Annotated in this window: 56 protein-coding genes and 3 tRNA genes (1 of these 59 running past the window's edge); 24 read left to right on the top strand and 35 right to left on the bottom strand. The window is 67.2% G+C overall.

Annotated features, from left to right (window positions below; all coding sequences use genetic code 11):
• Positions 1-31, bottom strand: partial view of an aspartate/glutamate racemase family protein gene (locus N7590_RS08165; RefSeq protein ID WP_053510942.1) — the 5' portion only. The gene continues 662 nt to the left of window position 1, outside the view; 31 of the gene's 693 nt are visible here — the first part of the coding sequence; its start codon is at positions 29-31; the stop codon falls past the left edge of the window.
• Between the two features lie 154 nt (positions 32-185).
• On the opposite strand from N7590_RS08165, the gene N7590_RS08160 reads away from it, so the two are divergent.
• Positions 186-827: a LysE family translocator gene (locus N7590_RS08160; RefSeq protein WP_164241751.1), complete on the top strand. Its 642-nt coding sequence runs from the start codon at positions 186-188 to the stop codon at positions 825-827.
• A gap of 94 nt (positions 828-921) precedes the next feature.
• Positions 922-1,095, top strand: coding sequence for a DUF1328 domain-containing protein (locus tag N7590_RS08155; protein ID WP_080376002.1), 174 nt, complete (start codon positions 922-924; stop codon positions 1,093-1,095).
• Positions 1,096-1,117: 22 nt separating this feature from the next.
• On the opposite strand, the gene N7590_RS08150 is transcribed toward N7590_RS08155, so the two are convergent.
• From N7590_RS08150 to N7590_RS08135, 4 genes are all read right to left on the bottom strand, one after another.
• Complete coding sequence (locus N7590_RS08150; protein WP_006457753.1) at positions 1,118-1,450, bottom strand: SMR family transporter; 333 nt, start codon at positions 1,448-1,450, stop codon at positions 1,118-1,120.
• A gap of 13 nt (positions 1,451-1,463) precedes the next feature.
• The gene (locus tag N7590_RS08145; RefSeq protein ID WP_164241750.1) at positions 1,464-2,033 is read right to left on the bottom strand and encodes a TetR/AcrR family transcriptional regulator; all 570 of its coding nucleotides are present in this window, start codon (positions 2,031-2,033) and stop codon (positions 1,464-1,466) included.
• Positions 2,034-2,119: 86 nt separating this feature from the next.
• Positions 2,120-2,353 (bottom strand): DUF1653 domain-containing protein, encoded by a 234-nt coding sequence (locus tag N7590_RS08140; protein WP_164241749.1) that lies wholly within the window; start codon positions 2,351-2,353, stop codon positions 2,120-2,122.
• Positions 2,354-2,365: 12 nt separating this feature from the next.
• The gene (locus N7590_RS08135; protein ID WP_164241748.1) at positions 2,366-2,650 is read right to left on the bottom strand and encodes a hypothetical protein; all 285 of its coding nucleotides are present in this window, start codon (positions 2,648-2,650) and stop codon (positions 2,366-2,368) included.
• 398 nt (positions 2,651-3,048) lie between these two features.
• Between N7590_RS08135 and N7590_RS08130 the strand changes: the two genes are divergently transcribed.
• Positions 3,049-3,306, top strand: a complete 258-nt coding sequence (locus N7590_RS08130) for a hypothetical protein (protein ID WP_053510933.1) — start codon at positions 3,049-3,051, stop codon at positions 3,304-3,306.
• Here the strand turns inward: N7590_RS08130 and N7590_RS08125 are convergent.
• From N7590_RS08125 to N7590_RS08090, 8 genes are all read right to left on the bottom strand, one after another.
• A complete protein-coding gene (locus N7590_RS08125) occupies positions 3,275-3,700 on the bottom strand; it encodes a response regulator transcription factor (RefSeq protein WP_053510931.1) in 426 nt (141 codons plus the stop codon). The genes N7590_RS08130 and N7590_RS08125 overlap by 32 nt on opposite strands.
• A 444-nt stretch (positions 3,701-4,144) precedes the next feature.
• Entirely contained in the window at positions 4,145-4,609 is a 465-nt protein-coding gene (locus N7590_RS08120; protein ID WP_279935305.1) for a pilin, read from the bottom strand.
• An 88-nt stretch (positions 4,610-4,697) separates the two neighbouring features.
• On the bottom strand, positions 4,698-5,159 hold the full coding sequence (locus N7590_RS08115) for a pilin (RefSeq protein WP_275576707.1): 462 nt from the start codon (positions 5,157-5,159) through the stop codon (positions 4,698-4,700).
• Between the two features lie 168 nt (positions 5,160-5,327).
• On the bottom strand, positions 5,328-5,774 hold the full coding sequence (locus N7590_RS08110; protein WP_080376001.1) for a pilin: 447 nt from the start codon (positions 5,772-5,774) through the stop codon (positions 5,328-5,330).
• A gap of 110 nt (positions 5,775-5,884) precedes the next feature.
• Positions 5,885-6,211 carry a hypothetical protein gene (locus N7590_RS08105; protein WP_197563404.1) on the bottom strand — a complete coding sequence of 109 codons (327 nt, stop codon included), beginning with the start codon at positions 6,209-6,211 and terminating at the stop codon, positions 5,885-5,887.
• A 99-nt stretch (positions 6,212-6,310) separates the two neighbouring features.
• Positions 6,311-6,682 carry a roadblock/LC7 domain-containing protein gene (locus N7590_RS08100; RefSeq protein ID WP_053510925.1) on the bottom strand — a complete coding sequence of 124 codons (372 nt, stop codon included), beginning with the start codon at positions 6,680-6,682 and terminating at the stop codon, positions 6,311-6,313.
• The gene (locus N7590_RS08095; RefSeq protein WP_050413361.1) at positions 6,675-7,226 is read right to left on the bottom strand and encodes a GTP-binding protein; all 552 of its coding nucleotides are present in this window, start codon (positions 7,224-7,226) and stop codon (positions 6,675-6,677) included. The genes N7590_RS08100 and N7590_RS08095 overlap by 8 nt, the downstream gene beginning before the upstream one ends.
• Positions 7,223-7,930, bottom strand: coding sequence for a hypothetical protein (locus N7590_RS08090; protein ID WP_053510923.1), 708 nt, complete (start codon positions 7,928-7,930; stop codon positions 7,223-7,225). Before N7590_RS08090 ends, N7590_RS08095 begins: the two co-directional genes overlap by 4 nt.
• A 250-nt stretch (positions 7,931-8,180) precedes the next feature.
• Here N7590_RS08090 and N7590_RS08085 point away from each other — a divergent pair, with 250 nt between their 5' ends.
• The 3 genes from N7590_RS08085 (at position 8,181) to N7590_RS08075 (ending at position 9,913) form a co-directional block, all read left to right on the top strand.
• On the top strand, positions 8,181-8,852 hold the full coding sequence (locus N7590_RS08085; RefSeq protein ID WP_053510921.1) for a response regulator transcription factor: 672 nt from the start codon (positions 8,181-8,183) through the stop codon (positions 8,850-8,852).
• Between the two features lie 128 nt (positions 8,853-8,980).
• On the top strand, positions 8,981-9,541 hold the full coding sequence (locus N7590_RS08080; RefSeq protein ID WP_053510918.1) for a DUF3011 domain-containing protein: 561 nt from the start codon (positions 8,981-8,983) through the stop codon (positions 9,539-9,541).
• 168 nt (positions 9,542-9,709) lie between these two features.
• The gene (locus N7590_RS08075; RefSeq protein WP_005410416.1) at positions 9,710-9,913 is read left to right on the top strand and encodes a hypothetical protein; all 204 of its coding nucleotides are present in this window, start codon (positions 9,710-9,712) and stop codon (positions 9,911-9,913) included.
• A 114-nt stretch (positions 9,914-10,027) separates the two neighbouring features.
• On the opposite strand, the gene dxs is transcribed toward N7590_RS08075, so the two are convergent.
• The 7 genes from dxs to N7590_RS08040 form a co-directional block, all read right to left on the bottom strand.
• Complete coding sequence (dxs, locus tag N7590_RS08070; RefSeq protein WP_053510916.1) at positions 10,028-11,935, bottom strand: 1-deoxy-D-xylulose-5-phosphate synthase; 1,908 nt, start codon at positions 11,933-11,935, stop codon at positions 10,028-10,030.
• 105 nt (positions 11,936-12,040) lie between these two features.
• Complete coding sequence (locus tag N7590_RS08065; protein ID WP_164242569.1) at positions 12,041-12,706, bottom strand: HNH endonuclease; 666 nt, start codon at positions 12,704-12,706, stop codon at positions 12,041-12,043.
• A gap of 415 nt (positions 12,707-13,121) precedes the next feature.
• A complete protein-coding gene (locus tag N7590_RS08060; protein ID WP_053512159.1) occupies positions 13,122-14,912 on the bottom strand; it encodes an acyl-CoA dehydrogenase C-terminal domain-containing protein in 1,791 nt (596 codons plus the stop codon).
• A gap of 64 nt (positions 14,913-14,976) precedes the next feature.
• On the bottom strand, positions 14,977-15,453 hold the full coding sequence (locus tag N7590_RS08055; protein WP_006457727.1) for an LEA type 2 family protein: 477 nt from the start codon (positions 15,451-15,453) through the stop codon (positions 14,977-14,979).
• Positions 15,454-15,617: 164 nt separating this feature from the next.
• Positions 15,618-16,169 (bottom strand): lipocalin family protein, encoded by a 552-nt coding sequence (locus N7590_RS08050; RefSeq protein WP_164242568.1) that lies wholly within the window; start codon positions 16,167-16,169, stop codon positions 15,618-15,620.
• Between the two features lie 155 nt (positions 16,170-16,324).
• A tRNA-Phe gene (locus N7590_RS08045) sits at positions 16,325-16,400 on the bottom strand.
• A 72-nt stretch (positions 16,401-16,472) separates the two neighbouring features.
• Positions 16,473-16,548, bottom strand: a tRNA-Phe gene (locus N7590_RS08040).
• 334 nt (positions 16,549-16,882) lie between these two features.
• Between N7590_RS08040 and N7590_RS08035 the strand changes: the two genes are divergently transcribed.
• Positions 16,883-17,908 (top strand): NADP-dependent oxidoreductase, encoded by a 1,026-nt coding sequence (locus N7590_RS08035; protein WP_279935303.1) that lies wholly within the window; start codon positions 16,883-16,885, stop codon positions 17,906-17,908.
• Positions 17,909-17,969: 61 nt separating this feature from the next.
• On the opposite strand, the gene N7590_RS08030 is transcribed toward N7590_RS08035, so the two are convergent.
• Complete coding sequence (locus tag N7590_RS08030; protein WP_164242566.1) at positions 17,970-18,812, bottom strand: methylated-DNA--[protein]-cysteine S-methyltransferase; 843 nt, start codon at positions 18,810-18,812, stop codon at positions 17,970-17,972.
• Positions 18,813-18,944: 132 nt separating this feature from the next.
• Between N7590_RS08030 and N7590_RS08025 the strand changes: the two genes are divergently transcribed.
• Together N7590_RS08025 and N7590_RS08020 are read left to right on the top strand one after the other, a co-directional pair.
• Entirely contained in the window at positions 18,945-19,706 is a 762-nt protein-coding gene (locus N7590_RS08025) for an SDR family oxidoreductase (RefSeq protein WP_164242565.1), read from the top strand.
• 111 nt (positions 19,707-19,817) lie between these two features.
• A complete protein-coding gene (locus N7590_RS08020) occupies positions 19,818-19,991 on the top strand; it encodes a hypothetical protein (protein ID WP_008268700.1) in 174 nt (57 codons plus the stop codon).
• 59 nt (positions 19,992-20,050) lie between these two features.
• Here the strand turns inward: N7590_RS08020 and N7590_RS08015 are convergent.
• From N7590_RS08015 to N7590_RS08000, 4 genes are all read right to left on the bottom strand, one after another.
• A tRNA-Ala gene (locus N7590_RS08015) sits at positions 20,051-20,126 on the bottom strand.
• A 91-nt stretch (positions 20,127-20,217) separates the two neighbouring features.
• On the bottom strand, positions 20,218-21,144 hold the full coding sequence (locus tag N7590_RS08010) for an alpha/beta hydrolase (protein ID WP_164242804.1): 927 nt from the start codon (positions 21,142-21,144) through the stop codon (positions 20,218-20,220).
• Positions 21,134-22,027: an alpha/beta hydrolase gene (locus N7590_RS08005; RefSeq protein WP_053511724.1), complete on the bottom strand. Its 894-nt coding sequence runs from the start codon at positions 22,025-22,027 to the stop codon at positions 21,134-21,136. The genes N7590_RS08010 and N7590_RS08005 overlap by 11 nt, the downstream gene beginning before the upstream one ends.
• 21 nt (positions 22,028-22,048) lie before the next feature.
• Positions 22,049-23,104, bottom strand: a complete 1,056-nt coding sequence (locus N7590_RS08000) for a sugar phosphate isomerase/epimerase (RefSeq protein WP_053511725.1) — start codon at positions 23,102-23,104, stop codon at positions 22,049-22,051.
• A gap of 101 nt (positions 23,105-23,205) precedes the next feature.
• On the opposite strand from N7590_RS08000, the gene N7590_RS07995 reads away from it, so the two are divergent.
• Positions 23,206-23,787: a TetR/AcrR family transcriptional regulator gene (locus tag N7590_RS07995; RefSeq protein WP_053511726.1), complete on the top strand. Its 582-nt coding sequence runs from the start codon at positions 23,206-23,208 to the stop codon at positions 23,785-23,787.
• Positions 23,788-23,967: 180 nt separating this feature from the next.
• On the top strand, positions 23,968-26,298 hold the full coding sequence (locus N7590_RS07990; protein ID WP_164242805.1) for a TonB-dependent receptor: 2,331 nt from the start codon (positions 23,968-23,970) through the stop codon (positions 26,296-26,298).
• Between the two features lie 91 nt (positions 26,299-26,389).
• Here the strand turns inward: N7590_RS07990 and N7590_RS07985 are convergent, their stop codons facing one another.
• Both N7590_RS07985 and rnd read right to left on the bottom strand, forming a co-directional pair.
• A complete protein-coding gene (locus tag N7590_RS07985; protein ID WP_164242806.1) occupies positions 26,390-28,462 on the bottom strand; it encodes a DUF4034 domain-containing protein in 2,073 nt (690 codons plus the stop codon).
• 118 nt (positions 28,463-28,580) lie between these two features.
• On the bottom strand, positions 28,581-29,660 hold the full coding sequence (gene rnd / locus N7590_RS07980) for a ribonuclease D (protein ID WP_053450340.1): 1,080 nt from the start codon (positions 29,658-29,660) through the stop codon (positions 28,581-28,583).
• An 84-nt stretch (positions 29,661-29,744) separates the two neighbouring features.
• Here rnd and N7590_RS07975 point away from each other — a divergent pair, with 84 nt between their 5' ends.
• Positions 29,745-31,631, top strand: coding sequence for a formylglycine-generating enzyme family protein (locus tag N7590_RS07975; RefSeq protein WP_164242807.1), 1,887 nt, complete (start codon positions 29,745-29,747; stop codon positions 31,629-31,631).
• A gap of 89 nt (positions 31,632-31,720) precedes the next feature.
• Positions 31,721-32,617, top strand: coding sequence for a M48 family metallopeptidase (locus N7590_RS07970; protein WP_008268686.1), 897 nt, complete (start codon positions 31,721-31,723; stop codon positions 32,615-32,617).
• Positions 32,618-33,266: 649 nt separating this feature from the next.
• On the opposite strand, the gene xseA is transcribed toward N7590_RS07970, so the two are convergent.
• Together xseA and queG are read right to left on the bottom strand one after the other, a co-directional pair.
• Complete coding sequence (gene xseA / locus N7590_RS07965) at positions 33,267-34,598, bottom strand: exodeoxyribonuclease VII large subunit (RefSeq protein ID WP_164242841.1); 1,332 nt, start codon at positions 34,596-34,598, stop codon at positions 33,267-33,269.
• Positions 34,599-34,642: 44 nt separating this feature from the next.
• Positions 34,643-35,713, bottom strand: a complete 1,071-nt coding sequence (queG, locus tag N7590_RS07960; RefSeq protein WP_164242842.1) for a tRNA epoxyqueuosine(34) reductase QueG — start codon at positions 35,711-35,713, stop codon at positions 34,643-34,645.
• A gap of 23 nt (positions 35,714-35,736) precedes the next feature.
• Here queG and N7590_RS07955 point away from each other — a divergent pair, with 23 nt between their 5' ends.
• The 6 genes from N7590_RS07955 (at position 35,737) to N7590_RS07930 (ending at position 43,261) form a co-directional block, all read left to right on the top strand.
• Positions 35,737-37,221, top strand: a complete 1,485-nt coding sequence (locus N7590_RS07955) for an NAD(P)H-hydrate dehydratase (protein WP_164242843.1) — start codon at positions 35,737-35,739, stop codon at positions 37,219-37,221.
• Positions 37,218-37,700, top strand: a complete 483-nt coding sequence (gene tsaE / locus N7590_RS07950; protein WP_053511772.1) for a tRNA (adenosine(37)-N6)-threonylcarbamoyltransferase complex ATPase subunit type 1 TsaE — start codon at positions 37,218-37,220, stop codon at positions 37,698-37,700. The genes N7590_RS07955 and tsaE overlap by 4 nt, the downstream gene beginning before the upstream one ends.
• A gap of 82 nt (positions 37,701-37,782) precedes the next feature.
• Positions 37,783-39,345 carry an N-acetylmuramoyl-L-alanine amidase gene (locus N7590_RS07945; protein ID WP_053450335.1) on the top strand — a complete coding sequence of 521 codons (1,563 nt, stop codon included), beginning with the start codon at positions 37,783-37,785 and terminating at the stop codon, positions 39,343-39,345.
• 121 nt (positions 39,346-39,466) lie between these two features.
• Positions 39,467-41,371, top strand: a complete 1,905-nt coding sequence (mutL, locus tag N7590_RS07940) for a DNA mismatch repair endonuclease MutL (RefSeq protein WP_164242844.1) — start codon at positions 39,467-39,469, stop codon at positions 41,369-41,371.
• 11 nt (positions 41,372-41,382) lie between these two features.
• Positions 41,383-42,312 (top strand): DUF1684 domain-containing protein, encoded by a 930-nt coding sequence (locus N7590_RS07935; protein ID WP_164242845.1) that lies wholly within the window; start codon positions 41,383-41,385, stop codon positions 42,310-42,312.
• 1 nt (position 42,313) lies between these two features.
• On the top strand, positions 42,314-43,261 hold the full coding sequence (locus tag N7590_RS07930; protein WP_164242846.1) for a TraB/GumN family protein: 948 nt from the start codon (positions 42,314-42,316) through the stop codon (positions 43,259-43,261).
• A 74-nt stretch (positions 43,262-43,335) separates the two neighbouring features.
• Here N7590_RS07930 and phaR read toward each other — a convergent pair whose 3' ends face one another.
• From phaR to gluQRS, 3 genes are all read right to left on the bottom strand, one after another.
• A complete protein-coding gene (phaR, locus tag N7590_RS07925; protein ID WP_053451352.1) occupies positions 43,336-43,875 on the bottom strand; it encodes a polyhydroxyalkanoate synthesis repressor PhaR in 540 nt (179 codons plus the stop codon).
• 183 nt (positions 43,876-44,058) lie between these two features.
• Positions 44,059-44,799, bottom strand: a complete 741-nt coding sequence (gene phbB, locus N7590_RS07920) for an acetoacetyl-CoA reductase (RefSeq protein WP_053511776.1) — start codon at positions 44,797-44,799, stop codon at positions 44,059-44,061.
• Positions 44,800-44,816: 17 nt separating this feature from the next.
• Positions 44,817-45,737: a tRNA glutamyl-Q(34) synthetase GluQRS gene (gene gluQRS / locus N7590_RS07915; protein WP_164242847.1), complete on the bottom strand. Its 921-nt coding sequence runs from the start codon at positions 45,735-45,737 to the stop codon at positions 44,817-44,819.
• A 93-nt stretch (positions 45,738-45,830) separates the two neighbouring features.
• Between gluQRS and htpX the strand changes: the two genes are divergently transcribed.
• Entirely contained in the window at positions 45,831-46,697 is an 867-nt protein-coding gene (htpX, locus tag N7590_RS07910; RefSeq protein ID WP_049457138.1) for a protease HtpX, read from the top strand.
• A 292-nt stretch (positions 46,698-46,989) separates the two neighbouring features.
• On the opposite strand, the gene N7590_RS07905 is transcribed toward htpX, so the two are convergent.
• Both N7590_RS07905 and N7590_RS07900 read right to left on the bottom strand, forming a co-directional pair.
• Positions 46,990-47,319 carry a hypothetical protein gene (locus N7590_RS07905; RefSeq protein ID WP_164087227.1) on the bottom strand — a complete coding sequence of 110 codons (330 nt, stop codon included), beginning with the start codon at positions 47,317-47,319 and terminating at the stop codon, positions 46,990-46,992.
• A gap of 20 nt (positions 47,320-47,339) precedes the next feature.
• On the bottom strand, positions 47,340-48,167 hold the full coding sequence (locus N7590_RS07900) for an inositol monophosphatase family protein (RefSeq protein WP_004153814.1): 828 nt from the start codon (positions 48,165-48,167) through the stop codon (positions 47,340-47,342).
• Positions 48,168-48,287: 120 nt separating this feature from the next.
• Between N7590_RS07900 and N7590_RS07895 the strand changes: the two genes are divergently transcribed.
• The 3 genes from N7590_RS07895 to N7590_RS07885 all read left to right on the top strand — a co-directional run bounded on the left by N7590_RS07895 (position 48,288) and on the right by N7590_RS07885 (position 52,160).
• A complete protein-coding gene (locus tag N7590_RS07895; RefSeq protein WP_279935300.1) occupies positions 48,288-49,058 on the top strand; it encodes an RNA methyltransferase in 771 nt (256 codons plus the stop codon).
• A 76-nt stretch (positions 49,059-49,134) separates the two neighbouring features.
• A complete protein-coding gene (locus N7590_RS07890; RefSeq protein WP_230078989.1) occupies positions 49,135-50,037 on the top strand; it encodes a phosphate/phosphite/phosphonate ABC transporter substrate-binding protein in 903 nt (300 codons plus the stop codon).
• Positions 50,034-52,160, top strand: a complete 2,127-nt coding sequence (locus N7590_RS07885) for an EAL domain-containing protein (protein WP_053511835.1) — start codon at positions 50,034-50,036, stop codon at positions 52,158-52,160. Before N7590_RS07890 ends, N7590_RS07885 begins: the two co-directional genes overlap by 4 nt.
• A 68-nt stretch (positions 52,161-52,228) precedes the next feature.
• On the opposite strand, the gene epmB is transcribed toward N7590_RS07885, so the two are convergent.
• Positions 52,229-53,269: an EF-P beta-lysylation protein EpmB gene (gene epmB, locus N7590_RS07880; RefSeq protein WP_204275129.1), complete on the bottom strand. Its 1,041-nt coding sequence runs from the start codon at positions 53,267-53,269 to the stop codon at positions 52,229-52,231.
• Between the two features lie 96 nt (positions 53,270-53,365).
• Between epmB and efp the strand changes: the two genes are divergently transcribed.
• Positions 53,366-53,932, top strand: a complete 567-nt coding sequence (gene efp / locus N7590_RS07875; protein WP_006457340.1) for an elongation factor P — start codon at positions 53,366-53,368, stop codon at positions 53,930-53,932.
• Positions 53,933-53,948: the final 16 nt, after the last annotated feature.

Genomic DNA, 53,948 nt, shown 5'->3' with positions numbered 1-53,948 from the left:
TCATGCCGCCGATCAGGCCAAGGGTCTTCATGCACCGCTCCATGCCAGGGGCCTCCATTGCAGCACAGAAGGCGTGCGGCTGCCGATCCCGGAATCTGTAACCACTGCATCCACGGTGGGCTGTATGTTCCGTGCGTTGCGGGCACGGCCTATGCTGGTGCGGTCTTCTGGAGTGGATGTGCGCGATGGCCCTGCATACCTGGTGGTGGTTCCTGGCCACCGTGTTCGTGCTGTGTGGCACCCCGGGGCCGAACATGCTGCATATCCTGGGCCGCAGCGTCGGGCTGGGTTTCCGTGGCAGCGTGCCGGCGATGGCGGGTTGCCTGCTGGCGATGCTGCTGGTGCTGGCCGCGTCCGCGGCGGGCCTGAGCGCGCTGCTGCATTCCTCGCCGATGCTGTTCGAGGTGCTGCGTTACCTGGGCGTGGCCTACCTGGCCTGGCTGGGGCTGAAGGCATGGCGTGACAGCGGCCGCCCGGCGCCGCCGATGACCGTGGATGCAGGGCTGGCGGTCGCGCCGGCACTCGGCGCATGGTCAGTGTTCCGCGGGGGACTTCTGGTCGGCCTGAGCAATCCCAAGCTGCTGCTGTTCGCGACGGCGTTCCTGCCACAGTTCGTCGATCCTTCGCGCGGCCAGGCGCTGCAGTACAGCGTGCTGGTGGCCACCTTCGCCGGCTGCGAGCTGTTCTGGTACGTGATGTATGCAGCCGGCGGCCATGGCCTGCGCCGCTGGCTGGCAAAGCCGTTTGCACGGCGCTGGTTCGAGCGGCTGGTGGGCAGCGTGTTCCTGGCATTCGCGGTGGCCCTGCTGCGTTTCCGCCCGCGCTGATTCACGCCGCGCACGCGGCCTGTTCACGAGTGCCGCATCGGCCACGGCCTAGCCTGATCATCCAGTACGCAGTCCCCGCGGGGAAAGGTTTGACATGATCAAGTGGGCCATCATCTTCGCCATCATCGGCGTCATCGCAGGCGTGCTCGGCTTCGGCGGCATTGCCGGCGCGGCGGTCGGCATCGCCAAGTTCCTGTTCTGGGCCGGCATCATCATCGCCGTGGTGCTGTTCCTGCTGGGCATGACCGTGGCCAGGAAGGTCAGCTAGTGGGTGCTGCGCGGCAGCGTGCTCAGTGTGCGCTGCTGCGCGAGAACAGGTTGATCACCAGCACGCCGGCGCAGATCAACCCGATGCCGATCAGTGCCGGCGCATCAAGGCGCTGCTTGAACACCACCAGCCCGATCACCGAGATCAGCACGATGCCGATGCCGGACCAGATGGCGTAGGCGATGCCGGTCGGTATCGATTTCATGGTCACCGACAGCAGGTAGAAGCACAGCCCGTAGCCGACCAGCGCACCCAGCGTGGGCAGCAGCCGGCTCATGCCGTCGGAGGCCTTGAGCAGCGACGTGGCGATCACTTCCAGCACGATCGCGGCGGCGAGGTAGACGTAGGGATTCATCGCAGGCTCCGGCTTACAGGGGGTCACACAGCTTCAGGGCCTGCTCGGCCATGGCCAGGGCATTGATGCGTTCTTCCTCGTCCAGCGGCCGGCCGTAGGCGGTGGCCCAGTAGCCGTCGGCAACACAGCGCGCCGCATACAGGCGGGGATTGGCGGCTTCCTCCGGGAACTCGGCCAGCATGCGCCGCAGCCAGGCCCCCCACTGCGCAAGCAGCGCCGGTTCAAGCATGTTGCCCAGGGTCAGCCCGATATCGTTCACCCGTTCCTGCTGCAGCAGGTGGTCGAAGTTGGCGCGCACATAGGCGCGGCTGAAGCAGCCGTAGTGCGCACTGCCTGCCATCAGGCCGCGTACCTGCGCTTCGAATTCGGCGATGAGCGTGGCGATGGCGGCATCGACCAGCGCCTGCTTGCTGGCGAAGTGATGGAACAGTGCGCCCTTGCTGACGCCAGCCGCCTGTGCGATGTCCTGAACGGTCACTGCGGCCAGTCCCTGCCGTGCGATCACGTCGATGGTGGCCTGCACCAGCGACTGGCGCACGCTGTCGGGAGCCTTGCGGCGCGAGCGGGAGGAAGATGCGGACATGGCGGGAAGAAACCGACTGGACGGTACGATTGTAACGCAGGCCCGGTGCCGGGCAGCCACTGCCGGCCGTGGCCGGCAACGCGGATTCAATCGCCGATACGCGCGAAGCGCGGCTGCGGGCCGTGTTCGCCGGGTACCTGCTCGACGAACATCGGGTAGGGGCGCACCCACAGCCCACCTTCGCCATAGAGCGCCCGGTACAGCACCAGCGGCTCCAGCGTTTCGCTGCTGCGGACGATGTCGATCACTTGGTACTCGCCGCCCTTGAAATGGCGGTAGCGGCCGGGTGCGAGGGCGGGCAGCGGACTGAGCTCAGCCATGGTGCGCGCTGCTCACTTGCGCGCTGGACTGGCCGGCTTCGCGCAGTAGGCATCGATCGCTTCGGCGGTATTGGCCAACCCCTGGGCCTGCGCCAGTTCCCACGGCCGCTCGCAGCGTTGGCTGTGTTCGCACCACTGGTAGCCGGCAGAACCAATGCAGCCGTGGGCGTCGCGATCAGCGCCGACCCTCGGCGTGGCCGGCGAGCTGGCCGCAGCATCGGCGCTGGCGGCCGCCTGACGCTGGTTGGCGCAGGCGGACAGGACCAGCAGCGCTGGAATCAGAAGAAGCACTTTCATCGGGCGAACTCCATGCCTTGAAGCAACAGTTTCTGCTGGCGCCGTGCTGCCAGCAAGCGCTCAATGCATGGCGGCGCGGATCAGTTCTTCGATCAGCACCAGATAGCTGGCCACGAAATAGAACTTGAGCAGCGTCCCGCGCTGCTGCGAGAAGAAGGTGCGCATGTGGAAGGGGCCCCTGTTAGTGACGGTAGTGTGAAGCTGAACCGACTCCGTGACAAGGATCACGGAATGAACAGGCTAAACGGGCTCAGGGATGTGATGAGCGTGGAGTTCTGACACCCGGGCGCGGGTTTTTCGTACTTATCTGATAGGACCGCGCTGATGGGCTGGCTACGGTGACGTCATCAGCAGAGGGTCATGCGCCCCCTGTGCCATTTCCCCACGAGGAGCTTCCCATGGTCATTACCGTCAAGTGCAGTGCCGCACAGTGGTCGCTGCTGGACCCCGCCGCCGGCGTGGCCGAAGCCTTCAGCAGCGGCGCCGCCGCCTTCGACGCCGCGGTTGGCCGGGCCAGCGCCCACCACCGCCGCACCGGCCAGGGCAGCACGGTGCGCGTGGAAGCGCTGGGCAACAGCGTGGAAGCCGTGCATTTCGAGGCGCTGCCCGCCGCCGCCGCGCCGGTCAGCGGGCTGCGTCCTGCGCCAGTGGCGTAACGCCAGTCGATTCATCGCGCAGTGCCTGGCTGATGAAACGGCACAGCCACAGCGGGTTGACCGTCTTCGCATAGACGTGCCTGACCTGCGCTGGCAGGGCGCGATCCTGCAGCAGGCGCAGGGGTTGCTGGGCCAGGACCAGGATGAGCAGGTCCCTGCGCAGGCAGCAGATCTGGCGCAGCAGCGGCATGCCATCGGTCTGGCCTACGGTGGGCATGCACGGATCGATGACCAGCACCTTGCAGTGCGGGTTGGCGATCTGCATCAGAACCTCCGCGGGCGAGCGGGCTTCGCTGAGCACAGTGCCATCCAGATGGGGCTGGACGCTGCGCACCAGTTCACGACGGACCCAAGGATTGGGATCGGCGAGCGCGATGGAGGGGATGTGATCCACGGGTGTTTGCCTCTTGCAGGATGAAACATCCAATACGAATGCGGGGGTGTTGGCGGCGGAAAAAGGATGGCTCAGCAGCCTGCGTGGATCGCATGCTTGCGCGTCAGTCAGCCGGGCTGGCACAGCTCGAGCAGAAGGTCGTGGAGAATATGGGGAATGCCGGATTGGAATAGCCGGTCTCCCCAGGGATTTGCATTCCCATATGCACTGTGAAAGAGATTGATGCCGATACTCTTCATGCTGCGAATGAGGATGAAACCCGAAGTGCGTCATCGCTGACTATGACTGTCACATCCCGCCGCGGAATCCTTGCATCGTAATCGCCAACGCAGCCAGCGAGAGGTCCACTATGGGGACACCATCATCACTTACAGCGGTGAGCCTTGCGTAATTGGCCAGCAGCCGGGTCTTTGGTCGCCCAGCATTAATACGTCGCTACTCTTACTAGCGCTGGGTACAGCCGGCAGGAAGCCAGCTGGCGTCCCCTGCGTCAATGCGGCATTTCCAAGCCCCATCTACTTGGCGAACAATATCCACGGCGCTGATATTGTAGCGCCCGGAGAACCTCAAGTTGCACCAGATCTCCAGAGCGCCAAAATCGATGGATACTGCAGTGAAAGATGCGCATTGCGAGGTCTGCTGCGGGAGCCCGAATTCTTCTGGTTTCACGGTCTGCCCGGTTGGCAACGCCCGTCCTTCGGCAAGAATGGCCTCAACTACCGGTTTTGCAGCTGAAACCTCGGAGAGCGCGGTTGTAAGCTTGGCGCGGATCGCATATTTCTGATACTGGGGCAGCGCGATCAGTGCCAGAATTGCAATGATTGCCACTGCTACGATCAGCTCGACAAGAGAGAATCCGCGCTGTACCAAGGTGTGGGAGTGAGTGCTGCGTACGATCTTGGGGGACATGGCAGGTTTCCTGCGGAACGGTGATTTGCACTGAGGTTTGTCAGAAGGCCGGAATGTGCTCCATTACCGGCCTTTGTCTTTGCTGGGATCAGGTTTTGCAACCTTCCGGCAGGACGCTCAAGTCGGAAATTGAACTTGAGCAGGTCCAGATGCCCTCAGCGGTGCGATCCAGACTCAGAGTCTGGGCCGTGCCGTAGTTTGCGTCGTCCTTGAGATTGCAGACCAGGCTCCCCTCGCCGGTGCCACTCATGCTCACATCGAAGTCAGTGCACCTGGAGCTCTTGGCTGGCATCCCGACGTAGGTCGCGTCGGCGCCAGTCATATCCGCACCTTCGGCCAGCAGCGCTTCAACGCCGATTTTCCCACTCGTCAGTTCCGCGAGTGCCGAAGTCACCTTCGATTTCGTAGAGAACTTCTGATACTGAGGCAGGGCAATCATCGCCAGGATGCCGATGATCGCCACCACCACCATGAGTTCAATAAGGGAGAAACCCTTTTGCCGGGAGGCGCGCATGCCTGTGCGCGATGCTGGGGTGAATTCGATATTCATGATAATCCTTTGTGACATGGGTGATTCGTGGGTGTGGCCGCGAAAGGAGGGTTCGTGGCGCAGCCCTAGAAAATCACGCATGCTCCAATGGGGATATTCAAGAAATCGTAAAATCTACTTTATGAACTGACTGGTTCTGTGTTTTGAAAATAATCCGATGCCGCGCTTTCATTGCGTGGGGCACTTCACCGGAACAGCGTGCACATCCGGGGCGCGCGCATGGCATCGCCACTCGCCGGAAGCGGTACGCGACCACCTGACGCTGCCGCGCAGGGCGGCCGTTTCGCGCAGCTCGCAGGACAGCACGGCGTGTCCTGTATCCGGCAGCGAGGCGCGCAGATGGCTGCAGTACGCGGCACTGCCGGGCAAGCCCAGGTGCTGGTCGGTCAAGGTGAGATCGCCCTCTGCGTAACTGGCTTCGACGGTGGTGATGGCACGACCCAGCGCGTTGGCCGCATCACGCAGGCGCACGCGGCTGGCATGGCCATCCACGGCGGGAGCAAGCAACAGAATCGCGTAGACGGCGGCCAGCGCGATGGTAATGCCCGCCGCCGCCCAGTGCGGGTAGCGCGGTGGCACGTCGCGTGCTGCGTGCGCTGACGATCCAGCTGGCATGCAAGGAACTCCCGATGGTGAGTGGTGAGTGCGGGGCGCACTCGCAGGCCGGGGCCGCTCTCCCCAGAGCAGCCCCGGCGTTTCCATCCCCTGTCTGTCGTTGCCGGGTGTTACAGCGCCAGCGAACTTTCCACGTCCAGCACCATGCGCCGTGCGAGGGCGAGATTTGCCTTCTGCCGGTCCAGTACCACGTAGAAGAACAACCCCTTCTTGGCCGACACCGGGCGCAGCACGTGGTACGCGCGTCCCAGCGTGATCAGGACGTCTTCGATGTTGTCGTTGAGGTTCAGTGCTTCGGCGGTCTTCATTTTGGCGCGCAGCACTTCGGTGTTTCCTGCGGCCGCCAGTTCCATGTCCACGCCTGAGCCGGCTTCACCCAGCAGCATGCCGCTTTCGTAGTCGACCAGGGCAACGGCTTGCGCGCCGTTGATCTGCATGAGCGTGTCCAGGCATTTATTGATGGCGATATTCATTTCAGTGGTCCGTTGCGGGTGTGAGGGGGTGAACAGCCGTCTGAGCAGTGAGAAAGGCATGCATCAGTTCAGGCTGTCGGCAAGGGCGCGCACGCACTGCTTGGCATGCCAGAGCACGTTGCCGATGACACAGCGGTGGTCGCAGGCGGTCATCAGCAGGCGCGGTTGCTTTCCAGGAATGGCGAGCATCAGCACCTTGCCGTCGGCGGCGTCGAGGATCAGCGTGTCGAGCTCACCGAAGTGCAGTTCGCGGCCCAATGCACTGGCCAGGCCGAGCATCGAACTGGTCATCGCGGCCAGGCGATCGGCGACATGGCCCTGCGGGCCAGCCTGGGCCAGTGCGAAGCCATCGGTGCTGGCAACGACGAGGGTCTGGATGCCGGTGACGTCGCGTACCAGTGCGTCCAGTGGTGAAGTGCGGCCGATGTCATGCATGGGTGACCGCCATGGCGTTGCATTCGATCTGGCTCATCAGCAGATCCATCGCGGTGATGGCCTGGGCCATGTCGCGTGGGTCCAGTGGCAGCGCCGGCAGGTGCGGTGCATGGTCCTGCAACCAGTCCTGCCAGTGTGGCTGTACCGGATCATCGGTACTGCCGCATCGGGTGAAGCCGATGACCACCGGCAGGCCCGGTGCGCTGTCTGCGATGGCTCTCAGATGCTGCCCAGCCAGCGTGCTGTCCACGCCGGCGCTGCCATCGATCAGGACGATGGCACCTTCGGCACCGGCCAGCAGGATCGGCCAGATGTATGAAAAGCGCTCCTGCCCGGGCGATCCATACAGGCGCAAGCGGTCACCACCAGGCAGGTCGATGTCGCCATAGTCCATGGCCACGGTGGTGTACTGCTTGCCCACGGCGGGGTCGGTATTGCGGGCCTCGGTCACCACGGCCTTGCCCCGGGTCAGGGTCTGCACCAGGGTGGACTTGCCCGCGCCGAGGGGGCCCATCACTACGATCTTGTGCTCACGCACGGTCATGCACTCCAGCGGATGCGAAGTTGTCGCCACAGATTGACGAGGCCGTCGGTGGGCGAGGGGCGCACGGGCGCGTCCTCGCCCACGACGGGAAAGGCGTAGGCGGTGAGGAAGGCCGCATTGAAGAATGACTGCACGCTTCGGCGTGGCAGGTCGAGGATGGCGCAGCACGCCTGCACGGATGCGCCCTGCTTGATCAGCAGCGCACACAGCCGGAAGTGATCGGGACGATGGGCCAGGATGCGGAAGTCCGGCCAGCGCCGAAGGCGCAGCTTGGTGCCGTCATGCAGGGGCTGCATCGGCGTGCCATGCCCGGCGGTGGCCAGGGCAATGTTCCATAGCGTCAGGCGCAGTGGAATGTTGCTGGACACCGTCGCACGCTGCACGAACACGTCCTGCGTCACCGGCACCAGGCTGAGCGCAGGGTCCGCATCGCCCAGCAGCTTCTGCAGCAGCGTCAGCGTGATCGGCGCGGGTGCAGTGGTCATCATCCGATCGTTCCTGGCATCCAGCCAGCACACGGTGGCGCCGTCATGGATGATCGCGGCATGGGCCGGGCGTCGTTGCGGCGCGCCGTCGCTTGCCAGGTGCAGGCGCAACTGCTGTACGAACGGCAATGCGGCCGTTGGCAGGGCTGCCGGCGCCAGCGGTTCTGCTGCAAAGGGCTCTTGCAGATCCTCAAAAGGTCGACGACGGAAACGGACCATGGGGTGTCCAGTGCAGCGAGTGAACGGAGGTGACTATGTAAGCGGCGCTCCCGGTTTTCTGGAATGAAACTATTGGGAAAATTGCAGCGTCATTCGTATTTATGCAGCTCGCTGCAACTAATGGAATTGGCCGGTTGATGCTGCTGCGATGACATCAATTGCAGTGCGTGATTGTTAAGTTGACGTAGCCTGGAATGATTACTAGCGTCTTCGCTGCGCACTGCGGCGTGACTATTGACGGGTAATCAGCATGCTCACTCGAATTGCCATTGCGGATGATCATCCACTGGTCCTGCTTGGCACGCGCATCGTGATCGAGGCCGGTGGGCGCCACCGCGTGGTGGCCGAAGCGCGATGCGCGGAAAGCCTGCTGGCGGTGCTGGCCGAAGAACCGGTGGATCTGGTGGTGACTGATTTTTCGATGCCCGATGGCGGGCGCTCGGACGGCCAGGCGATGCTGCAGGCGTTGCGTCGCAATCACCCCAAGGTGCCGGTGATCCTGGCCACGATGGTCACCAATGCCACCACCTTGAACATGGCCATGCGCACCGGAGTGCGTGGGCTGGTGTGCAAGGGCAGTGGCGTGGATGGCATCCGCAGGGCGGTCGATACCGTGTTGAGCGGAGGGATCTATCTGGACCCCGAATTGGCGCACTGCCTGCAGGATGCCGGGCGCGAGCGATCGCTGTCGGTGCTGTCACCGAAGGAACTGGAAGTCCTGCGGCTGTATGTGTCGGGGCCCTCGATCACCGAGATCGCCGCGCAGTTGCGGCGCACGGTCAGTACCATCAGCCGGCAACGCATTTCCGCGATGAGGAAACTGGGCATCAGCAATGACGCCGAGCTGTTCGCCTATGCGTTCGAGGAACGGCTGGGCAATGCCGGTGGCATGGGCAGCGGGGCCGAGAAAGGCGGTCCATGAGGTCACGCCGGTCCAGTCAGGTCCGGTTGGGTTGTTTGAATGGGGGAAAAACTGCCGTTACGTTTCCCACTGTGCGGCGCGCCGCGAATCCCGGATGCTTGCGCCATCGTATTGATCTGGAGATCTCGATGGGCAAGGCACTCAGCTGGCGCACCCTGGCCTGCACCCTGCTGCCAATGCTGGCGGCCGCGGGCGGCGCCCAGGCGCAGAGCTATGGCTACGGCTATGACGATGACCGCTATGGCGGCCGCGAGGGCAGCGGCATCGTGCGCTGCGAATCGATCAAGAACCGCAGCAACGAGTGCCGCTTGGAGGGGCGGGCGCGGATGATCCGCCAGCTGTCTGGATCGCCCTGTGTGGAAGGCGAGACCTGGGGCCAATCGCGCAACGGTGTATGGGTCACCCAGGGCTGCCGTGCCGAATTCGTCGGCGAGTACCGGCGGGGCGGCTGGGGTGGCGGCCGAGGCAACGGCTGGGGCAACAATGGCAACGGTTGGGGCGGCGGTGAGGTGATCACCTGCCATTCCAATGGGCACCGCCAGGAATACTGCGATGCGCGCATCCGCCGTGGCGTGCGCCTGGTCCGCCAGGATTCGCGCAGCGCGTGCATTGAAGGCCAGACCTGGGGTTGGGATCGTCGCGGCATCTGGGTGAGCGACGGTTGCCGTGCCCAGTTCCAGGTGAATTGAGCGTTCCTCTCGAAAATCAGAATAATCTGATACAGCTCACATTTTGAACGTCGTATCGTCTGCGATCAGGGGCACCTCCACGTGCTCCTGATTCGTCGCGACAATGCGCGCCGCAATCGGCATGCCTGTCCCGCCCCCGTCGATACGCTGTCTCAAGGAGTGAGCCGCATGTTGATCCGCCTGCAATGCGAGCAGCGCCAGTGGCGCGTGCTGCACCCGGATCGGCCGGAGCCGATCGATTTCCGCGACGGTGCCCGCGCGTTCGATTTTGCTGAAACCCTCGCACGCCTGCACTTCGTCGACACCGGGCAGCGCGCAGCCGTGCGCGTGGAGGCCAGTGGCGCCTTTGTGGAAGCGGTCAGTTACGGCTGAGCGCGGGGCGCGCCGGATCATTTTCCAGGGGCTGTCATCCACGCATGGCGTGGATTTTTCTCTGCTCCACAATGGATCCACGCCATGCGTGGATTCACCGGGCCTGCAGCGGCTTCAGCCTGCCGCGCTGAGCGGCGGGCTGCCCACGGCCAGCTGCGGCCAGCGCTTCAGTACCGCAGCGCGGATGCCCGCCGCGTCGATGCCGGCTTCGGCCAGCAGGTCCTCACGGCTGGCGTGGTGCTGGTAGCTGTCGGGCAGGCCCAGGTGCAGGATCGGGCGCAGCACGCCTTCGGCATTGAGCAGTTCGCCAACGCCGGAACCGGCACCGCCGGCCACCACGTTGTCCTCGATCGTGACCAGGCCTTCGTGCCCGGCGGCCATGGCCAGTACCAGTTCGCGGTCCAGCGGCTTGATGAAGCGCATGTTGACCACGCTCAGGCCCAGCTCGCGGCCGACCTGTTCGGCGGCGGGCACGGTGCTGCCGAAGGCGAGCAGGGCGATACGGCTGCCCTGCAGGCGCAGCTCGCCCTTGCCGATCGGCAGCGTGGACAGGTCGGTACCGGCGGCAATGCCGGTGCCGGTGCCGCGCGGATAGCGCACCGCGGCCGGGCCCGGATGCTGCAGGCCGGTGCTGAGCATCTGCCGGCATTCGGCTTCGTTGGACGGCGCCATCACCACCAGGTTCGGCACGCAGCGCAGGAAGCTCAGGTCGAGGTTGCCGGCATGGGTCGCGCCATCCGGGCCGACCACGCCGGCGCGGTCGATCGCGAACAGCACGTCCAGGTCCTGGATCGCCACGTCATGCACCAGCTGGTCGTACGCGCGCTGCAGGAAGGTTGAATAGATCGCCACCACCGGCTTGCCGCCCTGGGTGGCCATGCCGGCAGCGAGGGTGACCGCGTGCTGTTCGGCGATGGCCACGTCGAAATAGCGCTGCGGGTATTCCTTGCTGAAGCGCACCAGGCCCGAGCCTTCGCGCATCGCCGGGGTGATGCCGAACAGGCGCGGCTCGGCAGCGGCGGCGTCGCACAGCCAGTCGCTGAACACGTCGGTGTAGGTCGGCTTCCGGGCGCCGGACTTGGCCACCAGGCCCTTGTCCGGATCGAACGGGCCGACCGCGTGGTAACCGATCTGGTCGCCCTCGGCCGGCTCGTAACCCTTGCCCTTGGTGGTCATCACGTGCAGCAGCTTCGGACCCTTGGAGGCGCGCAGCGTCTTCAGCGTGGACAGCAGCGCCGGCATGTCGTGGCCATCGATCGGGCCGGTGTAGTGGAAGCCCATTTCCTCGAACATCGTGGACGGGACGAACATGCCTTTCCAGTGTTCTTCCCAGCGCTTCACGAAGCGGGCCGGGTTGTTCTTCTTGTCGCCGAGGATCTTCTTGCCGCCTTCGCGCAGTGCGTTGAGCGTGCGGCTGCCGGTGGCACGGCCGAGCATCTTGGTCAGGCCGCCGACCGCCTCGGAGATCGACATGTTGTTGTCGTTGAGGATCACCAGCAGGTTCGGCTCCGGTTCCATGCCGCCAGCGTGCATCAGCGCCTCGAAGGCCATGCCGGCGGTCATCGCGCCGTCACCGATCACCGCGACGACCTTGCGGTCGTCGCCTTCGGACTGGCGGGCGATGGCCATGCCGAGCGCGGCCGAGATCGAGGTCGAGGAGTGGCCGACGCCGAAGGTGTCGTATTCGCTCTCTTCGCGCTTCGGGAACGGCGCGACGCCGTCCTTCTGCTTCACGGTGTGGATCTCGTCGCGGCGCCCGGTGAGGATCTTGTGCGGGTAGGTCTGGTGACCGACGTCCCAGACCAGCTGGTCCTGCGGCGTCTGGTACAGGTAGTGCAGGGCCACGGTGAGTTCGATCACGCCCAGGCCGGCAGCGAAATGGCCGCCGCTCTTGCCGACCGATTCGATCAGGTAGGCGCGCAGCTCGTCGGCGACCGCCGTCAATTCGGATTCGTCGAACGTGCGCAGGTCATCCGGTGTCTGGATGCGCGCGAGGCGGGGATAGCGGGCAGAGTCGATCATCGTGTTCGCACTTTTTCTGAACGCCCATTTTCGCCCTCAAACGGGGGTGGGGCAAGCAAACGCCGCCGCCCGTGACAGGACGGTGAGGGTTGCATTTTCGGCCGTTCAGGTGCTCAGTTTCGATCGCTTCGGCAATTGCGCCTTCAGGAAGGCCATCTGGTCGGCCAGGATGTTGCGGTTGGACAGGATCAGGTGCTCGATCCAGCTGGGCCGGTAGGGCACGGCCAGCAGGGGCATTCCCGCCTGCTGCGGGGTGCGGTCGCTCTTGCGCGAGTTGCAGTGGAAGCAGGCGGTGACCACGTTTTCCCAGCAGTCCAGGCCACCCTTGGACAGCGGCATGACGTGGTCGCGGGTGAGGGTAGGGCGGTTGAACTGCTGGCCGCAGTACATGCACAGGTGCGCATCGCGGGCGAACAGGGCCGGGTTGGTCAGGTTCGGCGTGGGGTCGATCGCGCGGGAGCGGGCGTGGCCGCGGGCGGCGATGATCGGGTGCAGGTCCATGCCGCTCTGCAGGCCGCTGAAGCGGTTGGTGCCGCCGTGGATGTGCAGGCAGGGATCTCCCAGCGTCCAGGCCACGGCTTCACGGGCGTAGAGGCAGGCCGCATCCTGCCAGGTGATCCAGTCCAGTACGCGTCCGTGGGCATCCAGCGAGAGCAGCCGGACCGAACCGGGGCGATGCAGCGGGGTGACGTTGGGCGATGCCTCGGCGCCCGGAGCAGAATTCGGAGCTCCGGCTTCGATCAGACCCAAGCGTGTAGTGTCTGTCTCCATCGGGAGAACAGCTTATACCTGAATTGTTGCGTTTTGGGTATCGCCCAAGTGGCGATACCCAAAACGCAACAATTCAGGTCCGCGCATTCCTCCTAATCCCCGCGCCGTTGGCGCGCCCCCTTTAACAAAAGGGGGCTTTTCTCCAGAGGAATTCCGGTGGTTCCCATCCACGCGTGGCGTGGATCCAATGTGTCGACCAAGGTCGACACCTACCCACAGCAGCAGGAATCTGTCAGAGGTGGGGCGGTGTGGGTTGGCAGGACCGTTGGCGCCATGGATGGCGCCATCGAGCCCCCAGGGATGGGTTTACGGCGTGTCCTGCCAGCGCACACCGCCCCGCCATCCCTCACATTGCAGCTGTTGCTCTTGCTCTTGCTCCAGCTGTTGCCTCTGCGGGTGCCGGGCGCGGCCCGGCTCAGGCGCCGAAGCGCTCGTCGTCCATCGCCATCAGCGGGGCGGCGCCGGCCTGGATGGCGGCAGCGTGGCTGAGCGTGCGCGGCAGCACCCGGGCGAAGTAGAACCGAGCGGTCTCGCGCTTGCCCTGGGCGAAGGCGGCGCCGTGCGCGCTGGCATCGGCGGCGGCCACGCTGCGGGCCCACCAGTAGGCCAGCACCACGTAACCCGAATAGAACAGGTAGTCGTAGCTGGCCGCACCCAGTTCGTCCGGGTTGGCGGATGCGCGCTTCAGCACGTCCATCGTCAGCGCGCCCCACTCGGCGGCCTTGGCGCGCAGCGGGCCGATGAACTCGGCCAGCGCCTCGTTGCCTTCATGTTCCTTGGCGAAGGCTTCGATCTCGGCCAGCATCAGCTTCAGGCCGGCGCCCTGGCTGGACGCGGTCTTGCGCCCGATCAGGTCCAGTGCCTGGATGCCGGTGGTGCCTTCATACAGCGTGGTGATACGCGCATCGCGGGCCAGCTGTTCCATGCCGTGTTCGCGGATGTAGCCGTGGCCCCCGAAGCACTGCAGCGCGTTGTAGGTGTTCTCGATGCCCCATTCGGTCTGGCAGGCCTTCGAGATGGGCGTGAGGAAGCTGACCAGGGTGTCGGCGCGCTCGCGCTCGGCGGCGTCTTCGGCGTGGTGGGCCACGTCGATCAGGGTGGCCGCGTGCAGGGCCAGCAGGCGGCTGCCTTCGACCAGCGACTTCACCGTCAGCAGCATGCGGCGCACATCCGGGTGGACCAGGATCGGATCGGCCGGCTTGTCCGGGAACTTGGCACCACTGAGCGCACGCGACTGCAGGCGCTCACGGCTGTACTTCAGCGCGTTCTGGTAGGCGCGCTCGGACAGGCCGATGCCCTGCAGGCCGACGCCCAGCCGTGCGGTGTTCATCATGGTGAACATCGCCTGCAGGCCCTTGTGCGGCTGGCCGACCAGGTAGCCCTGCGCGCCATCGAAGTTCATCACGCAGGTGACCGAGCCCTTGATGCCCATCTTGTGCTCGATCGAGCCGCAGCGCAGCGCGTTGCGCTCGCCGACGTTGCCGTCGCGGTCGACCTTGAACTTGGGGGTGACGAACAGCGAGATGCCCTTGGCGCCCGGAGGGGCGTCGGGCAGCTTGGCCAGCACCAGGTGCACGATGTTGCCGGTCAGGTCGTGCTCGCCGGCGGTGATGAAGATCTTGGTGCCGGTGATGGCGTAGCTGCCGTCGGCGTTCGGTTCGGCCTTGGTCTTGAGCAGGCCCAGGTCGGTACCGCAATGCGGTTCGGTCAGGCACATGGTGCCGGTCCAGCGGCCTTCGATCAGCGGCTTGAGGAAGGCCTCGTGCTGCCACGCTTCGCCATGCTGCTTCAGCGCTTCGATGGCGCCGTGCGAGAGCAGCGGGAAGTTGCCCCACGCCAGGTTGGCGGCGTTGATCATCTCGTTGAGCGGCACGCCCAGGGTGTGCGGCAGGCCCTGGCCACCCAGTTCCGGCGAAGCGGTCAGGCCGGTCCAGCCGCCATCGACGAACTGGTCGTAGGCCTGCTTGAAGCCGGGCGGCGTGGTCACCTCGCCGGTGGCCTGGTCGAGCACGCAGCCGATCTCGTCACCCACGCTGTTGAGCGGGGCCAGCACGGTGGCGCTGAAGCGCCCGGCTTCTTCCAGCACGGCATCGACCACGTCGGCGGTGGCGTCGGTGAAGCCCAGGCGGGCGAACAGGGGTTCGACCTTGAGCACGTCGTGCAGGGCGAAACGGAGGTCGGAAAGCGGGGCGGTGTAGCTGCTCATCGGTACGTCTCGATTTGATCAGGGGCAGGGGAGCGGCGCCGGGCGCCGCGGCGGAAGCGGGGATTCAGCGCAGCACGCCGGGCAGGCCGGGGGCCTGGTTGAGGGTGCTGCGGCTGCTGATGTCGAAGCTGCGCTGCTTCTTTTCCTGCGGCGTGGCGGCCACCGTTCCCTTCAGGCCGTAGGCCAGGGTGCGGTTGCCGGCCAGCGCGTCGGCCACGATCAGGCGCGCGGCCGAGCTGGGCACAAGGTCGACATTGATGACGTCGGCCGAGGTGCCGCCAATGGAAATGCCCGGCCTCGCCTGCAGGGTGCCGGCTTCGCTGTCGCCCACGGTCAATGCCAGCGAAACGTCATCGAAGGTCATCGGCATGGAGCTGAAGTTCTGCAGGCGCAGGGCCACGGTCCAGTTGCCATCGGCGCGCACGGTCAGTTGCTGCAGGCTGGCCGCCGGTTCCGAAACACGCTTGACGATGCCGTTGTTGCAGGCAACAAGGGCGAGGGTGCACAGAACGATCAAGGCGATACGGAAACGGTGGAGCATGGGCGCAAGTCCTCTGGAGGGGGTGCGTTGGGATAAGCATACTACGGCGTATGGTTGTTTGGATCGCCGGTGACGACCCGCCGCAGAGGGTAGCGCGTGAAGATGGCGGCCGGGCGTGCGCGGCGCCGGATCGTCCACGTCGGGTGCGCGGCTCGCGCCGCGGTTCAATCGGCAGGCGGTTCGCGCAGCGGTGCCATCTGGCGCAGCGGGCCGAGGTCGTAGCCCATGGATTCGGCCGTTGCCTTGAGCTGTTCGAACCGCGCGCGCTCCATTTCCGGCACGCGCGAGAGAATCCATAGGTATTTGCGACCGGGTTCGCCGACCAGGGCCCACTGGTAGTCCGGGTCCAGCGCCAGCACCCAGTAATCGGCCCAGACCAGCGGTACCCAGCTCAGCCAGTCCGGCACGAAGCGCACCTGCAGTTGGCCGGGGTGGCCGGGTACCGGGCGCGCCACGCCTTCGGCAACCACGCGCTCGCCTTCGCCGTTGCGGCAGGCATTGGTGACGCTGATCCGGCCGTCGCGGCGCAGCCCGTAGTTGGCGGTGATCTCGCCGACGCATTGCTTCTGGAACGAGACCGGCAGGTGCGCGATCTCGTGCCATTGGCCGGCATAGCGATCGATGTCCAGGGTATCGACCGCGCGCACCGGCTCGACGGCGAGCGCAGGGGCGGCGGCCAGCAGCAGGCAAGCGAGCAGGGCGGGGCGCAGGTGCATCGACAGGCTCCAGGCAGGAGTCTGGAGCGTAGGTGGCGCGGCAGGTGCCGGTGTAAATGTTTCGTCAATCCGGCGCTGGAGTCCCCATGCGGGCACGTTGCATGGAAGGAAATCGAAGGCAAAAAAAGACCTGCATTTCTGCAGGTCTTTGAAGATGGTGGCCGAAGACGGAATCGAACCGCCGACACGGGGATTTTCAATCCCCTGCTCTACCAACTGAGCTACTCGGCCAAATTGTGTGGCAACCGCGATGGATGCGGCTTCCGGAAAAAAAAGACCCGCATTTCTGCAGGCCTTCGAAAGTGGTGGCCGAAGACGGAATCGAACCGCCGACACGGGGATTTTCAATCCCCTGCTCTACCAACTGAGCTACTCGGCCACATGTTTCGTTGCAGCGAGGTCGCTGCCAAGGAGGCGTATATTACGGAGGTCGGCTGCCTTCGGCAAGGGTTTTGCCAAGATTTCTTCACATTGCCGTCTGCGCGCTCGCAAGTGCTTGATCCTCCGTTGTGGGGCGGGGCGGGCCAATCGATCATCGCCTGCGCTGGAATTCAGCAGGTCGCCGCGATCGCCAAAGCTGCAAGGACAAGGGGTGCGCCGGACGCGCGCGGGTCCGGGCAATGGAACGCTGTTTTCGTGGCCGCCACGCGCGGTCGATGCGGCGTAGTGTCGGCAGTCCTTTCCCGAAGCTGGCCACAGCAGAGACCGCCGCCATGTCCGATTCCCCAACCACGTCCCGCATCGTGCTGGCCTCGCGTCCGCAGGGCGCACCGAGCGCGGCGAACTTCCGCCTGGAGCAGGCCGCACTGCCGGCATTGGCAGAGGGAGAGGTGCTGCTGCGCAACCGTTATCTGTCGCTGGACCCGTACATGCGTGGACGCATGGACGAGGGTCCTTCGTATGCGGCGCCGGTGGCCGTGGGTGCGGTGATGGAAGGCCAGACTGTGGCGGAGGTGCTGCAGTCCAACGCCGAGGGCGTAGCCACAGGTGAACTGGTGCTGGCGCCGGGTGGCTGGCAGACCCACGCGGTGCTGCCGGCCAGGGCACTCGGGCGCCGGCTGGATCCGGTCGGGTTACCGTTGAGCACGGCGTTGGGCGTGTACGGCATGCCGGGGTTCACTGCGTATTCCAGCCTGCATGAAATCGCCCGCCTGAAACCGGGTGAGACGCTGGTGGTGGCCGCCGCAACCGGTCCGGTGGGCGCAACCGTCGCCCAGCTGGCCAAGCTGCAGGGCGCGCGCGTGGTCGCCATTGCCGGCGGCGAAGCCAAGCGCGCCTATCTGCAGACGCTGGGCGTGGACGTGGCGCTGGATCATCGCGCCGCTGATTTCGCCGCGCAGCTGCGCGCGGCGGTGCCCGCGGGTATCGACGTGTACTTCGAGAATGTGGGCGGGCATGTGCTGGATGCGGTGCTGCCGCTGCTCAACGACTTCGCCCGCATTCCGGTGTGCGGGACCATCGCCACCTACAACGATCGCGGCGTCGAGCAGCCCGGCCCGGACCGGCTGCCGGCACTGTTCAGCCAGATCCTGCGCCAGCGCCTGACCGTGCGGGGTTTCATCGTGCACGACTTCAATCACCTGTGGCCGGACTTCGAACGCGAGATGCCGCAATGGCTGCGTGAGGGCCGTATCCAGTACCGTGAGGATGTGGTGGATGGACTGGAGAATGCGCCGGAAGCGTTCTTCGGACTGCTGAAGGGGCGCAACTTCGGCAAGCTGGTGGTGAAGCTGGATTGAGTGTTCGCCGGGCATGGTCCGGCGCTGTCACAGGGCGTGCCGACCAGGGTCGGCACCCACGTCAGGCAGTCGAGGCCTTTTCCCGGCGCAGCAGTTCGCGCTTGCGCGCGACGCCCCAGGCGTAACCGGACAGGTCGCCATCGCGGCGCACCACGCGGTGGCAGGGCACCGCCACCGCCAGTGGATTGCTTGCACAGGCCCTGGCCACTGCGCGGCTTGAGCGCGGTGCGCCGATGCGCGCGGCGATGTCGGCATACGACGCGGTCTGCCCGCGTGGAATCTGCTGCAGCGCCTGCCAGACCCGCTGCTGGAACGCGGTGCCGCGGATATCCAGCGGCAGCGTGGTGCCACGCGTGGGGTCCTCGACCAGGCCCACCACCTGCGCCACCAGTTGTTCATAGCCGCTGTCGGCGCCGACCAGTTCGGCCTGGCGGAAACGCTGCTGCAGCGACTGCAGCAGTGTCTCCGGATCGTCGCCGAGCAGGATTGCGACCACGCCGGTCCCGCTGCTGGCCACCAGCACGCTGCCCAGCGAGCTTTCGGCAAGCGCGAAGTGGATGACTTCGCCGCGACCACCTGAGCGCCACTGCTTCGGGGTCATGCCCAGCAGGCGCGGGGCGTTCTCGTAGAAGCGCCCGCTGGAACCAAAGCCGGCGTCGTGGAAGGCATCGGTGATGCGCTCCTGGTGTTCCAGTCCGGTGCGCAGGCGGTCGGCGCGCAGCGCGGCGGCGTACTGCTTGGGGGTCAGCCCGGTGGCCTGCTTGAACAGGCGATGCAGGCGCGTCGGGCTGCAGCCGGCAATGCCGGCCAGTTCCTGCAGCGAGGGTTGGTCGAGGCTGGCCTGCAGGTGGCGGCAGACCCGTTCGACGCGGGCGTCGAGGGCGGTAGTGGCGGTGCTGTCCATGACCAGATTCTGGCATGTGCCGGTTCTGCGGAAACTCCGTTTCCTGCACCGATAGACGAAGCCCGGAAACGGAGTGTTGGCGGGCCGAAGGCGCGGCATCGTGGCGGCACCTTCACAACCGGTACCGCCACCATGCGCCTGAACAACAAGATCGCTCTCATCACCGGTGCCAGCGCCGGCATTGGCCGCGCCAGCGCGCTGCGGTTCGCCGCCGAAGGCGCGAAACTGGTGCTCAACGCGCGGCGACCGCAACCGCTGCAGTCGCTGGCCGAGCAGATCCGTGCTGCGGGGGGCGAGGTGGTGGTGCATGCCGCCGACGTGGCCGACCCTGACACCGCGCAGGCGCTGGTCGATCTGGCCCGGCACTCATTCGGCGGCCTGGACATCGCCCTCAACAATGCCGGCATGCTCGGCCCCGGTGTACCGGCCGCGGAATTCCCGGTGGATGCCTGGCGCGAGGTGATGGCAACCAACCTGGATGCCGCCTTCCATGCTGCTCGCGCGCAGCTGCCGGCATTACTGGCACGTGGCGGCGGCTCGCTGGTGTTCGTCGGCACCTTCGTCGGCCATACCGTGGGCTTCCCGGGCATGGCCGCCTATGCGTCGAGCAAGGCGGGGCTGATCGGTCTGAGCCAGGTGATCGCCGCCGAATATGGGGCCCGTGGCGTGCGCAGCAACGTCCTGCTGCCCGGTGGCACCGATACCGAGATGGGCCGCCAGGCTGCGCCCAGTGGCGACGCGCGTGACTTCGTGCGCTCGCTGCACGCGCTCAAGCGCCTGGCCGAGCCGGAGGAGATTGCCAACGCGGCGCTGTTCCTGGCCAGCGATGAAAGCAGCTTCGTGACCGGCACCGCGATGCGCGTGGAGGGTGGGGTGTCGATTACCCGCACCTGAGTGGAGTCATTTGCGGCTGCACGCGCTGTTGGCGCAGGGCTGACCTGCTGATTACCCGGCGATCTCTAGGGTAGGGGTAGCGTCGGTGTCCCGCCGGCGAAGGAGCGATGGATGAGTGAGCGCGAAAAAGACCAGGGCGACCCGAAGCAGGGCGTGCAGGAAAGCCGCCAGGACAGGAAGCAGGACGATGTGGCCAGGCAGCGGCCGGGGCAGCGCGACCAGCAGGTGCGCGATGCACATTCGCGCGACCCGAAGCGCAAGGACGGCGGGCAGGATCCCGCCTGAGCGGGCCACTAAAAAGAAAAAACCCGTAGATCGCAGGATCTACGGGTTCTTCCGAATAGTGGTGGAGCCAAGGAGGATCGAACTCCTGACCTCGTCATTGCGAACGACGCGCTCTCCCAGCTGAGCTATGGCCCCACGGCAGGGCTTCAGTGTAGCGCTGCCCGCCGGGCTTGCCAAGCGCGGGGCCGGGACGGCCGTAACGTTGCGTCTACGGCCGCCCCGGCCTTCAGGACAGCGCCCGGCGCAGCAGCACGCCCGCGCGCTGCGCTGCCACCCGGGTGGAGGCAGCCACTCCGCCAAGATGGACGCAGGCATGGATCATTCCGGGCAGCCTTTCCAGCGTGCAGTCGACGCCCGCAGCTTGCAGGCGCCGCGCGTACTGCTCGGCCTCGTCACGCAGCGCGTCGTGCTCGCAGCTGAGCACCGAGGCCGGGGCCAGCCCCTGCAGATCTGTGGCGTGGGCCGGCGAGGCCAGTGCCGGCGGCGCATCCAGATCGCCAAGGTAGGCCTGCCAGCAGCGTTGCATCAACTCGGCGTTGAGGTAGAAGCCATTGGCGTACTCGCGGTAGGAGTCGCTGCCCATGTCGGCATCCAGTGCCGGGTACAGCAGCAGCTGGTGATGCGGCTGCGGCAGGCCGAGATCGCGCAGCAGCAGGCAGCAGGCCGCAGCAATATTGCCGCCAGCGCTGTCGCCACCGACCGCCAGCCGTTGCGGGTCCAGTCCCAGGCGCCCGGCATTGGCCTGCAGCCACTGCCAGGCGTCGGCAACGTCATGCAGCGGAACCGGGAAGGAGTGTTCCGGCGCGAGCCGATAGCCGACGGCGACGATCACGCAGCCACTGCTATTGGCCAAGGCGCGGCAGGGGCCGTCATAGACCGCCAGCGAACACTGGAACCAGCCACCACCATGGGCGAACAGCAGGGCGGGTGCCGGTCCATCGGGCAGCCCATCCGGTGTGTACAGGCGTAGCTCCAGGGCATGACCGTCGCGCGTGGTCAATGTCTGTTCGATCACGTGTGCGACCGCTTGGGGTGCTCCCTGCAGTTGCGGCAGTGTGCTCTCGCTGATCGCGCGCAGCGCTCGCAGATCATCCGGCAGCGGATGCGCGGCAACGGCGTCGACGAACTGCTGCAGTTCCGCTTCAAGCGGCATGGCGTGCCTCCTGCAGGAACGGCAGCAACTGCGCCAGGAACGCCTGCGGCGCTTCCTCCATGATGAAGTGGCCGCAGCCCGGAACGATGCTGCCGCGCACGTCGTCGGCATGTGGCAGCAGGGTCAGCATCGGCGCATCGCCGGTGGCATGTTCGGCGCCGATCGCCAGTACCGGCATCGGCAGCCGGCGCTCGGCGCGGAGCTTGTTCTGGCGGATCGTTTCCGGAATCGCACGGTACCAGGCGAAGCCAGCCCGCAGCGCGCCGGGACGGCTGTAGGCGGCGATGTAGGTATCGGCAGCGACGGCATCGCGACGATACGACCAGCGATCGAACATGAATTCCAGGTAGGCGCGCTCGCGGCCGCTGATCAGCGCTTCGGGAAGATCGGCCACCTGGTTGAACATGAAATGCCAGAGGAAGATGTTGTCGGCCGGTGCGGCGAAGATGCCCGGTTCCGGGGCCAGGCCCGGAATCACCGCCTCGGTGACCGCCAGTTGGCGCACGGCCTGCGGCTGGTCGCTGGCCAGCGCATAGGCGATCCACATGCCGATGTCATGGCCGACCACCTGGTAGCGGTCGTGGCCCAGCGCCTGCATGGTCTGGTGCAGGACGGCGGCGGCGCTGCCGGTGTCGTAGCCATGGGCGGGCCGATCGGATTCGCCGATACCGGGCGGATCGATAGCGATGGCTTCGAAACCGGCCTCGGCCAGTGCGTGCAGCACATGGCGCCAGGCATACCAGGTCTGCGGCCAGCCGGGAATCAGCAGCACCGGTTCACCGTGGCCGGCGGACACGCAATGCACACGCTGGCCGTCGATGCGCAGGTAGTGGTGGCGCAGGGCGTCGTCGCCGGCAGTGCCGGCGGGAAGGGAGGAAGTCATGGGGGAAGGCTCCGTTGGGGCTCAGGCGATGCCGAGCATCTGCTGCATCTGTGCGGTGCTGATCGGCGCACCGGCGAAGTCGTCGAAGATCTTGTCGGTGACCGGGATGATGTGGTCGCGGATGAACGCGGCGCCCTCGCGCGCGCCGGCTTCCTGGTCCTTCAGGCAGCACTCCCATTCCAATGTTGCCCAGCCCTGGTAGTCGTACTGGGCCAGCTTGGAGAAGATCGACTTGAAGTCGACCTGGCCATCACCCAGCGAGCGGAAGCGGCCGGCGCGTTCGGTCCAGTCGGCATAACCGCCGTAGATGCCCTGGCGGCCGCTGGGGCGGAACTCCGCATCCTTGACATGGAACATGCGGATCAGTGGGTGGTAGATGTCCAGGTACTGCAGGTAGTCCAGCTGCTGCAGCACGAAGTGGCTGGGATCGAACAGGATGCGGCAGCGTTCGTGCTGGCCGACGCGTTCAAAGAAGCGCTCGAAGCTGGTGCCGTCGTGCAGGTCCTCGCTGGGATGGATCTCGTAGCAGAGGTTGATGCCGTTGTCCTCGCAGGTGTCGAGGATCGGCCGCCAGCGCCGGGCCAGCTCATCGAACGCCGCATCGATCAGGCCCGGCGGACGCTGCGGGAACGGGAACAGATAGGGCCAAGCGAACGAGCCGGAGAAGGTACCCATGTCCTGCAGGCCGAGCCGGCGCGAGGCGCGGGCGGCCAGGTGCAGCTGCTGCTGCGCCCATTCGCTGCGGGCCTGCGGATTGCCGCGCAGCGCTTCCGGTGCGAAGCCGTCGCACAGTTCATCGTAGGCCGGATGCACGGCCACCAGCTGGCCGAGGATGTGGGTGGTCAGCTCGCTGACCTGCAGGCCGTGTTCGGCCAGGGTGCCGCGGATGTCGTCGCAGTAGTCCTGGCTGTCGGCGGCGGTGGCCAGGTCGAACAGGCGCGCATCCCAGGCCGGAATCTGCAGGGCCTTGAAGCCGTGGCCGGCCGCCCATGCGGCAATGCCGTCGAGGCTGTTGAACGGGGCCTGGTCGCCGGTGAACTGCGCCAGGTGCAGGCTGGGGCCCTTGAGGGTCTGCATGTGTTGCTCCAATTGTTGGTCGATCAACAAAGAATAGGCGCGACCCTCGCGGTGGTCAACACCCGCGTTACACTGCGCGCCTCACTGGAGCAGGCAGGCAGATGGCAGGGCGACCGCGCGAATTCGACAGGGACCAGGCGTTGCGCAAGGCGATGCTGCTGTTCTGGCAGCACGGATATGAAGGCACCTCGATGTCGGCGCTGGTCGAAGCACTGGGCATTGCCTCGGCGCGCATCTATGCCGCGTTTGGAAGCAAGGAGCAGCTGTTCCGCGAGGCGGTGGCGCTGTACGAAGAGGGCGAGGGTGGTTTCGCGCCACGCGCGCTGGAGCAGGCAACGCTGCGTGAGGCCATCGGCACGATGCTGCGCGAGGCGGTGCTGACCTACACCCGTCGTGGACGTCCGCATGGCTGCCTGGTGGTGTCTTCGGCCAGCAGCGTGTCGCCCGACGGCGAAGGCGTGCGTGACTGGCTGGCCAGCCATCGTCGCCAGCGTACGGCGGCGATCATCGCGCGCCTGCAGCAGGCGCAGGCCGAGGGTGAGCTGGCCGACGACGCGGCGGTGCAGGCGCTGGGCGACCATTTCGCCACGGTGCTGCATGGCATTTCGGTGCAGGCCCGCGATGGCGTCAGCCGCGAGCGGCTGCTGGCAATGGTCGATGTGGCGCTGGGCCCGCTTCCCTGAGTCAAGCCCGAAAGACGTGCCGAATGCCGAGTGACTGTGCCGAAACCGCTTGTTTCATCGGGTTTGGAGCTCGCGCAACGAAATCGTAACAATTTGGGGGATAATGACGGCTTGCGCAGTTTTCCTCCCATTTGCCGCCCGGCTCGCGCAGGCCGCACGGACGCCTCCTCAGAGCATTGCATGCCCTCCCATACCGATTCCCGCCGCCTGTCGGGTCTGTCGTCTTCCTTCGTTTCCTTCCGCCGCCACCCGCTGGCCCTGGCCTGTGCCGGCCTGGCCCTGGTCGGCAGCTTCGGCGCCGCCGCGCAGGACAGTGCGCCGACCCCGACCGGGCTGGACACGATCACCGTGACTGCCGAGCACCGCGAGCAGAACCTGCAGGAAGTGCCGGTCTCGGTCGGCGTGGTGCAGGGCGAGCGCATGCGTGACTTCACCGCCGGCGGTGACGACACCCTGCTGGCGCTGTCCGGCCGCGTGCCGAGCCTGTACGCGGAGACCACCACCGGCCGCATCTTCCCGCGCTTCTACATCCGCGGCCTGGGCAACATCGACTTCTACCTGGGTGCCTCGCAGCCGGTGTCGATCATCCAGGACGACGTGGTGCTGGAACACGTGGTGCTGAAGTCCAACCCGGTCTATGACGTGGACCAGGTGGAAGTGCTGCGCGGCCCGCAGGGTTCGCTGTTCGGCCGTAACACCACCGCCGGCATCGTCAAGTTCGACACCCTCAAGCCGACCCAGGACTACACCGGCCGCGTCAGCGCCAGCTACGCGACCTACAACAGCGTGTCGATCGATGGCGGCTTCGGTGGCCCGATCAATGACATCGCGTCGTTCCGCGTGTCGGCCCTGTACCAGCACCGCGATGACTACGTCGACAACACCTACAAGGGCCCGAGCGCCGACGGCACCGTCAGCCCGAAGAAGAACGCGATGGGCGGCTTCGACGACCGCAACGTGCGCGCGCAGCTGCTGCTGGCCCCGAGCGACCAGTTCTCGATCCTGGCCTCGGCCCATGCCCGCGACTACGAAGGCACCTCGACCCTGTTCCTGCGCGGTGCGCTGACCAAGGGCTCGAACAAGACCGACGTGCCGCGCGACAAGGTGGCCTACGACGAAGCCGACAACAACCCGCAGGCCTACAAGACCTACGGCGGCTCGGTGAAGGCACGCTACGACTTCGGCGCGATCGACTTCACCTCGATCACCGCCTACGAGACCACCTCCGGCTACAGCCGTGGCGACACCGACGGCGGCGCTGCGGTGAACTTCCCGGTCAATGGCGTGCCGAACGGCTATGGCCAGTCGATGGGCCGCATCCGCGACCTCGACCAGTGGACCCAGGAGTTCCGCCTGGCCAGCCATGACGACAACGCCCTGCAGTGGCAGGCCGGTGCGTTCTACTTCAACGGCAGCGACACCACCGACTTCTACCAGCGTGCGTGGTTCCTGCAGGGTGCGGCCCGCAACCCGAACAACTGGGTGCGCCTGCGCAACAAGAACACCTCGTGGGCCGGCTTCGGACAGCTGAGCTACGCCTTCACCGACAAGTTCACCGTCACCGCCGGCCTGCGCCAGACCAAGGACGAGAAGCACACCCGCCTGCTGAAGACCGCGGACACTGCTGCTGGCGTGGTCACCTACAAGGGCCGCACCGACGTCAAGATGTCCGACACCACCCCGAGCTGGGATCTGAGCGCGATGTACCAGATCACGCCGGACGTGAGCGTCTACGCCAAGGTTGCCCGCGGCTTCCGCGGCCCGACCATCCAGGGCCGCTCGGCCGTGTTCAACGCCGACTTCACCACCGCCGATTCCGAGACCATCCTGTCCTGGGAAGCGGGCGTGAAGAGCAGCCTGTGGGACAACCGCCTGCGCCTGAATGCCACCGCGTTCACCTACACGGTCAATGACATCCAGCTCAACGGCAACGATTCGGACGGCAACGGCGTGCTGTTCAACGCTGACAAGGCCAAGGCCTACGGCTTCGAAGCGGACATGGAGCTGCGCCCGATCCCGAACCTGACCCTGAGCGCCGGCCTGAGCCTGCTGCACAGCGAGATCAAGGACAAGCGCGTCTATGCGCAGGTCTGCGGCCTCAACGGCCAGGTGGTCTGCACCGTCGGTGACCCGACCATCAAGGTCGGTGCCAACACCTTCGCGCAGATCGACGGCAACCCGCTGCCGAATGCGCCGAAGTACAACGTCAACCTGGCCGCCCGCTACGACTTCCCGGTCAGCGATGCCGGCACCATGTTCGTGTCCACCGACTGGAACAAGCAGGGTTACACCAGCTTCGTGCTGTACGACACCAAGGAATTCAATTCCAAGGGTGATTTCGAGGGTGGCCTGAAGATCGGCTACTCGGGCAACTACGGTGCCTACGAAGTGGCGCTGTTCGCGCGCAACATCACCAACGAGAAGAACCTCAAGGGTGTGATCGAGAACTACATGGCGGCGGTCTACAACGAACCGCGCACCGTCGGTGTCTCGCTGAACATGAACTGGTAATGCGCGATTGCGGTTGCGGTGCACGCCGCCGCCATCGCACTGCATGAATGCAAAGGGCGGCCCGGATTACCGGGCCGCCCTTTTCGTTGCTTCAGACCGCGGTGAGGTCGCTTTCCTGGCTGCGCTGGCCGAAGGTCAGGGCCCAGGTTGCGGTGTCCACCTGCTGCCGGTCCTGCGCCTGCTGTTTGCGCGCACGGCTGGCGCCGAACCAGCGCCCTTCGCCGTTGATCAGCGGCGCCATGCGCACCACGTCCACGTACTCCGGATCGATCTCGCTGGCGCGCTGCAGCCAGGTCAGGGCCAGGAACGCGTTGGCCGGCACGCCGTTGCCGAAGTGGTAGATATCGGCCAGGTAGCCGGCCGCCCACAGCTTGTCGTTGTCGTCACCGCGCCACCACAGTGGGATCAGTGCACGTTCGACCGCTTCGCGCTTGTGTGCGTCGTTCCGGCCATCCATCGCCAGGCAGGCCAGGTTGCGGCAGGTGGGGCCCCAGACGCGCTCGCCTGCCTCGGACCCGTCCAGGCAGCGCAGGTACAGTTCACGTGCACGCGCTTCGTTGTGCTCGCCTCCGGCCGCCACCAGGCGCACGCCCAGGTTGTAGGTGGCGATCAGGTCGCCGCCTTCCACCGCACGCTCCTGCCAGTAGGCGGCCTTTTCCGCATCGACGAACTGCGGCTGGTCGCGACCGCCGAGGCGGCCCTTGTACAGGTCGCACAGTGCCGACATCGCGCCGGCGTCGCCGGCTTCGGCCATGCGCTGCAGCAGCGAGAGTCCGGCGGACTGCGAGACATCGCAGAACAGGTTGGAGGCGAAGGTGACCGCCGAGGTGTTGTCCTGCGGGGCCAGCTTCAGGGCGCGCTGCAGCAGGGCATCGGCGCGCACGGGGTCGGCGGTCTGGCCGAGCAGTCCATGCTCGACGGCGGTGGCGGCCCAGAGCAGGCCGATCGCGGAGTCGCCTTCGCGTGCAGCGTAGTCCACCACCTGCGCGAACAGTGCCTCGGCGCCTTCCACGCGGGCGAACCAGGTGCAGGCTTCCAGGTTGCTGAAGCCTTCGTGCAGCACCATGTCGCGGTCCAGCGCCCACGCCTGCTGCAGATCCTCGAACACCGCCCGCATGTGCCCGGCGTCCCACTGCACCTGGTCTTCGCTGCCTTCGATCCGGCCGAGCCGGTAGCGCAGCCCCGAACGCTGGGCCAGAACCTCGGCGCGCAGGTTGCGGTCCAGGTGCCAGTCCAGGATCTGCGCATACGCACGCTCGTGCACGCCTACCGCGTCGGCATCTTCGCGGTGTGGCAGGTCGGCCATCCAATCCTGTTCCTTTCGCCAACGCAGCGCGTTGCTCTGCGCAAGCTCCAGGCCACGGCACCAGCCTCCTTCGATGAAGTCCTCCATGGCTTCATGGCTGCCGCCCCAGCGCGGGTACAGGTAATAGAGGGTGTCTTCCAGCGTGCTCAGGTCGTCGGCGCGCTGTTCCAGCACCAGGCGCATCCAGTAGGCCAACGGTGCATCGAAATCGTCCTGGCTGCGCTCGCGCAGCACGGGCGGCAGGCTGCCGGGCAGCGTCCGCAGCGGAGCGCCGAAGCGTGACAGCAGCTGCAATGCCTGCGGCCAGGCTTGCGGATAGTGCTCGGCCACTGCCACTTCCTCGGGCTCGGGTACCTGGCCGGCCTGCAGCGCGCGCAGCCAGTCCGGCTCGCGCAGGTAGCTGGTGATGCGCTTGATGCCATCCAGCGCCAATGCCGGTCGCGCCGACAGCGGGATTGCCTGCAGGTAGGCATGCACGGCATGGTCGCGCGCCTGCTGTGCGGCCAGCCACTGGCTGTCTTCGACCAGTGCGGCGACGTCGGCGCTGCGCAGTTCGCCGGCGGCGGATTCCCAGCAGGCGCCGAGGCGCAGGTGCGCGTAGTAGCTGTGCGGCGCGGCAGCGACCCATTGCTGCGCCTGCTGAAGGCGCTCGTCCAGGGTCAGTGCCTTGTCATGCAGGTTGCGCAGGCGCCAGCGGATGCCCGGCAGCAGCCTTTCACCATCCAGCCAGGCCTGCTCGTGCGGTGCCAGCAGTGCATCCAGTTCGGCGTAGCGCCGTTCCTGCATTGCGGCGCGCGCTGCTGCACGCCAGGCCAGGTCCTCGGCGGAAAGGCCGTCCTTCGCAGTTCCATCTGTCATCTGTTGCAGTCCAACGATAGCGGGGACGCTATTGGACAGGCGCACGCCCGCGTCGGCAAGCGTGGCAGATGCTCGATTCACCGTGCAGGCGCCGGGGCAATCCCGACGCCCGGCACCATCAGCGCGCGGGCAGCAGGGCCTGCAGTCGCGATTCCAGTTCCTGCTGGCGCCAGCCGGCCAATGCAGCGGGCCATTGGCGACGTTCCAGGTAGCTCTCCAGGTGCTTGCGTGACGCCAGTACCCCATCCGGCAGGCCCAGTTCGCGGCTGCGCTCGGCCACCGCATCCTGCAGCTTCTTCAGCGCCTGCTTGTTGCTGTCGTTGGCCGGCAATGCCAGCGGTGCCTCGGCTTCATCGGCCAGCGGCGTCTGCAGGGCCTGCCACACGGCACCGGCCAGCTTGCGCGGTGCCTTGGGGAACTGCTCGAACAGCGTGCCCAGCGCGTCGGCGTCGGCCGGTGGCGTGCGCGCCAGGGTGGCGGCCAGTTCGTTGTCCAGGATCCAGCTGCGCGGACGATCGCTGCTGCGCGCCTGCACGTCGCGCCAACGCAGCAGGCGCAGCAGGCGGCGCTGTGCGGCGGCATCGAGGAACTGCGCCGAGCGCATCGCCAGGTGTGGCCAGCGGTCTTCGTCGTTGGCAACGCTGGCCAGCAGGCGCTCGCCATCGTCGTGCAGCCACTGCTGGCGGCCCAGCGCCTGCAGCCTGGCATCGATGGCGTCATGCAGGGCAAACAGGTGCTCTACATCGTCGGCGGCGTACTGCAGCTGCGACTCCGAAAGTGGGCGGCGCATCCAGTCCGAGCGGGTTTCGCCCTTGGCCAGGGCCACGCCAGTGATTTCCGCCACCAGCTTCTGGTAACCCATGCCACCACCTATGCCGGCCAGCGAGGCACCGATCTGGGTGTCGAACAACGGGCGCGGCAGCACGCCGCAGGCCCACTTGAACGCGACCAGGTCTTCGCTGGCGCTGTGCATCACCTTGGTGATCGATTCATCGGCCAGCCACGGTGCCAGCGCTTCGGTCATGCCGGGAATCAGCGGGTCGATCAGCAGGATGTCCTGCCCGACGGCCATCTGCACCAGCGCCAGCTGCGGCCAGAAGGTGCGTTCACGGATGAATTCGGTGTCGAGGCCGATGCGGCTCGGGCGCTGCTGGAAGTACGCATCCAGCTCGGCGGGGGTGGTGATCCAGGTTGCCACGGGTCAGGGCCTACTACTCGGGTTTGCTCAGGCAGGGGAGAATAGCCTAACGTCGGTCCGCGTCCGTGCAGAAGGAGGTCCTGCTTGCGTTTTCCGTTGTCGCCCGCGCTGTGCACCGCCCTGGCCGTTGCCCTGGCCGGCTGCACACCGTCGCCATCGTCGACGCCGGAGCGCGCCGCTGACGAACCGGCGCGGCCACAGGAAGGCGCGGCGGCGGACCTGACAGCGGCGGCCGGGCAGGGCAGCGTGACCATTGCCGGTGAGGATGCCGCCGAGGACGTGCAGTACTGGACGCCGCCGCGGGTGGACCGGGAGGGACGCAGCCTGGCGCAGCTGCGGCGCGCGGCCGAGCAGGCCTTTGCCGAAGGCCGGCTCTACGAGGATGCCGACGCTGCCATTCCCTTGTGGCTGGCGGTACAGGAGGAGAATCCGGATGACCGCCAGGCCCGGCAGGGCCTGCAGCGCGCCCGCCAGGGCCTGCAACAGCAAGCCGATGCGCTGCTGGTACGGCCGCTGAAGCAGCGCGAGGCACTGGCCGAGGCCAGCCGCCAGGCACTGGTGCTGCTCAGCCTGGCGCCGAAGGATGAGAAGGTGCGTGCGCTGCAGGGGCGGGTCGAGACCGCGCAGCGCGTGGTGGCGTACAACCGCGCCGGCGAAGAGGACCTGCGCTCGGACCGGATTGGCGAGGATGGCGACGGCGCCATCGGCAACTTCCGTGAGGCGCTGGCGCTGGATGAGCGCAATGGGCGTGCGCGGCAAGGACTGGCGGCCGCCGAGAGCGGGTTGATCCGTCGTGCCGAGGACGCCGCGCGGGCACGGGATTTCGCCGGCGCGGGCACCTGGCTGGCCGAGGCAAGCAAGGTGCGCGATTCGTCGCCGACCATCGCCGACGCGTTCGAACGCATCGAACAGATCCGTGCCGCCACGCTGCTGCGATTGCGTGATGACGGCCTGCGCGACCTGGCGACACCACAGGGACTGAAGCCGGCGCGTGAAAAGCTGGCCGAGGCCCTGCGCATCGCCCTGCCGGGCGATGCGGTGGTGGGCCAGCTGCGCGAACGCATCGACCTGGCCACCCACTACGGCAGCTTCCGTCCCGGGCAGGTGTTCAGCGATGCCATGCGCGATGGCGGGCGGGGGCCACAGATGGTGGTGGTGCCGCATGGCGGTTTCCAGATGGGGGCCGGCGATGCCGAGCCGGGTGCCAGTGATGCCGAGCGTCCGTCGCACTATGTGCGCTTCGATCGCGGCTTCGCGATGGCGATCACCGAGGTCACGGTCAGCGATTTCGAGCGCTACGTGAAGGCGACCAGCGCGCGCCCGCGCGCAACCCGCCGTGGCCATTCGGTGGTCTATGACGAGCGCAGCGGCAACTTCATCCGCCGCAGTGGCGTGGATTGGCGCTCGGACTACGACGGCGGTCGTGCACTGGGCAACTCACCGGTGATGCACGTGAGCGTGCGTGATGCCGAGAACTACGCGGCGTGGCTGTCCGAGCAGACCGGGCGCAGCTACCGCCTGCCCAGCGAGGCCGAATTCGAGTATGCGTTGCGCGCCGGCAGCAGTGGCCGTTACCCCTGGGGGGATGCTGGTACGCCGCCGCCGGGCAGTGGCAACTTCACCGGCAGCAAGGACGTATCGCCGTCGGGGCGGCACTGGCACAACGCGTTCATCGGCTATGGCGATGGCTGGTGGGGGCCGGCGCCAGTCGCCACGTTCCAGGCCAATGCCTTCGGCCTGCACGACATGGGCGGCAATCTGAGCGAATGGGTCGCCGACTGCTGGCACGCCAGCTACCGGCGGGCCCCTTCCGATGGCGCGGCCTGGTTCAACCCGGGTTGCCGGTCCCGGGTCATCCGCGGTGGCAACTGGGCCAACGCGCCGGAGCAGACCCGTGCGGCCTGGCGGCAGTCGCAGGATTCGGATACCACCAACGCACGTATCGGTTTCCGGCTGGTGCGCGGTATCTGAGCGGGGTCCGGCTTCACCCGCTGCTGGCGTCGGCACACTAAGATTGCGCCGTGCCCGCCGGCCGGCGGGGCCTGCCGGACGACCACCCGATGCGCAACGATCCCTTTTCCCGCTCGCCCCAAGGCCCGCAGCGGCGTGGCCTGTTCGGCAACATCCGCTGGTGGGTGCTGCTGCTGGCCGCCGGCTACGCGGTGTTCTACTGGTTCTCCAACCGCACGGTCGATCCCTATACCGGCGAGAAGGTGATGATCGACAGCAGCCTGGACGCGCGCCAGGAGACTGCGCTGGGGCTGCAGGCCTACCAGCAGATCCTGTCGCAGGAACGGCCGATGGATCCCAACGCGCCAATCGCACGCGACGTGCGCGACATTGCCCAGCGGCTGATCGCCAAGGTCGACGTGGTGGAGACCGCGCTGGCGCAGGAGCATGGCGTGCAGCCGGCGCATTTCGCACGGGATTTCCAATGGGAAGTGAACGTGATTCCCTCCGACCAGGCCAACGCGTTCTGCCTGCCGGGCGGCAAGATGGCGGTCTATACCGGCCTGGTGCCGGTGGCGCGTACGCGCGATGCGATGGCGGTGGTGATGGGCCACGAGATCGCCCATGCGCTGCTGCGGCATGGCGCCCAGCGCATGGCGCAGCAGAAGCTGACCCAGATCGGCCAGGTGGCCGGTGCCGCCAGCGGCATGGATGCACAGCAGCAACAGATGATGATGTCGGCGATGGGCTACGGTTACCTGTTGCCCTACGCGCGCAGCCACGAGACGCAGGCCGACGAAGTGGGGCTGATGCTGGCCGCAGCGGCATGCTTCGATCCGCGCGAGGCGGTGCCGTTGTGGCAGCGCATGGGACAGGCCAGTGGCGGCCAGGCACCGCCGGAGTTCGCGTCCACCCACCCGAACCCGGGTACGCGCATCCAGAACCTGCAGGCGCTGATGCCGAAGGCGCTCGAGTACCGGCAGAAATTCTGCGAGCAGGCGAAGTAGGGTGTTGCTCGGCAGGGCTTGCAGCCCTGCACCTGCGGTAGTGCCGGCCGCTGGCCGGCAACCTCAACAGCAACAGCGGGTATTCCGTGGGATGGCGGGGTGGGTCCGGTTGCGGGAGACGCCGTAAACCCCGCTGCTCGGTCCGGCCCAGCCGCTGGCGGCTGTGCGTTCGGGCGCTTGCGAAGCAGTGCTTCGCAAGCAAAGCGCCCTCACCCATGGGGGCTTGGCCGCGGCTTGCTCGTGTGCGCTGTCCTGCGCACACAGCAAGACCGGGGTTGGGCGTCCTGCCCAACCCGCCCGAGGTATACCTCGGGCCCATGCCGCGGACACTCCCGCAACCGGACCCACCCCGCCTTCGACAGATTTCCGCGGTCTGTTGGATCCGACCCCATTTTTACTTTCGATATCTGACAGATGTGTCGACCAAGGTCGACACCCACCGACAGCCGTAGAAATCTGTCAGAGGTGGGGCGGTGTCGGTGTGCGGGGTGTCAGCCGCATGGATGCGGCTGCCAAGCCCCCATGGATGGGTTCACGGCGTCCCCGCACTCCGGCACCGCCCCGCCATCCCAAGGAATGCACGCTGTTGCTTCGGCTGTTGCTTGAAGCCTCGGCAGGTGCAGGGCTGCAAGCCCTGCCGAACACCCCTCTACTTGACCTGCACGTCGATCACGCCGCCACCGACGCGGGCCTGCAACGCGTCACCCGGCTGCACCTGGTCAACGTGCCGCACCAGGGTGCCATCGTCACTGCGGGTCAGGATGCTGTAGCCACGCGCCACCGTCGCCAGCGGGCTGACCGCTTCCAGTGAGCGTGCCAGCCCGCGCAGGCGCAGTGCATCGCGTTCCAGCAGGCGCTGCATCGCACTCTGCGGACGCCCGCGCAGGGCGGCCAGGCGGCGCTGCATCGCGTCCAGCTGTCGTTGTGGATGGTGCCCGCGCAGCACCGCCGCGGCATGACGCAGGCGTGCGGCGCGGCGCTCGTGCTGCTGGTTGGATGCCGCATGCAGGCGCCGGCCGAGCTCCAGCTGGCGGCGACGCAGCAGGTCCAGGCGGGCCTGCGGGCTCTGTGCGTTCAGGCGCAGCAGGGCACGGTCGGCGCGCTGCATGGCCTGCTGCATCGCGTGCCGTTGCAGCTGCACCATGCGCGCCGCGGTGCGGCGCAGGCGCAGCGCCAGTTCGCGCTGGTCCGGTACCAGCAGTTCGGCGGCCACCGATGGCGTCGGCGCGCGCAGGTCGGCAGCGAAGTCGCTGAGGCTGAAGTCGGTCTCGTGGCCTACCGCCGATACCACCGGGGTGCGGCTGGCCGCAATCGCGCGAGCCAGCGCTTCATCGTTGAACGCCCACAGGTCCTCCAGTGAACCGCCACCGCGGGTCAGCAGGATCACGTCGTAGCGGCCGCTGGCATCGGCGGCCTGCAGCAGGCGGGTGATCTGCGCCGCGGCACTGCTGCCCTGCACCAGGGTCGGCAGCAGGTCCACTTCCAGCAGCGGGAAGCGGCGGCCCAGCACGCTCAGTACGTCGCGCACGGCGGCGCCGGTGGGCGAGGTGATCACCGCCAGGCGCTGCACATGCGCCGGCATCGGCCGCTTGCGTGCCGGGTCGAACAGGCCCTCGGCCTCCAGGCGTGCCTTCAGCTCCTCGAACGCGCGGCGCAGTGCGCCTTCGCCGGCTTCCTCCATGTGGTCCAGCACCATCTGGTACTCGCCACGGGCGTCGTACAGAGTGACCTTGCCGCGCACCAGCACGCGCATGCCTTCGCGCGGCACGAACTTCAGGTACTGCGCTTTCATCCGGAACATGGCTGCACGCAGCTGTGCGCGCGCGTCCTTCAGGGTGAAGTACAGGTGCCCGGAGGCGGGGCGCGCCACGCTGCCCAGTTCGGCCTCCACCCAGATCGCCGGGAAGCTGCCTTCCAGCAGATCGCGGGCCAGGGTGTTGAGCTGGCTGGGGGTGAAGATGTCGTCGTTGCGTGGCTGCATGGGCACGGCATGGGGCGGGTGGAACGGGGGCTCAGGATCGCACGTCAGCGCGCCGCGTGCTGCCCCAGCGCCCACTGCACATGCTCACGCACCAGCGGCGAGGGATCGTCGATGCGGGTGTGCAGGGCAGCCAATGCCTCGGCGGACGCAGGCGCATTGCCCAGCGCCACCGCGATGTTGCGCAGCCAGCGCTCATGGCCGCTGCGGCGGATCGGGCTGCCCTCGGTGCGGCGCAGGAATTCGGCCTCGTCCCAGGCGAACAGCTGGTCCAGGCGCGCGGTATCCAGCTGGTTGCGTGCACGGAAATCGGCTTCGTCGGTGCGCCGGGCGAACTTGTTCCAGGGGCAGACCAGCTGGCAATCGTCGCAGCCGTAGATGCGGTTGCCGATCAGCGGCCGCATGTCCTCGGGGATGGCGCCGTCGTGCTCGATGGTCAGGTACGAGATGCAGCGCCGCGCATCCAGCCGTTGCGGGCCGATGATGGCCTGGGTGGGGCAGACGTCGATGCAGCGCGTGCAGGTGCCACAGTGGGCGGTGGCCGGGGTATCGATCGGCAGCGGGATATCGATGTAGATCTCACCGATGAAGAACCAGGAGCCGCCGTGACGGTCGATCAGGCAGGTGTGCTTGCCGATCCAGCCGAGCCCGGCGTTGCGCGCCAGTGCACGTTCCAGCACCGGCGCCGAATCGACGAAGACGCGGTAGCCCAGCGGAGCCACCTCCTCGTTGATCTGCGTGGCCAGTTTCTGCAGGCGGTTGCGCATCAGCTTGTGGTAGTCGCGGCCCAGCGCATAGCGCGCCACGTAGGCGCGGCCGGGATCAGCCAGGGTCGCCCAGGCCTCGGTGTCGTCCTTGTGGCTGTAATCCATGCCCACCGAGATCACCCGCACGGTGCCGGGCAGCAGCTCGGCCGGACGCGCGCGCAGGGTGCCGTGGCGCGCCATCCAGTCCATCGTGCCGTACAGGCCCTGGCCCAGCCAGTCGGCCAGGTGCGCCTCATCCTCGTCCAGCTCGATGCCGGCGATGCCGCAGCGCTGGAAGCCATGCGCACGGGCAAGTTCACGGATGCGCTGCACGGCCTGGGCCGGATCGACAGGGGCGGGGACGGGGGACATGTGCACCAGTATAAAATCCCTGCATGCCCGATCTTTCCCTTCTGTTCGATACCGCAGCGGCGCGCGCGCTCGATAGGCGCGCATCGGCGCTGGCCGGTGATGGTGGCTGGAGCCTGATGGCCCAGGCGGGTCTGGCCGGCTGGCAGTGCCTGCTGCAGCAGTGGCCGGAGGCTCTCCAGCTATGCGTGCTGGTCGGTGCCGGCAACAACGGTGGCGACGGCTACGTGCTGGCCAGCCATGCCCTGCGGTCGGGGCGCCAGGTTCAGGTGGTCACGCTGCCTGGCAGGGCGCCCGCCACGGTGCTGGCGGCGCAGGCTGCAGCGGAATTTGCGACGGCCGGTGGCAGTGTCGTCGAGTTCGATGGCCAGTTGCCGGACGCTGAGGTCTATGTGGACGCCCTGTTCGGGCTTGGCCTGGACCGGGCACCGTCCGGCACGGCCCAGGCGCTGATCGACGCCCTCAACGCGGCGCGTGGGCCGGTACTGGCGATGGACGTGCCCAGTGGCGTTGATGCCGACAGCGGATATGTGCCCGGCGTGGCGGTGAAGGCCGATGTCACGTTGCAGTTCATCGCGTGTCACCGAGGCCTGTACACCGGTGATGCGCTGGAGCAGGTCGGCCAGCGCCGGCTGGCGCCACTCGAACTGCCTGATCAGGCCTGGGACGGCATCCAGGCCAGCGCGCAGCGCTGGACCGGCGACCGTTTGAAGGCGCTGCTGCCACCACGACGCGCCAATACCCACAAAGGCGAATCCGGGCACGTGCTGTGCGTTGGCGGCAACCATGGCAGCGGTGGCGCCATCGCGATGGCGGCCGAGGCAGCACTTCGTGCCGGCGCCGGCCTGCTGAGCCTGGGTACCCGTCGCGATCACGTCGGCCCCTTGCTGGCGCGCCTGCCGGAGGCGATGACCCATGCGCTGGAAGACGGCGATGCGCTGCCGGCGCTGCTGGACAGGGCCACGGTGGTGGCGATCGGGCCCGGCCTGGGCCAGGACGAATGGGCGCGCGCGCTGTTTGCGCGGGTGCTGGCGTGTGGCAAGCCGTTGGTGGTCGATGCCGATGCACTGAACCTGCTGGCGCAGGATCCGCGCGCGCTGCCGGACGCGATCCTCACCCCGCACCCGGGCGAGGCCGCGCGCCTGCTTGGTTGCAGCAGCGCTGACATCCAGGCCAACCGCTATGCCAGCGCGCAGGCGTTGGCCGAGCGCTTCCACGCCGTGGTCGTGCTGAAGGGGGCGGGCAGCATCGTGGCGGCACCCGCGCAGACACCACGGCTGATCGCTGCGGGCAATCCCGGCATGGCGGTGGGCGGAATGGGCGACCTGCTCACCGGCATCATTGCCAGCCTGCGCGCGCAGGGCCTGGCCGCGTTCGACGCGGCCGCGGCCGGCGCCTTGCTGCACGCACTCGCCGGCGATGCCGCTGCCGCCGATGGCGCGCGTGGCCTGCTTCCTACTGACCTGCTGGCGCCGCTGCGGCGACTGGCCAATCCGGACCTCTCTTCATGACCGAATTCTTCCTTGCCGACAGCGATGCCACCGAACTGCTCGGGCAGTGGCTGGCGGCGACGCGGCCGCCGCAGGCGCTGATCGAGCTGCGCGGCGACCTCGGCGCCGGCAAATCCACCACTGCCCGCGCACTGCTGCGCGCACTGGGCGTGCAGGGCGCCATCCGCAGCCCGACCTACACCCTGGTCGAGCGCTACCCGCTGGCCAGTGGCGGCGAGGCATGGCACCTGGACCTGTACCGCATCGGCCAGGCCGGCGAGCTCGATTTCCTCGGCCTGGACGAGGGCAGTGCCGTGTTGTGGCTGGTCGAATGGCCCGAGCGCGGGGCCGGTGCGTTGCCGCCGACCGATCTGGTGGTCGCGCTGGAAATCGAGGGGCAGGGGCGTCGTGTTCGTCTCACTGGGGCCAGCGACGCGGGGCGTGAATGGCTGGAACGGCTCCCTCAAGGGGGTGACTTGCAGGCCATTTCTGTCGGCTGACGAGAACAAACATCGGCAGGTTACGGATTATTAAGGAAAAAGGTGTTGCATTCCGTTCAGCGCGGTGATTGAATCCTGAGCCATGCGCCCGGGGAACCGTCTCATCGCCATCTGTGCCGCCGTCGGACTGGGTCTGGCGAGCGTCAGTGCGTGGGCCGGTGAAGTCCGCCAGGTCCTGCTGAACACCGGCGCCACCGGCACCCGTGCCGAGATCTCGCTGGTCGGCAGTGGCGGCTACAAGACCCTGTCGCTGGCCGGCCCGAACCGCCTGGTGGTCGATTTCCCGGACTCCAGCGCCATACGCAACCTGAAGATGCCGGCCGCGCAGGGCGTGGTCACGGCGGTGCGTACCGGACAGCCGGTTCCGGGCACGTTTCGTGTCGTTTTCGACCTCGCTGAATCGGTGGCGCCGTTCCGCCCGCAGATGCAGCGCGAGGGCAATGAATCCAAGCTGGTGATCGAATGGCCGGGCGATGGCCCGGCCGTGGCCGCCAGCCGGCCGGCGGTGACCCCGGCGGTGCAGCCACAGGCGCCCGCCAGCACGCCCGCGCCGACTCCGGCCGAGAGCGCGCAGTCGCGCAATGACGCCGCGCGCGCCACCGCGCTGCTGACCGCACAGGTGCAGCAGCAGGCCAGCGCCGCTGCAGCGACCCCGGCCACGCCGACGCCGGCACCGTCCACCGCACCGGCACAGGTCGCCGCGGCAGGCACCGCGGCCAGCAGCACGCCGTCCTCTTCACCGGCCGCGATCCTCGCTGGCCAGCGCACCGCTGCGGTGGTGACCACGCCGCCGGCCACGGTGCCCGCGCCGGCGCCAACGCCAGTGGAACCGCCACGCCCGGCCATGCCCAGCGATGCCTCGCGCATCCGCATGCAGGCTGGCATGCGCCACCTGGTGGTGGCCATCGATCCGGGCCACGGCGGCCAGGACCCGGGTGCGATAGGCCCGACCGGCAAGCGCGAGAAGGACGTCACCCTGGCGGTGGCACGCGAGCTGGCGCGCCAGGTGAACGCGACGCCGGGCCTGAAGGCCTACCTGACCCGCGACAGCGACGTGTTCATTCCGCTGCCGATGCGTGCGCAGAAGGCGCGTGCGAACAAGGCCGACATCTTCATCTCGATCCACGCCGATGCGGCCGAAAACCGCTCGGCCACCGGTTCGTCGGTGTATGTGCTGTCGACCAAGGGGGCTTCCTCGCAGCGTGCGCGCTGGCTGGCAGACAAGGAAAACGCGGCCGATCTGGTCGGTGGCGTGCGCCTGCAGCAGACCGAAGGCACGCTTGCCAACGTGCTGCTGGACCTGGCCCAGAGCGGTTACATGAAGGCGTCCGAGGATGCGGCCGGCCACGTGCTGGGCGGCCTGAAGCGGATCGGCAACAACCACAAGCCGAACATCGAGCGCGCCAACTTCGCGGTGCTGCGCACCTCGGACATGCCGGCGATGCTGGTGGAAACCGCGTTCATCTCCAACCCGGATGAAGAGCGCCGCCTGATCGACCCGGCCTACCAGCGCAAGATCGCCGGTGCCGTGCTCGATGGCGTGCACACCTTCTTCAGCCGCCAGCCGCCGCCGGGCACGCTGTACGCGGCCCGCGCCCAGGCCGAGATCGACGCCGCAGGCACCATGGCCGGCGGCAGCAAGTAACCCGCCGAAGGCGGGTTTCTGCTTTCTGTAGAGTCGAGCCGCGCTCGACTGGGCCTTGCCGGTAACCCGCCGGTCGAGCATGGCTCGACTCTACCCAGGGCCGCTCCGCTATCATCCCTGCATGACGTCTGCTGCCCATCCGCGCCCGATCCGGCCATTGCCGGACATCCTGATCAACCAGATCGCCGCTGGCGAAGTGGTCGAACGTCCTGCATCCGTGGTCAAGGAACTGGTCGAGAATGCGATCGATGCCGGTGCCAGCCGCGTCGACATCGATCTTGAAGAAGGCGGTGTGCGCCTGATCCGCATCCGCGACAACGGCAGCGGCATCGCGCCGGAGCAGTTGCCACTGGCGGTCTCGCGCCATGCCACCAGCAAGATCGCCGACCTGGATGATCTTGAATCGGTGGCCACGCTCGGTTTCCGGGGGGAGGCGCTGCCATCGATCGCCTCGGTCAGCCGCTTCACCCTGGCCTCGCGCCGCGCGCACGACGAGCATGGTTCCGCGCTGCAGATCGAAGGCGGCAAGATCGGTGAAGTCACTCCGCGTGCGCATGCACCGGGTACCACCGTGGAAGTGCGCGAACTGTTCTACAACGTGCCGGCGCGGCGCAAGTTCCTGCGCGCCGAGCGCACCGAACTGGGCCATATCGAAGAGTGGCTGCGTTCGCTCGCACTGGCGCGGCCGGATGTGGAACTGCGCGTGTCGCACAACGGCAAGGCCTCGCGGCGCTACAAGCCGGGCGATCTGTATTCCGATGCGCGGCTGGCCGAAACGCTGGGCGAAGATTTCGCCAACCAGGCCGTGCGCGTGGACCACAGCGGTGCCGGCCTGCGCCTGCATGGCTGGATCGCGCAGCCGCATTATTCGCGTGCCAGTGCCGACCAGCAGTACCTGTACGTCAACGGCCGTTCGGTGCGCGATCGCAGCGTCGCCCATGCGGTGAAGATGGCCTATGGCGACGTGCTGTACCACGGTCGCCAACCGGCCTACGTGCTGTTCCTGGAACTGGACCCGACCCGGGTCGACGTCAACGTGCATCCGGCCAAGCACGAGGTGCGCTTCCGTGATTCGCGGCTGGTCCATGATTTCGTCTACCGCACGCTGAAGGACGCGCTGGCCGACACCCGTGCCGGCATGTCGGCGCAGGAGATCGGTGCCGTACCTGCGCATCCGGTGGATGCGGCCACGACACCGATGGCGTCCACCGCCGGCGCTTCTGGATTCGGACTGGTGCGCGGTCCTGCGCCGGGTTCCGGCTCAGGCGGCGGGGGGGGATTCTCAGGCTGGCGGCCGCAGCAGCCGCTGGGCCTGCAGGTGGCCGACGCCCCGGCCGCCTATGCCGCGTTGTATGCCGCACCGTCCGGTGCCGAACGCGGGGCGACGCTGCCGCCGATGCCGAGCGAGAATGGACTGCCGGTGACCAGCGCCGATGCGGGCGTGCCGCCGTTGGGCTATGCGATCGCGCAGCTGCACGGCATCTACATCCTGGCCGAAAACGCCGAAGGCCTGATCGTGGTCGACATGCACGCCGCGCACGAGCGCATCGGCTACGAGCGCCTGAAGAATGCGCACGATGGCATCGGCCTGCAGTCGCAACCGCTGCTGGTGCCGATCACCCTTGCCGTGGGCGAGCGCGAGGCCGACACCGCTGAAAGCGAAGCCGAAACGCTGGCCGCACTCGGCTTCGAAGTGACCCGTGCCGGCCCGGGATCGCTGCATGTGCGCAGCATTCCGGCGCTGCTGGCGCATGCCGAACCGGAAGGGCTGCTGCGCGACGTGCTGACCGACCTGCGCGAACACGGCCAGAGCCGGCGCGTGGCGAGTGCGCGCGACGAACTGCTGTCGACCATGGCCTGCCATGGCGCGGTGCGCGCCAATCGGCGCCTGACCGTTCCAGAGATGAACGCGCTGTTGCGCGACATGGAAATCACCGAGCGGTCCGGCCAGTGCAACCATGGCCGGCCGACCTGGGCCCGTTTTTCACTGGCGGAGATCGACCGCTGGTTCCTGCGCGGACGTTGAGGGGAGCATCGATGCGTTATCGGGGAATGGGCGGGCTGCTGGCCGCCATGGTGTTGGCTGCCTGCAGCCCGGCGACACCGCCGGCGCCGACGGTCACTGAAGATCCGGCCTTTGCCGCCGCGCAGCAGCAATGGCGCGTGGCGCGCTACCAGGACCTGACCCGGCCCGATGGCTGGACGGCGCTGGTCGGCCTGCACTGGCTGCAGAACAAGTCGCACTTCGTCGGCAGCGGCGCCACCAACGGCATCCGCCTGGCGGTCGGCCCGGGCAAGCTGGGCCTGCTGCGCCGTGAGGGTACCCAGTGGTGGTTCACGCCGGAGGCCGGTGCCGAGGTCAGCCATGAGGGCCAACCGGTACGCGGTCGTATCCGCGTCGACACCGACAAGGATGCACGGCCGACCCTGTTGTCTTTCGATGCCGGCAAGGGCCAGCTCAGCATCATCCGCCGTGGGCCGCGCGATGCACTGCGGGTCAAGCACGCCGATGCGCCGGCACGCCGCGATTTCGCTGGCCTGGAGTACTGGCCGGGTGGCCCCGGCTGGCAGGTGCAGGCACGCTTCATCGCGCACCCGCCGGGCAAGACGCTGCCGATCGTCGACATCACCGGCCTGACCACCGAGATGCCCAATGCGGGCGCGGTCGAGTTCCAGCGCGATGGCCGCAACTGGCGTCTGGAAGCGATCGGTGCCCCCGGGCAGCCGCTGTTCCTGATCTTCGCCGACCGCACCAGTGGCCGCGGCAGCTATCCGGCCGGCCGCTACCTGGACACCGATGCACCCGCTGCCGACGGCACGGTGCGCATCGATTTCAACCATGCCTACAACCCGCCGTGTGCATTCACCGCCTACGCAACCTGCCCGCTGGCGCCACCGGAAAACCGGCTGGACCTGCGCGTGGAAGCGGGCGAGAAGGCCTACCACCTGCCTGAAGGAGAAGGCTGAAATGCCGATCAGAGATCTGTTCCGTGCCGCTACCCTGCTGCTGGCCTGCGCGGTCGCACCGCTGGTTGCGGCGCGCAATGCGCCTGCCGTTGACCCGGCCGCTGCCAAGCCACCGGTGCCGCTGCTGTGGAAAGTGACCGGTCCAGGCGATTCGCGCCTCTATCTGCTCGGTTCGTTCCACCTGCTGAAACCGCAGGACTATCCGCTGTCGCCGGATGTCGAACAGGCCTTCGAGGCCTCGCAGCGCATCGTGTTCGAGCTCTCGCCGGAAGACATGCAGTCGCCGCAGCTGGCCAGCCGCATGGTGCAGGCGGCGGTCCGCACAGATGGCAGCGAACTCAAGCGCGACCTGGATGCGGCCACCTGGCAGAAGCTGCAGGCGTTCGCGGCGCAGAACGCGCTGCCGCTGGCACAGATGCAGGGCATGAAGCCCTGGTTCGTCGGCCTGAGCATTTCGATCGGGCAGATGCAGAAACTGGGCCTGGACCCGGCGCTGGGCCTGGATCGCCATTTCATGGAGCGCGCGCAGAAGACTGGCCGCAAGACGGCCGGCCTGGAAGACATCGATACGCAGATCGGCATGCTCGATGGCATGACGGTGCAGGAACAGCGGCAGATGCTGTCCGAGGCGCTGGACCAGGCGGGCAAGGGCGATGAGCAGGCGCGCCTGCTGCACGATGCCTGGCGCCGGGGCGACGAGCGCCTGTTGTGGACCAAGATGGCGGCGGAAATGCGCCAGCAGTATCCCCAGCTTTACCAGCGCATCAACACCGGCCGCAATGACGCATGGGTGCCGAAGCTGCTGCCGTACCTGCAGTCTGGGCAGGGCGGAACGCTGGTGGTGGTCGGCACGCTGCACCTGCTCGGCAACGATGGCGTGGTCGAGAAGCTGAAGGCCAAGGGCTACAAGGTCGAGCGCGTGTGCGCGGGGTGCAGGGCCAAGCGCTGAGGCATTGCGGGCGCCATGCAATGAAAAACGGCGTGCCCAGGGCGCGCCGTTTTCGTATCCACCGCGGTGATGGCTCAGCGGCGGGTCTTGCCGCCGGTGCCGCTCCCCGGTTCGTTGGGCTTGTTGCCGGTGCCGGTGCCGGTACCCGTTCCGGTGCCGCCCGGGCGCGGGCCACCGAAACCGCTGCCCATGCTGCGCTGGAATTCCTGCCACAGCTCCAGGTTGCGCTCGGTCAGCTGGTTCATCATCGCCCACGGGGTCTGCCCCAGCAGGTTGCCCATCTGCTGGCGGAACTGCTGCTGCTGGTCGAGGAAGACCTGCATGCTGCGCTCCAGGTAATTGCCCATGAAGCCCTGCAGGGAATCGCCGTAGAAGCGGATCAGCTGGCTCAGCAGCTGGGTGGACAGCATCGGCTCGCCGTCCTGTTCCTGGTCGGCGATGATCTGCAGCAGGACCGATCGAGTGAGGTCGTCGCCGCTCTTGGCGTCGCGGACTTCGAAGTCTTCACCGTCCAGGATCAGCTGGCGCACGTCCTCGATGGTGATGTAGCTGGAGATCTCGGTGTCGTAGAGACGGCGGTTCGGATACTTCTTGATGATGCGGGTCGCAGCCATGAAGCGGTACTCGTCACAGTAGACGCGCAGCATGGCGCAGTGCAGCAGCCGTTGCAACCGCCTCAGCCCCCGCCAGGCTTGGCTTTCGGCGGCGATCATGTTGCGCAGCAAGGGTTTGCGTGCTGCGCAGCATGACTCTTGGCAGGGGCCGGCGGCGTTCGCCGCAACGGCCCGCTGCGCGGCTTACCAGCCCATGTGGTGGCCGCCGTTGATATCCAGGTTGCTGCCGGTAATCCAGGCGGCCTCGTCGGCCACCAGGAAGGACACGCCGTAGGCGATTTCCTCCGGCTTGCCGAGGCGCCCGGTGGGGATGTCGGCGATGATCTTGGCGCGCACGTCCTCCGGCACCGCCATCACCATGTCGGTCGCCACGTAACCGGGCGAAATGGTGTTGACGGTGATGCCGAAGCCCGCGTTCTCGCGGGCCAGCGAGATGGTGAAACCGTGCATGCCGGCCTTGGCGGCCGCGTAGTTGGCCTGGCCGTACTGGCCCTTCAGGCCGTTGATCGAGCTGATCTGGATGACCCGGCCCCAGCCGCGGCGGCGCATGCCCTCGATGACCGGGCGGGTGACGTTGAACACCGAATTGAGGTTGGTATTGATCACATCGTGCCACTGGTCCACGCGCATGCGATGGAAGGTGGTGTCACGGGTGATGCCGGCGTTGTTGACCAGGATCTCGACCGGGCCCAGCTCGGCCTCGACCGCGCGTACCAGCGCTTCGGCGCTGCCGGGGTCGGAGACATCGCCGGGGAAGATCGACACCGTGTAACCGCGCTCGGTCATCGCCTGCTGCCAGGCGCGCGCCTTGGCTTCGTCGCGGTAATTGGTGGCGACCCGGTGGCCCTGGTCGGCCAGTCGTTGGCAGATGGCGGTACCGATGCCGCCGGTTCCGCCGGTGACCAGTGCGACGCGAGATGTCATGGAATGCTGTCCGGGTATCAGGTGGGGGAAGGGGGATTCTGCAACATCGGCGTGGAAAGTGCGCCGGGCGGCAGCAGGATGTCGGTGCGCGGCAGGCGCGCCGGGTCGAAGGCCCGTTGCGCGGAGGCCAGCAGGGCGTACAGATCGTGTGCCTGCTCCAGCGCCGCAGGTGCCTGGCCGAGCAGCTGCCAGAGCTGGCGCAGCACCGGCAGCGGGCGCGCGGTGTCCACCGGCAGCGCCGCCAGCGACTTCGAGAGTTTGTGGCCTGGCGCGTCCAGCAGCAGCGGCAGGTGCCAGTAGCGTGGCACCGCAAGCCCCAGTGCCTGCTGCAGCAGGATCTGCCGCGCGGTGGAGTCGAGCAGGTCGGCGCCGCGCACCACTTCGGTCACGCCCTGCGCAGCGTCGTCGACCACCACCGCCAGCTGGTAGGCCCAGCAGCCGTCGGCACGGCGCAGCACGAAGTCGCCGACCTCGGCATGCACGTCCTGCTGCTGCGGGCCGCGCAGTCCATCGTCGAACCGCACGACGCTGCCGGCCGGTACACGGAAGCGGACGGCGGGGTCCGGTCGAGCCTGCCGCGCGACGCAGCGATGGTGGATGCCGCCACTGGCGGCCAGTTCGCTGCGGCTGCAGTGGCAGATGAAGGCCAGGTCGCTGGCCAGCAACACATCCAGTGCGGCCTGGTAGGCCCCGCCGCGGGTGCTCTGCCAGAGGATCGGACCATCGTGGACCAGGCCGAACGCGGCCAGTGCCTGCAGTTGCGAATCCGCTGCACCGGGTACGGTGCGCGGCGGGTCGACGTCTTCGATGCGCAGACGCCACAGGCCGCCGTGATGGCGGGCGAGCAACCAGCTGCCGAACGCGGCGAGCAGGGATCCGGGGTGGAGCAGGCCGGTCGGCGAGGGCGCGAAACGCCCGGTGGGAATAGGGGAGGTCATGCTGGCTGAATCGTCGGTCAGGTTGGCGCTTGAATTCAAGCTGACCACACCGCAAATTGACCGATATCGACCCCTTCCGAGCCGGATTTTCCCATGTTCACCCGTATAGCCCTCTTCCTGGCCACGAACTTTGCCGTGCTGATCCTGGCCAGCATCGTGATGTCGCTGTTGGGAACCGATCCCAGCAAGATGAGCGGCCTGCTGATCATGGCCGGCATCTTCGGTTTCGGTGGTTCCTTCATCTCGCTGCTGCTGTCCAAGTGGATGGCCAAGCGTTCCACCGGCGCGGTGGTGATCACCGAGCCGCGCAACCAGACCGAGCGTTGGCTGCTGGCCACCGTCGAGCGCCAGGCCAAGGCGGCCGGCATCGGCATGCCCGAAGTGGCGGTGTATGAGGGCCCGGAGATCAACGCCTTCGCCACCGGTGCCAACCGCAACAACGCGCTGGTGGCGGTGTCCACCGGCCTGCTGCACAACATGAGTGAAGACGAGGCCGAAGCGGTGCTGGGCCACGAGATCGCCCACGTCGCCAACGGTGACATGATCACCATGGCGCTGCTGCAGGGTGTGCTGAACACCTTCGTGATCGTGCTGGCCCGCGTGGTCGGCGGCATCATCGACAGCGCGCTGTCGGGCAACCGCGAAGGTGGCGGCCGCGGCTTTGCGTACTACATCATCGTGTTCGTGCTGGAGATGGTGTTCGGCCTGTTCGCCACCATGATCTCGATGTGGTTCTCGCGCCACCGCGAGTTCCGCGCCGACGCCGGCGGTGCCTCGCTGGCCGGTCGCCAGAAGATGATCGCCGCGCTCGAGCGCCTGCAGCTCAACCACGGCCAGAGCACGCTGCCGACCCAGATTGCCGCGTTCGGTATTGCCGGTTCGACGGCGAAGAAGCTGTTCATGAGCCACCCGCCGCTGGAAGAGCGCATCGCCGCGCTGCGGGCGTCGACGGTGGCGTAAGCCTCCGTACTTTCACGGTAGTGCAGGAACGCCTGGCCTCGCGCCGGGCGTTTTTGTTTGCGCGCCGACGAGAGTCATTTCCGCGGCCGCGGAGGGGTGTCACTTTCTTTGCTCGTGCAAAGAAAGTAACCAAAGAAACACGCCGCCGGGGCGCGAGCCGATGCTGCGCATCGGTACCCTGCGCTCCTCGGTCCGTCGAGGGGCGGTGCGGGAACTCGCTGCGCTCAGACACCCGCACCTCTTCGCCCTCGCCGGACCTGCGGTGCTCGGCTCGCTCAAGGCGGACCCAAGATCAAATGCCACAGCTGCACCCAGTAGATCCACGCCATGCGTGGATGCCGTTGCCGTTGATCTTGACCTTCCAGTCCGCCTTGAGCGAGCCGAGCATCGCAGGTGAATCAGGGGCGAAGAGGCGCCGGTGTTTGAGCGCAGCGAGTTCGGCGCCGTCCCCTGATTCGCCGAGAAGCGCAGGGTACCGGCGCGTAGCGACGGCTCGCGGCTGGCGGAGCGTTTCTTTGGTTACTTTCTTTGCGCGCAAAGAAAGTGACACCCCTCCGCGGTCGCGGAAACGAATCTCCCGGCGCGCAAACGAAAACGGCACCTTCGCAGGTGCCGTCTCCATGAACCGCAACTATGCGCAGATCAGAACTTCGCGTCGAACTCGGCGGCGTAGCCGGTGTTCACCAGCACCTTCTGCAGCGACTCGGCCACCTTCAGGTTGCCGGCGACGATCTGGTGGGTCTCCGGGCCGCGGTTGTCCATGCGGCCCAGGGTCGCGCCCTTGAAGTCGCAGACCTTGCCGCCCGCTTCGCGGACCAGCAGCAGGCCGGCGGCGATGTCCCATGCCTTCACGCCGGCCTCGAAGTAGGCGTCGGCACGGCCGCAGGCCACGTAGGCCAGGTCGAGCGCGGCCGAACCGGTGCGGCGGATGTCCTCGCCGTGCACCAGCAGGGCGTCGACCGCCTTCAGCTGGGCACTGGCGCGGGCGCGTTCGCGCGGGGCGAAGCCGGTGTGGATCATGGTGCCGTCCAGGTCCTTGCGGTCGGCCACGCGGATGCGGCGGTCGTTCAGCACGGCACCGGCGCCGCGGCTGGCGGTGAACAGCTCATTGCGCAGCGGGTCGAAGATGACCGCATCGGTCGGTTCGCCGTTCTCGACCAGCGCGATCGACACGCAGTAGTGCGGCACGCCGCGCAGGTAATTGCTGGTGCCATCGAGCGGGTCGATGACCCACATCTGGCGACGTTCGCCCTGCACGCCGCCTTCTTCGCCGAAGATGCCGTACTCGGGGTAGGCGCGCTTGAGTTCCTTGACGATGACCTTTTCCGCGTCCGCATCCACTTCGCTGGCGTAGTCCATCCGGCCCTTCTGCACGACGTTCAGTGCCTCGAGCTTGTTGATGTTGCGCAACAGGACGTTGCCGGCGAGGCGGGCGGCCTTGACCATGACGGTGACGGCGGGTTTCTGCATGGCGTGGGCTCCCGGAAAGGCAGAAGAGATGGACTGGCGGGGGAAAAGAGCAGGTCCGGCGCAGTGGCCGGCCGCACAGTTTACCATTGGTCATCGTCCAGCTCGACCTTTTCCCTGTTCATGTCCCAGTTTCCTGCCGCCACCCGCCTCCGATTCGTCCTGGTCGGTACCCAGCACCCCGGCAACATGGGGGCTGCCGCCCGCGCCCTGAAGACCATGGGCCTGGCCCGGCTGGTGCTGGTCGCCCCCGAAAAGCCACTGGACGAGGAGGCCTTCCGCCGCTCGGCCGGTGCCGAAGACGTACTGGGGGACGCCCCGGTGGTGGCCACCCTGGCCGAGGCGGTGGCCGACTGCCGGCTGGTGCTCGGCTGCACCGCCCGTGCCCGACGGGTCCAGCTGGAGGAGTACCTTCCGGCCGACGCCGCTGCGCGTGCGGTGGCCAAGGCAAGCGAGGGCGCCGAAGTGGCGCTGGTGTTCGGCCGCGAGCGCACCGGCCTGACCAACGAGGAACTGCAGCTCTGCCACGCCGCGGTGCACATCCCGTCCGATCCGGAGTTCAGCTCGCTCAACCTGGCCGCGGCCGTGCAGGTGCTGGCCTATGAAACGCGCATGCAGCTGCTGGGCGCACAGCCGGCGGCCGCGGCAGAGCCGGGCTTCCGCGAGCAGGTGGCCAGCCATGAGCAGATGGAGAGCTTCTTCGCCCAGCTTGGCGACACCCTGGACGAGATCGATTTCCACAAGGGCCGCGCCCCGGAATCGGCAATGCGCAAGCTGCGCCGCCTGTTCCTGCGCAGCGAGCCGAGTGAGCAGGAAGTGCGCCTGCTGCGCGGCATCCTCGCCGACACCCAGCGCATGGCGCGACTGGCGCAGGCGGGCAGCAAGCACAGCTGACGACGTTCTCATTTTTTCGGGGAGTCTGTTCAGATACCCAGGGGGGATGAAGCCTGTGTCGGGTCTGCGAAAGGCAATGCAGGGGGGACTGCTGAGCCTGGCCATGGTCCTGCTGGCCGGGACGGTGCGTGCAGCGCCGGACCCGGTGCTGGTGCTGGGCCGGATCAGCGATGATCCCAAGGCCCATTACGAGCAGCTGCAGCCCCTGCTGGATTATGTGGTGGCCCGCATGCACGACGTCGGCATCAGGGAGGGGAGGATCCTGATGGCACGCGATCCGCAGCAGATGGCCAGCTATCTGCGGCGGGGGCGGGTCGACTGGGTCACGGAAACGGCGGGCACGGCGGTGGCGCTGGGCCAGCGCAGCGGCGCAAGGCCCTTGCTGCTGACCGAACGCAATGGCGTGCGCGAGTACCAGACAGTGTTTTTCGTGCGCAACGACAGCCCGATCCAGCGCATGCGGGACCTGCCTGGGCATCGCCTGGCGCTGCAGAACACGGCGTCCACCAGCGCCTACCTGGTGCCGGTGATGACCTTGCTGCAGGAGGGGTTGTCGCCGCAGATCCTGGCCGGCGACTGGGACATGCCGGGGCGGGACAGCGTGGGGTATGTGTTCGCGCGCAGCGAGTTGAACATCGCGACGTTCGTGCACAAGGGGGTGGTCGACGTAGGCGCGGTGAGCAGCGTGGACTGGAACGACGAGCGGCGGGTGCCGGCCGCGTTCCGGCGCGACTTCCGCGAGCTGCTGCGCACCGAGCCGTACCCGCGTGCGGTGGAGATGGTCCGCTCCGACCTTGATCCGCGCGTGCGCGATCGCCTGCAGGAAGTGCTGCTGCAGGCGGCCAGCGACCCGCGGGCACAGGGAGCGTTGCATCGGTTTTTTGGCACTTCCGGTTTCCACCGTGTCGATGCGCATGCGCAGCAGCGGTTGGATGAATTGAAACAAGGATTGACGCGCGTGCGGATGGAAGTGGAATGAAGTGGCTTGGCTCGGGAATGCAGGCCCGGTTCCTGCTGGCGATGGGCGGGGCAATGGTCGTGGTGGTCGCGATCCTGGCAGTGCTGCTGGGGCGCCAGACGGCGATGCAGGGCGAGGTGCGCAGCCTCAGTGGCGGTGTCATCCACGAACTGTTCGACCGCAGCGTGCGCAGCCGCGGCGAGGCGATGGCGCGAGAGTTGTCCGACTCGCTGGCCAACCCGTTGTACTACCGCGACCTGGACCAGGTCGGCGCACTGGTGCGCGGTACCGCGCGGCAGCCGGTGGTGCGCTATGTGCTGGTGTTCGACGAACGTGGGCGGTTGGTGCACGACGGCTCGATCGAGGTCGCCGGCTTCGGCCAGCAGATGGCCGACCCGCTGGCGCCCAAGGCTGCTGCCGCACAGGCACTGGTGGTGCAGGAATCGCCCAAGGTGCTCGACAACACGATGCCGATCATGATCGGCAACCAGCGCATCGGCGGAGTCCGCGTCGGCATGGCGCTGGACGAAGTGCAGCAGCGCGAGCAGGCCGCCAATGCCACCCTTGGCGAACGCCTGCAGCAGGCCGGCAGCCGTCATCTGGGCTGGCTACTGCTGATGCTGGGCCTGCTGGTGGTGATCGGCGTAGTGGTGATCCTGTACGTGCAGCGGACCCTGGTCGCGCCGATCCGTGATCTGGCCGCGGCCGCCCGCCGCATCGAGGCCGGTGACTACCAGACGCCGTTGGCGGAGAACACCCGCGATGACGAAGTGGGCGAACTGGTGCGTGGCTTTGCCCGCATGCGCGATGCGATCGCCCGCCATGACCGCGAAGTGCGGCACATGGCCTACACCGACGCGCTGACCGGATTGACCAATCGACTGGCCTTCCGCGAGGCGCTTGACCATCGGTTGATGGCCGCGCGCGCGTCCAACCACCGGCTGGGCCTGCTGTTCGCCGACATCGATGATTTCAAACGGGTCAACGACACCCTCGGTCATGAAGCTGGCGATGAAGCATTGCTGCAGTTCGCGCAGCGCATCGGCCGCGCGGTGACCGAAGCCGGTGGCGACGAGGCCCTGCTGGCGCGCTTTGGTGGCGACGAATTCGTGATCCTGGTTGGTGACGGTGACGTTGCTGCCAACGCGCGGCTGCTGGCCGAAGTGCTGGTGCGCGAACTGGGCAAGCCGCTGGTGGTGCAGGGCCGGGAGCTGTTCCTTGGCACGTCCATCGGCGTGACCCTGTTCCCGGACGATGCGGCGGATGCGACCACGCTGCTGAAGAACGGTGACATCGCCATGTACCAGGCGAAGATGGCCGGCAAGAACTGCTACCGCTACTACAGCCGGGCGATGGACCATGCGGTCGAGCGCCGCGTGCACATGGAGCAGGAACTGCGCGGGGCCTGGGAGCGCGGCGAACTGCGCCTGGCCTACCAGCCGATCTTCCGCATGCGCGACCGCCGCATGGTCGGTGTCGAGGTGCTGCTGCGCTGGCAGCATCCGACCCTGGGCACGATCCCGCCATCGGTATTCATCGAGGTGGCCGAGCAGAGCGGGCTGATCGAGATCATCGGCCCGAAGGTATTGCGCGCTGCCTGCATGGAGGCTGCGCAGTGGCCACGCGGGGTGGCCGGGGACGACCTGTTCGTGTCGGTCAACGTGTCGCCGCGGCAGCTGCGGGGCGGCGAACTGCCGGCGCTGGTCGCACAGTGCCTGCATGAGTCCGGGCTGCCGGCGTCGCGCCTGCACCTGGAACTGACCGAGACCGCGGTGATCGGCGATGAAATGGTCGCCGCGCAGCTGCTGGACAAGCTGCACAGGACGGGCGTGAAGGTCTGGCTGGATGATTTCGGCACCGGCTTCTCCGGGCTCAGCCATCTGCGCCAGGTGCCGGTGGACGGGGTGAAGATCGACAAGAGCTTCGTGGCCGACATGCAGCGTGATCCCGACGACCTGGCACTGACCACCGCGATCATCGCGATGGCCCACGCGCTGGGCATCACCGTGGTTGCCGAGGGCATCGAGCAGCAGGCGCAGTTCGAGCTGCTGGCCCAGCGTGGCTGCGACCTCGGCCAGGGCTACTGGCTGAGCCACCCGGTGACCGCCACCGAAGTGGTGCGGATGATCGAGTCGGGCGTCTGACAGATTGACGTTGTGCGGGGGTCAGATCCCTTTCCCGCGGGAAAAGGGATCTGACCCCGGTAGTGCTCTTACACCGGGCGCTTGCTCGGATCGCCAGGCAGTTCGCGCACCAGCTTCGGGATCAGGTAACCGGACAGGCGTGCGGTGAGGCCGGCAATCAGCGCCTTGGCCTGGGTATCGTCCACTTCGAAGTGGGCCACGCCTTCCACCTTGTCCAGCTGGTGCAGGTAATAAGGCAGCACGCCGGCGGCGAAGCTGCGCTCGCTGAGGTCCTGCAGGGCCTGCACGCTGTCGTTGACCCCGCGCAGCAGCACCGCCTGGTTCAGCAGCTGCGCACCGGTACCGCGCAGGCGCGCCATCGCCGCGTCCACGCTGGCATCGAATTCATTGGCATGGTTGGCGTGGACCACGATCGCCAGCGGCCACGGCAGGCTGCCCAGCCAGGCCAGCAGTTCCTCGTCCACGCGTTCGGGCAGCACGATCGGCAGGCGGCTGTGGATGCGCAGGCGGCGGATGTGCGGGATCGCGCGCAGTGCGTCGGTCAGTTCGACCAGCTTGTGCGTGGCCAGTGACAACGGGTCGCCGCCGGACAGGATCACCTCGTCGATGTCCGGATCGGCCGCGATGGCGGCGACCGCTTCCTGCCAGCCGCCCTTGGCCGCATTCTCCGCGCCGTAGTCGAAGTGGCGGCGGAAGCAGTAGCGGCAATTGATCGCGCAGCTGCCGGTGGCGACCAGCAGGGCGCGGCCGCGGTACTTCTGGATGACCCCGGTGGCCTTTTTGGCCGCACCATCCCCCACCGCATCGAAGCTGAACCCGGGCGCCGGGCGCATTTCCTCGTCGATCGGCAGCACCTGGCGCAGCAGCGGGTCGGCGGCGTCGCCCGTGCGCATGCGGGCCACGAAGCCCTCGGGTACGCGCAGCGCGAACTGGGCGATGGCCGCTTCCGAGACGCCCAGCGCGGCCGGGTCCAGCTGCAGCCGGGCCAGCAGGACGTGCGGGTCACGCAGCGCCTGGCGCCAGAGCTGCTGCCAGCGCGCGGGCGCGCCTGGCGACTGGGGCCGGGGGAAGGCGGAAAGCTGCATGGAGAGGGGGCCTGCGGTTATCATGGGGGCAGAAAAACAGTCGCCCACCGGCATCCGGTGGGCTTTCCATTCTAACGGCTCGCCGCACCCGCGGCGTTTTTGCCACTCAGGAGTTTACGCATGGCCAGCTACGGCATGAACGACGTCAAGAACGGGATGAAGATCCTGGTCAACAACCAACCGGCTGTCATCATCGACACCGAATACGTCAAGCCGGGCAAGGGCCAGGCCTTCACCCGCGTGAAGTACCGCCTGATCAAGGACGGCCGTACCCAGGAAGTGACCATGAAGTCGACCGACTCGCTGGATGCAGCCGACGTCGTCGATACCGACATGAACTTCATGTACAGCGACGGCGAGTACTGGCACTTCATGGACCCGGAATCCTTCGAGCAGGTCCAGGCCACCAAGGCCGGCATGGGCGGCGCCGAGAAGTGGCTGAAGGGCGAAGAGTCCTGCGTGGTGACCCTGTGGAACGGCGAGCCGATCTTCGTGCAGCCGCCGAACTTCGTCGAACTGAAGATCACCGAAACCGATCCGGGCGTCCGTGGCGACACCTCGGGCGGCGGCGGCAAGCCGGCCACCCTGGAAACCGGCGCCGTGGTCCGCGTGCCGCTGTTCGTCAACCAGGACGAAATCATCAAGGTTGATACCCGTTCGGGCGAATACTCCGCACGCGTCAAATAAGGTTCCGGCCGTAGGC

It is taken from the genome of Stenotrophomonas sp. GD04024, from assembly GCF_029837545.1.
Classification (GTDB): Bacteria; Pseudomonadota; Gammaproteobacteria; order Xanthomonadales; family Xanthomonadaceae; genus Stenotrophomonas; species Stenotrophomonas forensis.
This window is presented reverse-complemented; position numbering and strand designations above follow the sequence as displayed.

Bases quoted from the DNA above. Each gene is read 5' to 3' on its own strand.
- N7590_RS08160 (WP_164241751.1), top strand. From the start codon at position 186: ATGGCCCTGCATACCTGGTGGTGGTTCCTGGCCACCGTGTTCGTGCTG.
- N7590_RS08155 (WP_080376002.1), top strand. From the start codon at position 922: ATGATCAAGTGGGCCATCATCTTCGCCATCATCGGCGTCATCGCAGGC.
- N7590_RS08150 (WP_006457753.1), bottom strand. From the start codon at position 1,450: ATGAATCCCTACGTCTACCTCGCCGCCGCGATCGTGCTGGAAGTGATC.
- N7590_RS08145 (WP_164241750.1), bottom strand. From the start codon at position 2,033: ATGTCCGCATCTTCCTCCCGCTCGCGCCGCAAGGCTCCCGACAGCGTG.
- N7590_RS08140 (WP_164241749.1), bottom strand. From the start codon at position 2,353: ATGGCTGAGCTCAGTCCGCTGCCCGCCCTCGCACCCGGCCGCTACCGC.
- N7590_RS08135 (WP_164241748.1), bottom strand. From the start codon at position 2,650: ATGAAAGTGCTTCTTCTGATTCCAGCGCTGCTGGTCCTGTCCGCCTGC.
- N7590_RS08130 (WP_053510933.1), top strand. From the start codon at position 3,049: ATGGTCATTACCGTCAAGTGCAGTGCCGCACAGTGGTCGCTGCTGGAC.
- N7590_RS08120 (WP_279935305.1), bottom strand. From the start codon at position 4,609: ATGTCCCCCAAGATCGTACGCAGCACTCACTCCCACACCTTGGTACAG.
- N7590_RS08115 (WP_275576707.1), bottom strand. From the start codon at position 5,159: ATGAATATCGAATTCACCCCAGCATCGCGCACAGGCATGCGCGCCTCC.
- N7590_RS08110 (WP_080376001.1), bottom strand. From the start codon at position 5,774: ATGCCAGCTGGATCGTCAGCGCACGCAGCACGCGACGTGCCACCGCGC.
- N7590_RS08105 (WP_197563404.1), bottom strand. From the start codon at position 6,211: ATGCAGATCAACGGCGCGCAAGCCGTTGCCCTGGTCGACTACGAAAGC.
- N7590_RS08100 (WP_053510925.1), bottom strand. From the start codon at position 6,682: ATGCATGACATCGGCCGCACTTCACCACTGGACGCACTGGTACGCGAC.
- N7590_RS08095 (WP_050413361.1), bottom strand. From the start codon at position 7,226: ATGACCGTGCGTGAGCACAAGATCGTAGTGATGGGCCCCCTCGGCGCG.
- N7590_RS08090 (WP_053510923.1), bottom strand. From the start codon at position 7,930: ATGGTCCGTTTCCGTCGTCGACCTTTTGAGGATCTGCAAGAGCCCTTT.
- N7590_RS08085 (WP_053510921.1), top strand. From the start codon at position 8,181: ATGCTCACTCGAATTGCCATTGCGGATGATCATCCACTGGTCCTGCTT.
- N7590_RS08080 (WP_053510918.1), top strand. From the start codon at position 8,981: ATGGGCAAGGCACTCAGCTGGCGCACCCTGGCCTGCACCCTGCTGCCA.
- N7590_RS08075 (WP_005410416.1), top strand. From the start codon at position 9,710: ATGTTGATCCGCCTGCAATGCGAGCAGCGCCAGTGGCGCGTGCTGCAC.
- dxs (WP_053510916.1), bottom strand. From the start codon at position 11,935: ATGATCGACTCTGCCCGCTATCCCCGCCTCGCGCGCATCCAGACACCG.
- N7590_RS08065 (WP_164242569.1), bottom strand. From the start codon at position 12,706: ATGGAGACAGACACTACACGCTTGGGTCTGATCGAAGCCGGAGCTCCG.
- N7590_RS08060 (WP_053512159.1), bottom strand. From the start codon at position 14,912: ATGAGCAGCTACACCGCCCCGCTTTCCGACCTCCGTTTCGCCCTGCAC.
- N7590_RS08055 (WP_006457727.1), bottom strand. From the start codon at position 15,453: ATGCTCCACCGTTTCCGTATCGCCTTGATCGTTCTGTGCACCCTCGCC.
- N7590_RS08050 (WP_164242568.1), bottom strand. From the start codon at position 16,169: ATGCACCTGCGCCCCGCCCTGCTCGCTTGCCTGCTGCTGGCCGCCGCC.
- N7590_RS08035 (WP_279935303.1), top strand. From the start codon at position 16,883: ATGTCCGATTCCCCAACCACGTCCCGCATCGTGCTGGCCTCGCGTCCG.
- N7590_RS08030 (WP_164242566.1), bottom strand. From the start codon at position 18,812: ATGGACAGCACCGCCACTACCGCCCTCGACGCCCGCGTCGAACGGGTC.
- N7590_RS08025 (WP_164242565.1), top strand. From the start codon at position 18,945: ATGCGCCTGAACAACAAGATCGCTCTCATCACCGGTGCCAGCGCCGGC.
- N7590_RS08020 (WP_008268700.1), top strand. From the start codon at position 19,818: ATGAGTGAGCGCGAAAAAGACCAGGGCGACCCGAAGCAGGGCGTGCAG.
- N7590_RS08010 (WP_164242804.1), bottom strand. From the start codon at position 21,144: ATGCCGCTTGAAGCGGAACTGCAGCAGTTCGTCGACGCCGTTGCCGCG.
- N7590_RS08005 (WP_053511724.1), bottom strand. From the start codon at position 22,027: ATGACTTCCTCCCTTCCCGCCGGCACTGCCGGCGACGACGCCCTGCGC.
- N7590_RS08000 (WP_053511725.1), bottom strand. From the start codon at position 23,104: ATGCAGACCCTCAAGGGCCCCAGCCTGCACCTGGCGCAGTTCACCGGC.
- N7590_RS07995 (WP_053511726.1), top strand. From the start codon at position 23,206: ATGGCAGGGCGACCGCGCGAATTCGACAGGGACCAGGCGTTGCGCAAG.
- N7590_RS07990 (WP_164242805.1), top strand. From the start codon at position 23,968: ATGCCCTCCCATACCGATTCCCGCCGCCTGTCGGGTCTGTCGTCTTCC.
- N7590_RS07985 (WP_164242806.1), bottom strand. From the start codon at position 28,462: ATGACAGATGGAACTGCGAAGGACGGCCTTTCCGCCGAGGACCTGGCC.
- N7590_RS07970 (WP_008268686.1), top strand. From the start codon at position 31,721: ATGCGCAACGATCCCTTTTCCCGCTCGCCCCAAGGCCCGCAGCGGCGT.
- xseA (WP_164242841.1), bottom strand. From the start codon at position 34,598: ATGCAGCCACGCAACGACGACATCTTCACCCCCAGCCAGCTCAACACC.
- queG (WP_164242842.1), bottom strand. From the start codon at position 35,713: ATGTCCCCCGTCCCCGCCCCTGTCGATCCGGCCCAGGCCGTGCAGCGC.
- N7590_RS07955 (WP_164242843.1), top strand. From the start codon at position 35,737: ATGCCCGATCTTTCCCTTCTGTTCGATACCGCAGCGGCGCGCGCGCTC.
- tsaE (WP_053511772.1), top strand. From the start codon at position 37,218: ATGACCGAATTCTTCCTTGCCGACAGCGATGCCACCGAACTGCTCGGG.
- N7590_RS07945 (WP_053450335.1), top strand. From the start codon at position 37,783: ATGCGCCCGGGGAACCGTCTCATCGCCATCTGTGCCGCCGTCGGACTG.
- mutL (WP_164242844.1), top strand. From the start codon at position 39,467: ATGACGTCTGCTGCCCATCCGCGCCCGATCCGGCCATTGCCGGACATC.
- N7590_RS07935 (WP_164242845.1), top strand. From the start codon at position 41,383: ATGCGTTATCGGGGAATGGGCGGGCTGCTGGCCGCCATGGTGTTGGCT.
- N7590_RS07930 (WP_164242846.1), top strand. From the start codon at position 42,314: ATGCCGATCAGAGATCTGTTCCGTGCCGCTACCCTGCTGCTGGCCTGC.
- phaR (WP_053451352.1), bottom strand. From the start codon at position 43,875: ATGGCTGCGACCCGCATCATCAAGAAGTATCCGAACCGCCGTCTCTAC.
- phbB (WP_053511776.1), bottom strand. From the start codon at position 44,799: ATGACATCTCGCGTCGCACTGGTCACCGGCGGAACCGGCGGCATCGGT.
- gluQRS (WP_164242847.1), bottom strand. From the start codon at position 45,737: ATGACCTCCCCTATTCCCACCGGGCGTTTCGCGCCCTCGCCGACCGGC.
- htpX (WP_049457138.1), top strand. From the start codon at position 45,831: ATGTTCACCCGTATAGCCCTCTTCCTGGCCACGAACTTTGCCGTGCTG.
- N7590_RS07905 (WP_164087227.1), bottom strand. From the start codon at position 47,319: ATGGAGACGGCACCTGCGAAGGTGCCGTTTTCGTTTGCGCGCCGGGAG.
- N7590_RS07900 (WP_004153814.1), bottom strand. From the start codon at position 48,167: ATGCAGAAACCCGCCGTCACCGTCATGGTCAAGGCCGCCCGCCTCGCC.
- N7590_RS07895 (WP_279935300.1), top strand. From the start codon at position 48,288: ATGTCCCAGTTTCCTGCCGCCACCCGCCTCCGATTCGTCCTGGTCGGT.
- N7590_RS07890 (WP_230078989.1), top strand. From the start codon at position 49,135: ATGCAGGGGGGACTGCTGAGCCTGGCCATGGTCCTGCTGGCCGGGACG.
- N7590_RS07885 (WP_053511835.1), top strand. From the start codon at position 50,034: ATGAAGTGGCTTGGCTCGGGAATGCAGGCCCGGTTCCTGCTGGCGATG.
- epmB (WP_204275129.1), bottom strand. From the start codon at position 53,269: ATGATAACCGCAGGCCCCCTCTCCATGCAGCTTTCCGCCTTCCCCCGG.
- efp (WP_006457340.1), top strand. From the start codon at position 53,366: ATGGCCAGCTACGGCATGAACGACGTCAAGAACGGGATGAAGATCCTG.